Source organism: Sporosarcina sp. NCCP-2222 (assembly GCF_023168145.1).
Taxonomy (GTDB): Bacteria; Bacillota; Bacilli; order Bacillales_A; family Planococcaceae; genus Sporosarcina.
In genome coordinates this window covers 140,128-197,798 of record NZ_BQYK01000006.1, presented here as the reverse complement: position 1 = coordinate 197,798, position 57,671 = coordinate 140,128, and the positions used below count along the sequence as shown (strand labels likewise).

Annotated in this window: 48 protein-coding genes (1 of these 48 running past the window's edge); 41 read left to right on the top strand and 7 right to left on the bottom strand. The window is 45.5% G+C overall.

The window, feature by feature from the left end; genetic code table 11:
• From NCCP2222_RS14295 to NCCP2222_RS14225, 15 genes are all read left to right on the top strand, one after another.
• A protein-coding gene (locus NCCP2222_RS14295; RefSeq protein WP_248513020.1) for a serine hydrolase domain-containing protein crosses the window boundary here: on the top strand, positions 1–86 show its end. It extends 994 nt beyond the left edge of the window; only the last 86 of its 1,080 coding nucleotides appear in the window; its start codon lies beyond the left edge, outside the window; its stop codon occupies positions 84–86.
• Positions 77–781 carry a PIG-L deacetylase family protein gene (locus NCCP2222_RS14290; protein WP_248513019.1) on the top strand — a complete coding sequence of 235 codons (705 nt, stop codon included), beginning with the start codon at positions 77–79 and terminating at the stop codon, positions 779–781. The genes NCCP2222_RS14295 and NCCP2222_RS14290 overlap by 10 nt, the downstream gene beginning before the upstream one ends.
• Before the next feature lie 13 nt (positions 782–794).
• Positions 795–2,360 (top strand): beta-N-acetylhexosaminidase, encoded by a 1,566-nt coding sequence (gene nagZ, locus NCCP2222_RS14285; protein ID WP_248513018.1) that lies wholly within the window; start codon positions 795–797, stop codon positions 2,358–2,360.
• Positions 2,361–2,464: 104 nt separating this feature from the next.
• Positions 2,465–3,616: an anhydro-N-acetylmuramic acid kinase gene (locus NCCP2222_RS14280; RefSeq protein WP_248513017.1), complete on the top strand. Its 1,152-nt coding sequence runs from the start codon at positions 2,465–2,467 to the stop codon at positions 3,614–3,616.
• A 44-nt stretch (positions 3,617–3,660) separates the two neighbouring features.
• Positions 3,661–4,989: an ABC transporter substrate-binding protein gene (locus NCCP2222_RS14275; RefSeq protein ID WP_248513016.1), complete on the top strand. Its 1,329-nt coding sequence runs from the start codon at positions 3,661–3,663 to the stop codon at positions 4,987–4,989.
• A gap of 60 nt (positions 4,990–5,049) precedes the next feature.
• The gene (locus NCCP2222_RS14270) at positions 5,050–5,994 is read left to right on the top strand and encodes a carbohydrate ABC transporter permease (protein WP_248513015.1); all 945 of its coding nucleotides are present in this window, start codon (positions 5,050–5,052) and stop codon (positions 5,992–5,994) included.
• 14 nt (positions 5,995–6,008) lie between these two features.
• Positions 6,009–6,980: a carbohydrate ABC transporter permease gene (locus tag NCCP2222_RS14265; RefSeq protein ID WP_248513014.1), complete on the top strand. Its 972-nt coding sequence runs from the start codon at positions 6,009–6,011 to the stop codon at positions 6,978–6,980.
• On the top strand, positions 6,977–8,137 hold the full coding sequence (locus tag NCCP2222_RS14260; protein ID WP_248513013.1) for an exo-beta-N-acetylmuramidase NamZ family protein: 1,161 nt from the start codon (positions 6,977–6,979) through the stop codon (positions 8,135–8,137). Before NCCP2222_RS14265 ends, NCCP2222_RS14260 begins: the two co-directional genes overlap by 4 nt.
• Before the next feature lie 12 nt (positions 8,138–8,149).
• The gene (murQ, locus tag NCCP2222_RS14255; RefSeq protein ID WP_248513012.1) at positions 8,150–9,067 is read left to right on the top strand and encodes an N-acetylmuramic acid 6-phosphate etherase; all 918 of its coding nucleotides are present in this window, start codon (positions 8,150–8,152) and stop codon (positions 9,065–9,067) included.
• Positions 9,064–10,014: a GNAT family N-acetyltransferase gene (locus NCCP2222_RS14250; RefSeq protein ID WP_248513011.1), complete on the top strand. Its 951-nt coding sequence runs from the start codon at positions 9,064–9,066 to the stop codon at positions 10,012–10,014. Before murQ ends, NCCP2222_RS14250 begins: the two co-directional genes overlap by 4 nt.
• Positions 10,015–10,036: 22 nt before the next feature.
• Positions 10,037–10,912: a MurR/RpiR family transcriptional regulator gene (locus NCCP2222_RS14245; RefSeq protein ID WP_248513010.1), complete on the top strand. Its 876-nt coding sequence runs from the start codon at positions 10,037–10,039 to the stop codon at positions 10,910–10,912.
• A gap of 17 nt (positions 10,913–10,929) precedes the next feature.
• Entirely contained in the window at positions 10,930–12,129 is a 1,200-nt protein-coding gene (gene nagA / locus NCCP2222_RS14240) for an N-acetylglucosamine-6-phosphate deacetylase (RefSeq protein WP_248513009.1), read from the top strand.
• On the top strand, positions 12,089–12,811 hold the full coding sequence (nagB, locus tag NCCP2222_RS14235; RefSeq protein ID WP_248513008.1) for a glucosamine-6-phosphate deaminase: 723 nt from the start codon (positions 12,089–12,091) through the stop codon (positions 12,809–12,811). Before nagA ends, nagB begins: the two co-directional genes overlap by 41 nt.
• Entirely contained in the window at positions 12,812–13,906 is a 1,095-nt protein-coding gene (locus NCCP2222_RS14230; RefSeq protein ID WP_248513007.1) for an ABC transporter ATP-binding protein, read from the top strand. It abuts the gene before it with no gap.
• A gap of 440 nt (positions 13,907–14,346) precedes the next feature.
• Positions 14,347–16,080 (top strand): AAA family ATPase, encoded by a 1,734-nt coding sequence (locus NCCP2222_RS14225; RefSeq protein ID WP_375709191.1) that lies wholly within the window; start codon positions 14,347–14,349, stop codon positions 16,078–16,080.
• A gap of 389 nt (positions 16,081–16,469) precedes the next feature.
• On the opposite strand, the gene NCCP2222_RS14220 is transcribed toward NCCP2222_RS14225, so the two are convergent.
• On the bottom strand, positions 16,470–17,000 hold the full coding sequence (locus NCCP2222_RS14220) for a hypothetical protein (protein WP_248513006.1): 531 nt from the start codon (positions 16,998–17,000) through the stop codon (positions 16,470–16,472).
• A gap of 373 nt (positions 17,001–17,373) precedes the next feature.
• Between NCCP2222_RS14220 and NCCP2222_RS14215 the strand changes: the two genes are divergently transcribed.
• From NCCP2222_RS14215 to NCCP2222_RS14195, 5 genes are all read left to right on the top strand, one after another.
• A complete protein-coding gene (locus NCCP2222_RS14215) occupies positions 17,374–21,906 on the top strand; it encodes an endonuclease (protein ID WP_248513005.1) in 4,533 nt (1,510 codons plus the stop codon).
• A gap of 166 nt (positions 21,907–22,072) precedes the next feature.
• Positions 22,073–22,306, top strand: coding sequence for an excalibur calcium-binding domain-containing protein (locus NCCP2222_RS14210; RefSeq protein ID WP_248513075.1), 234 nt, complete (start codon positions 22,073–22,075; stop codon positions 22,304–22,306).
• 210 nt (positions 22,307–22,516) lie between these two features.
• Positions 22,517–23,335, top strand: a complete 819-nt coding sequence (locus NCCP2222_RS14205) for a hypothetical protein (protein WP_248513004.1) — start codon at positions 22,517–22,519, stop codon at positions 23,333–23,335.
• Between the two features lie 86 nt (positions 23,336–23,421).
• Positions 23,422–24,183, top strand: coding sequence for an RNA polymerase sigma-I factor (sigI, locus tag NCCP2222_RS14200; protein WP_248513003.1), 762 nt, complete (start codon positions 23,422–23,424; stop codon positions 24,181–24,183).
• A complete protein-coding gene (locus tag NCCP2222_RS14195) occupies positions 24,183–25,229 on the top strand; it encodes an anti-sigma factor domain-containing protein (RefSeq protein WP_248513002.1) in 1,047 nt (348 codons plus the stop codon). The genes sigI and NCCP2222_RS14195 overlap by 1 nt, the downstream gene beginning before the upstream one ends.
• 56 nt (positions 25,230–25,285) lie before the next feature.
• Here NCCP2222_RS14195 and NCCP2222_RS14190 read toward each other — a convergent pair whose 3' ends face one another.
• Positions 25,286–25,849, bottom strand: coding sequence for a hypothetical protein (locus NCCP2222_RS14190; RefSeq protein ID WP_248513001.1), 564 nt, complete (start codon positions 25,847–25,849; stop codon positions 25,286–25,288).
• 549 nt (positions 25,850–26,398) lie between these two features.
• Positions 26,399–27,646 carry a CYP152 family fatty-acid peroxygenase CypC gene (cypC, locus tag NCCP2222_RS14185; RefSeq protein WP_248513000.1) on the bottom strand — a complete coding sequence of 416 codons (1,248 nt, stop codon included), beginning with the start codon at positions 27,644–27,646 and terminating at the stop codon, positions 26,399–26,401.
• Positions 27,647–27,780: 134 nt separating this feature from the next.
• On the opposite strand from cypC, the gene NCCP2222_RS14180 reads away from it, so the two are divergent.
• The 3 genes from NCCP2222_RS14180 (at position 27,781) to NCCP2222_RS14170 (ending at position 32,567) form a co-directional block, all read left to right on the top strand.
• On the top strand, positions 27,781–28,923 hold the full coding sequence (locus NCCP2222_RS14180; protein WP_248512999.1) for a M20 family metallopeptidase: 1,143 nt from the start codon (positions 27,781–27,783) through the stop codon (positions 28,921–28,923).
• A gap of 321 nt (positions 28,924–29,244) precedes the next feature.
• Positions 29,245–30,930 carry a methyl-accepting chemotaxis protein gene (locus NCCP2222_RS14175; protein WP_248512998.1) on the top strand — a complete coding sequence of 562 codons (1,686 nt, stop codon included), beginning with the start codon at positions 29,245–29,247 and terminating at the stop codon, positions 30,928–30,930.
• 134 nt (positions 30,931–31,064) lie between these two features.
• A complete protein-coding gene (locus NCCP2222_RS14170; protein WP_248512997.1) occupies positions 31,065–32,567 on the top strand; it encodes a class I adenylate-forming enzyme family protein in 1,503 nt (500 codons plus the stop codon).
• A gap of 38 nt (positions 32,568–32,605) precedes the next feature.
• Here NCCP2222_RS14170 and NCCP2222_RS14165 read toward each other — a convergent pair whose 3' ends face one another.
• The 3 genes from NCCP2222_RS14165 to NCCP2222_RS14155 form a co-directional block, all read right to left on the bottom strand.
• Positions 32,606–34,129, bottom strand: a complete 1,524-nt coding sequence (locus NCCP2222_RS14165; protein WP_375709192.1) for an AbgT family transporter — start codon at positions 34,127–34,129, stop codon at positions 32,606–32,608.
• Between the two features lie 235 nt (positions 34,130–34,364).
• The gene (locus tag NCCP2222_RS14160; protein WP_248512995.1) at positions 34,365–35,375 is read right to left on the bottom strand and encodes a YpdA family putative bacillithiol disulfide reductase; all 1,011 of its coding nucleotides are present in this window, start codon (positions 35,373–35,375) and stop codon (positions 34,365–34,367) included.
• A 260-nt stretch (positions 35,376–35,635) separates the two neighbouring features.
• The gene (locus tag NCCP2222_RS14155; protein WP_248512994.1) at positions 35,636–36,784 is read right to left on the bottom strand and encodes a polysaccharide deacetylase family protein; all 1,149 of its coding nucleotides are present in this window, start codon (positions 36,782–36,784) and stop codon (positions 35,636–35,638) included.
• A gap of 339 nt (positions 36,785–37,123) precedes the next feature.
• Here NCCP2222_RS14155 and NCCP2222_RS14150 point away from each other — a divergent pair, with 339 nt between their 5' ends.
• The 4 genes from NCCP2222_RS14150 to NCCP2222_RS14135 all read left to right on the top strand — a co-directional run bounded on the left by NCCP2222_RS14150 (position 37,124) and on the right by NCCP2222_RS14135 (position 42,105).
• A complete protein-coding gene (locus tag NCCP2222_RS14150; protein WP_248512993.1) occupies positions 37,124–38,110 on the top strand; it encodes a TAXI family TRAP transporter solute-binding subunit in 987 nt (328 codons plus the stop codon).
• Positions 38,097–38,573 (top strand): DUF1850 domain-containing protein, encoded by a 477-nt coding sequence (locus NCCP2222_RS14145; RefSeq protein WP_248512992.1) that lies wholly within the window; start codon positions 38,097–38,099, stop codon positions 38,571–38,573. The genes NCCP2222_RS14150 and NCCP2222_RS14145 overlap by 14 nt, the downstream gene beginning before the upstream one ends.
• Before the next feature lie 25 nt (positions 38,574–38,598).
• Positions 38,599–40,590: a TRAP transporter permease gene (locus NCCP2222_RS14140; protein ID WP_248513074.1), complete on the top strand. Its 1,992-nt coding sequence runs from the start codon at positions 38,599–38,601 to the stop codon at positions 40,588–40,590.
• 81 nt (positions 40,591–40,671) lie between these two features.
• Positions 40,672–42,105, top strand: a complete 1,434-nt coding sequence (locus NCCP2222_RS14135; RefSeq protein ID WP_248512991.1) for a S41 family peptidase — start codon at positions 40,672–40,674, stop codon at positions 42,103–42,105.
• Between the two features lie 25 nt (positions 42,106–42,130).
• On the opposite strand, the gene sda is transcribed toward NCCP2222_RS14135, so the two are convergent.
• The gene (gene sda / locus NCCP2222_RS14130; protein ID WP_248512990.1) at positions 42,131–42,301 is read right to left on the bottom strand and encodes a sporulation histidine kinase inhibitor Sda; all 171 of its coding nucleotides are present in this window, start codon (positions 42,299–42,301) and stop codon (positions 42,131–42,133) included.
• A gap of 359 nt (positions 42,302–42,660) precedes the next feature.
• Here sda and NCCP2222_RS14125 point away from each other — a divergent pair, with 359 nt between their 5' ends.
• The 14 genes from NCCP2222_RS14125 to ilvD all read left to right on the top strand — a co-directional run.
• Positions 42,661–43,782, top strand: coding sequence for a CdaR family transcriptional regulator (locus NCCP2222_RS14125; protein WP_248512989.1), 1,122 nt, complete (start codon positions 42,661–42,663; stop codon positions 43,780–43,782).
• Between the two features lie 828 nt (positions 43,783–44,610).
• Positions 44,611–46,023: an FAD-linked oxidase C-terminal domain-containing protein gene (locus NCCP2222_RS14120; RefSeq protein WP_248512988.1), complete on the top strand. Its 1,413-nt coding sequence runs from the start codon at positions 44,611–44,613 to the stop codon at positions 46,021–46,023.
• Positions 46,016–47,332, top strand: a complete 1,317-nt coding sequence (locus tag NCCP2222_RS14115; protein ID WP_248512987.1) for a (Fe-S)-binding protein — start codon at positions 46,016–46,018, stop codon at positions 47,330–47,332. The genes NCCP2222_RS14120 and NCCP2222_RS14115 overlap by 8 nt, the downstream gene beginning before the upstream one ends.
• 15 nt (positions 47,333–47,347) lie before the next feature.
• Positions 47,348–48,379, top strand: coding sequence for a DctP family TRAP transporter solute-binding subunit (locus NCCP2222_RS14110; protein WP_248512986.1), 1,032 nt, complete (start codon positions 47,348–47,350; stop codon positions 48,377–48,379).
• Positions 48,380–48,396: 17 nt separating this feature from the next.
• Positions 48,397–48,882, top strand: a complete 486-nt coding sequence (locus NCCP2222_RS14105) for a TRAP transporter small permease (protein WP_248512985.1) — start codon at positions 48,397–48,399, stop codon at positions 48,880–48,882.
• Entirely contained in the window at positions 48,879–50,198 is a 1,320-nt protein-coding gene (locus NCCP2222_RS14100; protein ID WP_248512984.1) for a TRAP transporter large permease, read from the top strand. Before NCCP2222_RS14105 ends, NCCP2222_RS14100 begins: the two co-directional genes overlap by 4 nt.
• A gap of 11 nt (positions 50,199–50,209) precedes the next feature.
• Positions 50,210–50,971, top strand: coding sequence for an SDR family NAD(P)-dependent oxidoreductase (locus NCCP2222_RS14095; protein ID WP_248512983.1), 762 nt, complete (start codon positions 50,210–50,212; stop codon positions 50,969–50,971).
• Positions 50,964–51,437: a PCC domain-containing protein gene (locus tag NCCP2222_RS14090; protein WP_238080590.1), complete on the top strand. Its 474-nt coding sequence runs from the start codon at positions 50,964–50,966 to the stop codon at positions 51,435–51,437. The genes NCCP2222_RS14095 and NCCP2222_RS14090 overlap by 8 nt, the downstream gene beginning before the upstream one ends.
• 6 nt (positions 51,438–51,443) lie before the next feature.
• Positions 51,444–52,925, top strand: coding sequence for a class I adenylate-forming enzyme family protein (locus tag NCCP2222_RS14085; RefSeq protein ID WP_248512982.1), 1,482 nt, complete (start codon positions 51,444–51,446; stop codon positions 52,923–52,925).
• Positions 52,922–54,058 (top strand): thiolase C-terminal domain-containing protein, encoded by a 1,137-nt coding sequence (locus tag NCCP2222_RS14080; RefSeq protein ID WP_248512981.1) that lies wholly within the window; start codon positions 52,922–52,924, stop codon positions 54,056–54,058. Before NCCP2222_RS14085 ends, NCCP2222_RS14080 begins: the two co-directional genes overlap by 4 nt.
• A gap of 5 nt (positions 54,059–54,063) precedes the next feature.
• Entirely contained in the window at positions 54,064–54,372 is a 309-nt protein-coding gene (locus NCCP2222_RS14075; protein ID WP_248512980.1) for a Zn-ribbon domain-containing OB-fold protein, read from the top strand.
• A gap of 89 nt (positions 54,373–54,461) precedes the next feature.
• Positions 54,462–55,412, top strand: a complete 951-nt coding sequence (locus tag NCCP2222_RS14070) for a bile acid:sodium symporter family protein (RefSeq protein WP_248512979.1) — start codon at positions 54,462–54,464, stop codon at positions 55,410–55,412.
• Between the two features lie 82 nt (positions 55,413–55,494).
• Positions 55,495–56,025, top strand: a complete 531-nt coding sequence (locus tag NCCP2222_RS14065; RefSeq protein ID WP_248512978.1) for an IseA DL-endopeptidase inhibitor family protein — start codon at positions 55,495–55,497, stop codon at positions 56,023–56,025.
• A 249-nt stretch (positions 56,026–56,274) separates the two neighbouring features.
• A partial coding sequence (gene ilvD / locus NCCP2222_RS14060; protein WP_248512977.1) for a dihydroxy-acid dehydratase occupies positions 56,275–57,671 on the top strand: 1,397 nt, incomplete at its 3' end.

Below are 57,671 nucleotides of genomic sequence, written 5' to 3'. Positions count from 1 at the left end.
ATCCTCATATGATCCGGCTCCGTCCGAGATTACACAATTTGATAGCCGTACAAAAACAAGAGGGGGAGGGGCTTGCATGCGACTGATGATTGTCGGAGCACATTGTGGAGATGGAGAACTGCAGGCAGGAGCGATTGCGCATAAATACGCCAAAGCAGGCTGGCATGTTACGTTTCTGCATTTGACGGCAGGAGAAAAAGGAGCGCCGGCCCAGATGGATGTGAATGTCTACCGTGACCAGAAAATAAGAGAAGCGGAACAGGCGGCTGCCATTTTAGGAGGCAGCAGCATTACCCTTTCCCATCGTGATGCGGAGCTTACCTTCAATGAAGAGATTTGTAAGGAAGTGGCTGCCATCTTTCGGCGCGAGAAGCCTGAATTTGTCATCACTCATTGGGAGAACAGCATGCATCCAGACCATGCGCTTTGCCAGCGGATCGTACAAGATGCGTGGTTGAAAGCTGCTCTTCCCGGGTTTGAGCTGGAGGGACTGCCGCCTCATGGATTAAAGCGTGTGTTTCACAGTGAGAACTGGGAAGACATGGAGGGGTATGAACCGGATATTTACGTAGACGTGAGCGAATCGTTCGAAGCTTATTTAGAAGCGATTTCCTGCTATGATTTCGTGATAAATTCTTCGAGCTTCCGCTACTATGATTACTACAAAGCGCTCGGAACCGTGCGGGGCTGCCTCGCACGGGCGACGTATGCACAGACATTAAAAAATTCAAGAGGGCTTCATGTACGAAAAGAAGGAATGATTCCGGGTTTTCCGGTGTAAGGGGGAAAAATAAATGAGTTTAGAGAAAAAAGTCGGCCGATTGATGATCGCTGGATTCAAAGGGATCACGGTGTCCGAGGAGATTAAAAGCCTGATCCATGACTACCATATAGGCGGTATTATCTTATTCGGTCGAAACATCGGGACGCCAGAAGAGATTGCCCGTTTGACGAGCGGTCTGCAAGCGGAGGCGAAAAAAGCGGGCTATTCGGTACCTTTATTAATTTGCATTGATCAAGAGAATGGCGTCGTGCGGAGATTAGGTGAAGGTACGACCATTATTCCTGGAGCCATGCTACTTGGCGCAACGCAAGATTCCGCGAATGCGAGGAAAGCAGGCGCTTTGACCGGGAAGGAATTGAAAGCGCTCGGCATCAATTGGAACTTGGCGCCTGTTGTGGATGTGAACAATAATCCGAAAAATCCGGTCATCGGCGTACGTTCCTTCGGTGAAAATCCAAATCATGTTGCAGAGATGGCTGAACAGGCGATGGCCGGCATGCAAAGCGCGGGTGTCATGACGACATTGAAGCATTTCCCTGGCCATGGGGATACAAATGTTGATTCCCATCTCGATCTGCCTGTCATTGCTCATGATTTAAAACGGCTGCATGAAGTGGAGCTCGTGCCATTCAAGCGCTGTATTCAAGCAGGTGCCGATGCGGTCATGAGTGCCCATGTTTATTTTCCGGCTTTGGAGTCCGAAGCGAATACGCCGGCCACGTTATCTCGCCCTATTATTACCGGCTTGCTGCGGGAGGAGCTTGGGTTTCAAGGTGTAATCACAACGGATTGCATGGAAATGGATGCAATCGCCAAAGGGATTGGCACCGTGCAGGGCTGTGTCAAAGCCGTTCAGGCAGGCGTCGATTTTGTTATGGTGTCTCATCTGTTCGATTTGCAGAAACAAGCAATCCTTGCAATGAAAGAAGCGGTCCAAAACGGGAAGATTTCTGAACTGCAAATAGATGAATCGGTTGCAAGAATTGAAAAGCTTGTTCGCCGTTATGCCTCATGGGAGGAAGCGGAAAGTCCAGTTGTCCCGGATTTTGTCGGTTCTGAAGCGCATAAGATGGAAATGCGAAAGATTTATGAACGAGGGATTACCGAAGTTGGAAAGCAAGGAAAAGTGGTTCAACCTGGTGATCGGATTCTTCTTGTTTACCCAGCGAACGAATATGCGACGATGGTGGAAGATAAGCGTTACGCAACGGTGACGATGGGGCAAGAAATGCGAAAAGTGCATGAAAACGTAACTGATATGGAACTGAAGCCTGAGCAATTGGAAGGTCAGCTGGAGCAAATCGGACAGATGGCGAAAGACTATGACCATATTGTCGTGCTTACATTGAATGCCATCCAGCATGATACCCAGCAACGGCTTGTAGAGACATTGATCGCTTCAGAAAAACCTGTAGATATTGTCGCCATTCGTTCACCATATGACCTTTCACTCTTCGAAGGGGCAAATCGCATGATCTGCACCTATGAGTTTACAAAAACGGCATTTGAAGTCGTAGCGGCTGGATTAGTAGGCAAGGTGCAATTCAAAGGGAAATTGCCTGTTTCATTATCTTGAAATAAATTTTTAAATTTAGAATTTACTGTTGAAATTTAATTTCACAACAAGTAAAATGGTGGAAAGCGCTTTCATTACTAGATTGGGAGGAGGGCGATGCGATTGTGCGAGTTTGTGGAATGATGTCAGGTACTTCTCTAGATGGTCTTGATTTAGCGATTGTCGATTTCTCGATGCAGCCTGACCGTCTACAGTTCGAAGTGAAAAAGTTCGTGACAGTCCCTTATCCGGAGGAGCTCAGGCAAGAATTGCTCCGGTTGATGGATGCGCAGGCGCCATTGAACCGTGTTTCTGCTATGAACATGTACTTAGGCGATCTGTATGCCAGATTGCTAAAAGAGTCACTCCATGAATCAGATATCCAGTTGGAATCGATTGATTTGATCAGTTCACACGGCCAGACAATTTGGCATGAACCGTTTGTGAAAGGAGATGCGCCTTTTACGCATCCGAATACGATGCAAATCGGTGATATTGCCGTTCTGGCAGAGCGTGCAGGCATTCCTGTCATCGGCGATTTCCGAACCCGGGATATGGCGGCAGGGGGGCAAGGGGCACCGCTCGTTCCTTTCGCGGATCACTACTTATTCCAATCTGATACGGAAGGCCGAGTGCTCGTTAACATCGGGGGTATCGCAAATATTACGGTGCTGCCTCCCGGGGATTCAGGACTGGATGTAATCGCGTATGATACCGGTCCAGGGAATATGATCATCGATTCGTTCGTATCGAAGCATTCTGCTGGTGCCGTGAGCTATGATGCCGACGGCGGATTTGCAGAGAAAGGAACTGTCGATAAAACTTTCCTGCATCAGCTTCTCTCGGAACCTTATTTTTCGGCGCAACCGCCGAAAAGCACGGGCCGGGAATTGTTTGGGGCTGCCTATGCGGAACGCGTATGGACGGAAATGGAGCAACAAGGTATGGCGGATGAGGATAAAATTGCGACAGTTACGATGTTGACTGCCCATACGCTTGCTGACGAAATTACCCGGCATCATGACAAATACCGGTTAAAGACAGTCATCGTCAGTGGGGGAGGGGTGCATAATAAAACATTGCTAACCTTCTTGAAGGATCTTTTGCCGGAAGGACTGGAGGTCATGACCTCTGCCGAAGTTGGAATTGATCCAGACGCGAAGGAAGCATTCGTCTTTGCGCTTCTTGGCTACCTGGGGTTTCAGCGATTGCCAAATTCCTTGCCGTCCGCAACAGGAGCAAAACGGCAGACGGTGATGGGGAAAATCGCTTATTAAGAAAAGGGAAATGTTGTTTTATCAAACATCGGGGGGTTAATTGAATGAAAAAGATGTTAAAGAAGTCTGCACTCGCAGCAGCTTCCTTGGGCCTTGCCGCATCGGTTCTAGCCGGATGCAATGACAAAAAGGAAGCGGGCAACGCGGACGAATTCAAGGGGAAAATCACGATCTGGGATGGACCGAGATGGCCGGATGAAGAGGAAAATAAATTCCACTGGCTTGAAGCGAAGATTAAAGAGTATGAGGAAGCGCATGAGGGTGTGGAAATTGAACTTGTTCAAGTACCATGGGCTGAGATGGGCGATAAGCTCGGCGTGGCAATTGCCGGGAAGGCCTGGCCGGATATCGCGCCAGTCGACATTAGCGGCAGCGCGGTGAGCATTGACCATATCGAGCAAGGCGTCATCGAATCGATGGATAATTACTTAGATAAGAAAGAAAAAGAGGATTTCTACGAAAATGCATTGGATGCCTATACGTATGATGGGAAACTATACGGAATTCCGAATAGTATTACGTTGCACTCGATGCTGTTAAACTTGGATTTGTTTGAGGAAGCAGGCGTGGAACCACCGAAAGACGGCAATTGGACGTATGATGAATTCCTTCAGGCTGCAGAGAAATTAACATTTGACCGGGATGGGGACGGCAAGATGGATGTATACGGTTTCTCGACGTATATCCTGCCTGGCTATTATGAAGCATGGCCGTTCTTCTATAAAAATGGCGGCTCTCCGCTGAACGAAGATATGACTGAGTTTACTTTCGATTCACCGGAAGTCGTGAAGGCCATTCAAGATTTGGCCGATTTGAAATTAAAGCAGAAAGTCGCACCGGAAACACTGGGCGGCAATGATGTCGGTGGTACATTCCAAGCTTGGGCGAACGAAGAGCAGCGGACTGTGGCAATGGAGCCGTGGGCAACATGGGCGATTGGTGCTGCACAAGGCGCGTACCCGACTAACTTCGCAGTAGCTAACTATCCGACAGGCGACTCGAAGGAGCCTGTGACAATTGGCGGCGTAGGCGGCTGGGTTATGATGCATCAGGATGATGCGAATAAACGGGCAGCTGTTGCGGATTTCATGAAATTCATTTCAACTGCGGATGAGCAATATCACATGGCACAGCATTACGGCATCTTCCCGGCTCGGGTGAGTGCTGCGGAAATGGATCCGTTCAAGGATAACCCGCAGATGACAAGAGCAATGGAAATGTCCGATCAAGTCGTTATGCTGCCGCGCCATCCGGAGTGGAGAAAAATAGACGAAGCGATTCAAAATGAATTGCAACTCGTGTTCAATGGTGAAAAAACCGCTGAACAGGCGATGGCTGACGCTAAAAAAGCAGTCGACAAAATTATAAAGTGATCAAGCAAGCAGGCTATGCATCGCGTACGCCTGCTTCATCTTTAAGGAGGCGGAGTCTTCATGACGCAAATGCCGATGGGTGCTGTGCCCAAGAAAAAAGAAGAAAAGATGAAGCTGTTCAGAAAACCGAACAAAAACCTCTTCCGGCAAATGAAGAAAAATTATAGCGCGTACCTTTTCTTATTGCCAAAGCTCATTCTATTTACCCTCTTTGTAGCCATTCCAGTCGTTTGGGCTTTTATTCTATCGTTTCAAAAGTATAAAGTGTTCGGCAGCGAGTTTATCGGACTAAAGAATTACATAGAAGTCTTCCAAAGCGATGCGTTTTGGATCGCACTGAAAAATACACTCCTGTTTACAGTCGTTACCGTGCCATTCGGTGTAATCAGTGCACTCGTACTTTCAACGCTTATCTTTGAGCTGGGCAAACTATCTCAAAGTCTATTCCGATCCGCATTTTATTTGCCGACGGTCACATCCATGGTGATCATCGCGATGGTCTGGAGATGGATGTACAATTACGATTTTGGTTTGTTCAACTATGTACTTGGATGGTTTGGTGTTGGTCCGGTCAACTGGCTGGGCCAATCAAATACTGCACTTTGGGCGCTGATCATCATGCAATGCCTCATCCCGTTCGGGGTCGGCATCATCATGTACTTGGCATCCATGGGGTCCATCTCCCAATCACTCTATGAAGCGGCGAGAATGGATGGAGCAAGCAAGTTCAAACAATGGATCCACATTACGATCCCTTTACTGAAACCAACGACTTTGTATTTAGTGCTTCTCAGCACAATCGGTTCCTTCCAAGTTTTCACCCAAATTATCATGATGACGGGCGGGGGACCAGGCAGTGCGACGGAGACGCTCGTGCATCTTATCTATAAAACAGGATTCCGCGATTTTGATTTTGGATTGGCTGGCGCCCAGTCAGTCGTATTGTTTGTCATCATTCTCATCTTTTCTGTCATCCAGTTCCGGGTGCTTCGTCATGATGAGTGATTGGAGGATGGAAAATGAAGAAAAAACCACTAGATCGTTTAAATAAATTTATCATCTTTGCACTGCTCTCTATATTTGCAGTCGTTTCTCTGCTTCCGCTGTATTGGGTATTCTCCACTTCACTCCAATTGAGCAGCTATCAGTCCATGGATATGGAACGGCCGGTTTCCTATGTGGATTCCAATCCGCCAAAAATGTATCCGATGGGCATCCCACTTTACTTCGAGCATTGGAAAGGCGAGCGGGAAGCGAAAAAAGCTGGAGATGCAGAGCTCGAAGCATACCATCAGGCGCAGATGGACCATATCGTCTCGAACACATTTGGTAGCTTTAAATCGCTTTTCAAAAAACATGATGTTGGGAAATGGTTTTTCAACAGCTTATATATTGCGGTTGTTGTAACCGTCGGCATCCTGCTCATCGACTCCATGGCGGGATATGTGCTGGCGAAAAAGCGGTTTCCCGGCAGGAATCTGATCTTTTGGATTATCATCTCCACGATGATGATTCCAGGGCAAGTAACCCTCGTACCGTTGTTTATCATGGTCGGGAATTTGAACTTGATGGATACGCACTGGGCTCTGATTCTGCCTGATTTGTCTATGGTGTTTGGAGTATTCCTCATGAGACAGTTTATGTATTCCATTCCGGATGAATTGCTCGAAGCTGCGAAAATGGACGGGGCAAGTGAGTGGAGAACGTTTTGGACGGTTGTTCTGCCGCTAGCTAAACCAGGGTTAGCCGCACTCGGCATCTTTACATTTATGAACGTGTGGAACTCTTTCCTCTGGCCGATTATCGTCCTGAACACAGCGGAGTTGTACACATTGCCAGTAGGATTGAAAACGTTGCAAGACGCCAACTTGGCAAGTTTTAAATTGCTAATGAGTGGTGCGGCAGTCGCAGCGATTCCGATGATCATCGTTTTCATCTTGTTCCAGCGCTACTTCGTCCAAGGATTGACTCTTGGCGGGGTCAAGGAATGATGGCCGTTAAACTCGGAATTGACGTCTTTCTTGAAACACAAGTTGATGAAATCCGCAGCAAACGGATCGGCCTCTTGACGAATCAAACCGGCGTGAATGCCTCGCTTGATTCGACAATCCGGCTTTTCCATAATCACACGGACATCCATCTCACTGCGTTATTCGCGCCTGAACATGGGCTGCTGACGAATAAGAAAGAAGGAGAGAAATTCGGAGACAGCCGTCATCCGAGGGCAGGCGTGCCGGTCTTCAGCCTGTATGGTGAAACCAAAAGGCCGACGGATGAGATGATGGAGAAGGTCGATATCGTCATGATGGATATTCAAGATATCGGCGCCCGTTACTATACGTATATATACACCATGGCTTACATGATGGAAGCTTGTGCGCGGAAAGGCAAGCGGATGATCGTGTTGGACCGCCCGAACCCGATTGGCGGCACTAAGGTGGAAGGAAACCTAATTGCGCCCGATTTTACGTCGTTTGTCGGACTGTATCCGATTCCAAACCGGCACGGCATGACGATCGGGGAACTGGCAGCCTATTTTAATGAGGCATTCGCGATCAATTGCCCACTGACTGTTGTGGAAATGCAGGGGTGGAAGCGTGACAATATGCTGCCCGATTTGAATTTGCCATGGGTGCCGCCCTCTCCGAACGTCACATCCCTTGATATGATGCTTCTCTATCCCGGAACTTGTTTGCTGGAAGGGTTGAATATATCGGAAGGACGGGGGACTGCGCAGCCTTTTGAAATGCTGGGAGCTCCATTTATTGACGGAGAACGGCTGCAGGATGCGGTAAACGAACTGGGCCTGCAGCATGTAAAAGCTAGGGCGGCTGTTTTTACGCCAACGTATCAAAAATACGCCGGAGAAGTGTGCCAAGGCATCCAGCTGCATGTGCTGGATAGAAGAAATATCGATCCGGTGAAGACAATGGTGCAAGTTCTTAATGTGTTGTTCAAACTGTACCCAGACGATATTTCGTTTTTAGAATACGGTTCATTAAAACATCCGATGTTTGATTTGCTGGCAGGCAATTCCACGTTGCGAAACGGATTGAGAATTGGTGACCCAGTGGGATATATCGAGGAATGTATGGAAGGAACAAAGCAATTTGTAGCGGACAGAGAACGATACTTACGTTATAGATAGGAAGGCGGAGCGATGGAAAAGATATCGAAACTGATCACTGAAGAGAGTAATCCGAAGACGGTGGACCTGGATGAGATGTCGATTCGGGAAATGATTACAGTCATGAATGAAGAGGATATGACAATTGCTTTGGCTGTTCAGCAAGTGCTGCCTGAGATTGAGAAGGCAATCGTACATGTGGTGGAGGCATTCAAGAATGGCGGCAGGCTCATTTATATTGGGGCTGGAACAAGCGGACGAATCGGTGTCATGGATGCGGTTGAATGCCCGCCGACATTCAGTACGCCGCCAGAGTTGGTGCAAGCTGTACTGGCAGGCGGCCCTGGTGCGATGTACCATGCAGTGGAAGGCGCGGAAGACGATGAGTCGCTCGGCGCGGCTGATTTGAGGGACCTGAATCTTGCAACAAATGACGTCGTGATTGGCATCGCCGCGAGTGGCAGGACGCCTTATGTGAAAGGTGCCCTGGCCTTTGCCCAATCCATTGGGGCATCAACGATCAGTCTGACGGGGAACGCCAATTCTGCAATCAGCGCGCATGCGGATGTGAAAATTGAAGTGATCACTGGTCCTGAAGTTGTTGCTGGCTCAACAAGGCTCCGTGCAGCAACCGCCCATAAAATGGTGTTGAATATGATCTCGACAACCGCGATGATGAAAATCGGCAAAATCTACAAAAACCTAATGGTCGATTTGAACGCGAGCAATTTCAAATTAAAAGAGCGTGCCAAACAAATGGTGTGTACGATTACAGAAGCACCGTATGAGCTTGCGGAAAAAACGCTTGAAACGACTCGTTATAATGTCAAACAGGCGATTGTCATGATTCTTGCGGATGTTTCGGAGTCGGAGGCTCTGGAATTAATTGACCGGTCGGAAGGTTTTGTGAAAAGAGCAGTCGCTCTGGCATCAGCAGGTGAAACCCGATGACAGTCTTTCGCGCTTTTAAGAGCGGTGATGAGAGGGATATCGTCTCTTTATGGAATGAAGTCCTGGCATTCGACCCAATTACGCCGAAGCGTTTTCGAAATCAAGTGTTGCTAGATGCGAATTTTGATCCGGACGGATTGATTATCGCGGAGCAAAATGGAGAGGTGGCAGGAGCGCTTCTTGCTATTCGTCGGAGATTGCCGATGAGCGGAATAGATTTGGAAAAGGGGACCGGCTGGATCACGTTCTTTATGGTAAAACATGATCTGCAAAGGGAAGGTATCGGACACGGAATGATGGACCGGGCGGTTCGATTCCTAAAGAACAAGGGAGTGGATAAAGTCTTTTTCTCTTCCTACGCACCCAATTATTTTCTCCCAGGCATCGATCCGGCCCGTTATTCTACGGGTTATGAGTTTCTGAAGAAAGAAGGATTTCGCCGCCTTTATTCGCCAGTTGCGATGCATCGGAGCTTGGCGGAATACACGTATCCCGAAGAGGTCAAAGGGCTGAAGGAAATTCGCGAGAAGGAAGGCTACACTTTCGAGAAAGTTAGTGACGGGGATTTGTATGATCTGATTCTTTTTGCAAACGAAGCTTTCAATCCGGACTGGGGACGCGCTATTCGGGAAGGGCTTTTGCAAGGGATTGATTCTTCACAAATTATGATTGCTAAAAGGACTGGTAAAATTGTCGGCTTCGCGATGTTTGGCGGATATGAGATGATCCGGGAGCGGTTCGGGCCATTTGGTGTCAGTGAAACAGAACAAGGCAAAGGACTTGGAAAAATCCTATTGCATGAGATATTGTTTTCAATGAAGCAACTGACCATTCAAGGGGCTTGGTTCCTATGGACAAGTGAAACGAGTTCAGCAGGGCACTTATATAGAAAAAATGGATTTACCACATACAGAACCTTTGAAGTGATGATAAAAGAGTTGACTTGATCGTAAAGGCGGGCTGATGGAGATGGCACAAACGAGTGGCGGATTAGTATTGGTGAAAGAGATGAGGGAAACCCTCCCGCCGTCTGAGCAGAAAATAGCGGATTACATTCTGGAAAACCCGCAAGATATCGTGTCCATGACCGTCACAGAGCTGGGAGAAGTATCGCAAACAAGCGGAGCTGCGGTGACAAGGCTATGCAAATCGTTGAGGCTGAAAGGTTTTCAAGACTTAAAGCTAAGGATCAACGGGGATTTGGGGCGGAAACTGGAAATAACAAATCGCGATATCCAGCCGAATGAACCGGTGGAAGCGCTAATGCAGAAAGTGACAGATCATGCGGTGCATACGCTGCTGGAAACTGTGGAGCTGCTCGACAGTGAGCAACTGGAACGGGCGGTTGAAGCGATTGTCCAGGCGAAGAACATTCACTTTTTCGGTGTGGGCGCTTCGGGTATTCCGGCACTAGACGCCCAGCAGAAATTTCTTCGCATCCATAAACCGTCGACAGCGAGCACCGATCTCCATATGGGTGCTACCATCATGGCGAACGTCAGCGAAGAAGATGTGGTGGTCGGCATCTCGTTTTCCGGAGCCACCTTCGAAGTGGAAAAAATCATGGAGCTGGCAAGCCTAAACGGTGCAACCACAATCAGCATAACCAAATATGGACAGACGCCCATCTCGGAAATAAGCGATATACAGTTATACACTTCGCCAACCCGTGAAGCGAATTTCCGAAGCGGTGCAACATCTTCCCGGCTTGCCCAGCTGCACGTCATCGATATGTTATTCATGTCTGTCGCGTCCAGACAATTTGATACGACCATCACTTATTTGGATGCGACCCGTGAGGCGATTGAGGAGATCCAAAGCCAGACATTTCGCCGTAAAAAGTAAGAAAGGGTGAGGGGGCAATGTCTGAAAAACTTATTACGAATGTAATGATGGTGCAGTCGGATGGAGGTATGCTAGAAGGAAACATCCAAGTGGAAGGATATCGAATCGCTCACGTGCAATCCGAACCGGTTGAAGGTTTTTCGGGCACTATTCTTAACGGCCAAGGTTTGTTGGCATTGCCAGGATTCATTGACATCCATATCCACGGGGCGGTCGGTTCAGATTTTATGGACGGAACGAAGCAAGCGTATGCGAATATCGCGAATGCCCTGCCGCGTGAGGGGACGACAGCGTTCCTGGCGACAACGATGACACAATCGCCCGAGGCAATCCGGACGGCAGTTGATTGCGGCAAGCATTTCATGGAAGAGCAACATCCGGAAGGTGCAGAAATGCTCGGCTTTCATCTGGAAGGGCCTTTCATTAATAAGGAACAAGCGGGCGCACAGCCAGCCGGTTACATAAGGCCGCCTTCCATGGAAATGATGGAACAATGGTTTGGCCATGATTTGGGCGGACTGTCGGTTGTTACGCTTGCGCCTGAGCTAGATGAGGATTTTCAAGTGACCAGGCAATTGGCGCTACGAAATGTTCTTGTATCTGCCGGGCATACAAACGCTGATTTCATAACAATCAAAGAAGCGGCTAGCCACGGGCTATCTCATTTGACTCATTTCGGCAATGCGATGAAGGGACTGCATCATCGTGAAATCGGAACAGTCGGTGCGGGCATGCTAATCGATGATATATTCTGCGAATTGATTGCTGACGGCGTCCATCTTTCGGAAGACATGATTCGATTGATGATTAAAACAATCGGTCCTGAACGGATGATACTCATTACTGATTCTATGATGGCAAAGGGAATGAAAGATGGTGTGTATACGCTTGGCGGTCAGGAAGTGACGGTGCAAGGGAGCCGGGCGACACTCAAAGACGGTACATTAGCGGGCAGTGTGCTGAAAATGAACGACGCGTTGAAACGTCTGCATGCTACTGGCACTGTGACTATGGAGGAACTCGTCGCATTATCCTCTGCCAATGCGGCGAAACAGCTTGGAGTCTATGATCGTAAGGGAAGCTTGACGGCGGGGAAGGATGCAGACATCGTATTGCTAGATGAGCAGTTCAATGTTGTGGCCACATTCTGCAGGGGGAGGATGGTGTACATAAACCGTGCGTTGGATCAAAGTGAAAGATTACGAGGAACTGAGTGAAAAGGCAGCGGAGATTCTGATGAATCAGCTGGAGAGCAAGCCGGACAGCGTAATTGGGCTCGCTACAGGGGGAACGCCGATTGGCATGTACGAGCGATTGGTCAGCCACTATCACCGCTGCGACATTTCATTCGCCCGCATTACGGCGTTTAATTTAGATGAATACATTGGGTTGGGCAAAGAGCAGCCGGAGAGTTTTTATTCCTACATGGAACACCATTTCTTTGGCCATGTCGATGTACCGGTTGCCAGCCGGCATATCCCGGATGGCATGGCGGAAAGTTTGGAGGAAGCATGTAAAGCGTACGAGGCGTCCATTGAGGCAAGCGGCGGAATCGATCTCCAAGTCGTCGGCATCGGGCAAAATGGGCATATCGGTTTCAATGAACCCGGGACCTCTTTCCAATCAACGACGCATGTGACGGAATTGTCCGTCTCCACCCGGCGGGCAAATGCCAAGTATTTTGATGGTAAAGAGATGCCGGAACAGGCAATTACGATGGGGCTGCAAACAATTATGAATGCCCGAAGCATTGTCTTGCTGGCGTACGGCCATGAAAAAAGGGAAGCACTGGACCAGTTGCGTACAGGTACGATAACAGAATCATTTCCCGCCAGCTGTCTGCATGAACATCCAAATGTGACAGTGCTATACGGGGAGGAAAGCGAGGGGAAAGGTTGAATGGCTGAAATGAAATTGGTCAACTTGACGAAGGAGTACGAAAAAGGCGTGATCGCCGTCAAAGACTTTAATTTGCATATAGAAGATAAGGAATTTATCGTGTTCGTCGGGCCTTCTGGCTGTGGTAAATCAACAACCTTACGGATGATTGCCGGTTTGGAAGATATATCAGACGGCCATTTTGAAATTGATGGCAAACGGATGAACGATGTGCCGCCGAAAAACCGCGACATCGCGATGGTATTCCAAAATTACGCGTTATATCCGCATATGACGGTCTATGAAAATATGGCGTTCAGCTTAAAACTTCGGAAAGTGTCCAAAAAAGAGATTGAGGAACGTGTGCATGAAGCTGCCAAAATATTAGGGCTGGAAGAGTATTTATCCCGTAAGCCAAAAGCGTTGTCGGGCGGGCAGCGCCAACGGGTAGCATTAGGGCGTGCCATTGTCCGGGATGCCAAAATTTTTCTAATGGACGAACCACTTTCGAATTTGGATGCCAAGCTTCGAGTGCAAATGCGGTCGGAAATTCAGAAGCTGCACAGACGGCTTCAGACGACAACGATTTATGTGACGCATGACCAAACAGAAGCAATGACGATGGCGACACGCCTCGTTGTGATGAAAGATGGCTTTATTCAACAAGTCGGGACGCCAAAAGAAGTATACGACAATCCGGTCAACGTATTTGTCGGCGGCTTCATAGGTTCGCCCGCAATGAACTTTTTCCCGGGCAAGTTAACGGAAACTGGTTTTGTCTTAGGCGAAACAACTGTTACCGTTCCAAGTGTGGAACGTGCCAGGTTAGCAGAGAAAGGGTATGCAGGGAAAGACTTGATACTCGGAGTGCGACCTGAAGATATTTATACAGATCCACAAATGATCGATTCCCATGCCCAATCGAAGTTCGAGGCGACAATCGAAGTGGCTGAATTGATGGGAGCCGAAACGTATTTGTATTCCAATTTGAATGGTGCTGACTTTATTGCGCGCATTGAAGCGGACACAGCCATCAAGCCGCTGGAAACAGTGACGCTTGCATTTGATATGAACAAAGCCCATTTCTTTGATTCGTCGACGGAAGAGAGAATATGAACAAAGGGTTGCCCCGGTAAAACGGGGCAACCCTTTTATATAGTAACTTTTCAAGTTTTCGTTTCAGTAATTCTCATTGAATTCATTTGCCGCGGTCAATGTTCCACTGGGTGTCTTCTAACCTAAGCAACGCAAGCCCTTCCTTCTCATGCGTCCTTGCGACCCTATAGCCGCGCCAGTGTGAATAAGTATCCTCAAAAACAGTACGTAGAATGCCATGTAAACTAAAAAGCCACTACTTGAATAAGAAATTAATGATATCATGTGTAATGGAAAAAGTCAATATTTTAATGGCGAAGACAGGCTTGCTAACATACTATTACTAGAAGGATAGCGACCAAGCGTAATAAATTTGTCAACTATTCTCCAATCATAGAACTGTTAAAATGATTTCTTTTCTTATATAATAAGTCTATCTTTCTAAAGGAGTTGGGGATGGCTTGAAGCCGAATCTAAAATTTGCAACAAAGATTGTCGTCCTGGTCCTCTTCGTCATGGGTGTAGTTGTCAGTGTCGGATGGTATGTCTCTGGTGCAAATAAAGGTGTTCAGGTGTCGTTCTCTGAAATGGAGAAAAAGATCCAAGAACATAGCGGTGAGCCACTCAAGCTCAAAGAAAAATCGGATGGTACGTTGTATTTGGAAAACGGGGACACGGTCTATGTAACGCAAGTCCGACCTGCAAGCCAGCTGGCAGAACAACTCGTTGAGAAATACAATCTTGCCTATAAATATGTGGATAATGGTCAATACGGCGGACTTATAATTGCCGGGATCATCCTCCTTTCTTTCATTACACTGCTCATACTTCACAAAAAAGGGAAAATCGGTGTCGGCCTTTCTTCCATGAAAAATGGAGCTTCGAAAGCGACTCCTCTGCCTAATGTGACATTGAGCGATATTGGGGGTCTTCCGGAAGAAATGAAGGAAGAGATCCACCAAACTTTATCGATAATTAAAGATCCTAAAAAAGCGGCGCAAATCGGTATTAGAGCGCCTAAAGGGGTTCTATTATACGGGCCTCCTGGTACAGGGAAAACGCTTCTTGCCCAAGCAATTGCCCAGGAAATAGGCGCGACATTCTTCTCTTCCAGCGGCTCTGCATTCACAGAACTATATGTCGGTGTCGGGGCTTCACGAGTTCGCACCTTGTTCGAAAATGCCCGCAAGCAGCGTCCCGCAGTCATTTTCATCGATGAGGTTGATGCGCTGGCAGGAAAACGGAAAGAGCACGGCGGGGAAGAATCCGAGAAGACCTTAACGGAATTACTCGTCCAATTAGATGGCGGAAAAGATAATGAAGATATTCTTTTCATTGCCGCTACGAACCGAAAAGATATGCTGGATGATGCATTTCTCCGACCGGGCCGTATCGATTATACGTTCAATGTCCCGCTTCCTGATACAAGCGGCCGCCGGGAAATCATCGATATCCATACAAAAGGGCGTCTGTTGTCTGAAGAAGTGTACGCATCACTCGATGTGTTAGCGGAAAGCACTTCCGGATTTTCCGGTGCAGAATTAAGTTCATTGTTTGAAACCGCCAGCAAGCGCGCAATCCGTGACGGCCGCGACCAAATCGGAAAAGGCGACTTGGATTTCGCAATTGACCGGACGATTTTAGGAAGCACATCCCGTGCATTGAATGACCCTGAAACGAAGCGCCGCGTCGCGATCCATGAATCGGGGCATGCCCTCGTTGCCGCCTTAACAAAACCGGGATCTGTCCGAAAAGCGACAATCATTCCACGAGGCCAGGCACTTGGTTATGTGGCGCCAATTCAAAAGGAACTCCACTTGCAGACAGCGAGCGAGCTAATGGATCAAGTCAGCATGATTTTGGCGGGCGGTGTCGCAGAACGGATCTACCTCGGGGAGCACAGCATCGGCGTCAGCGGTGACGTCCAACAAGCCAAAGACATCATTGAGCGGATGGTTGACACCGGCTTGTTCCAAGACAGCTTCACCCTCACCTTCAACAAAGGGGAAAAAGAAGAGAAGATGCAAAAAATATTCGGGGAAGCCTTACGCAAAACCGAAACACTCATTAAAGAATTTGCCCCTCAATTTGAACACCTGGTCGACGTCCTTTACCATAAAGAAACCCTCGACGGCGCAGAAGTCCAAGAAATCGTCGAAGGTGCCGGCGTCGAGCAAGCGTTGATTGTATATTAATGAAACAGGAAGCCATCCTCCGTTTGGGGGATGGTTTTTTTATGGGGTGATTGCTGGACTGGGCTGAAGTCATTGTCCGCGGAGCGAACTCCAGTCAATGAGGATGAATGCTAGAATCCCGGGCTGAATGCCAGAAAATAGGGTTGAACGCCAATAAATGCTGCCTGCGTGCTAATAAGCTAGGTTCCGCGCCAAATAAAATTGTTACACGCCAAAATCGCCAGCAGCCGCGCCAAATAAAGTCTCTTAACGCCAAATACAATAGCTACCGCGCCAAATAAAGTCTCCTAACGCCAAAACAGATAGCTGATGCGCCAAATAAGTAACCAAGTAATTCCAGAAAACCGGGCTAAACGCCAGAATCGGCGAGCTGAAGCCAGAAACCGTAGTTAAACGCCAGAAACCGGAGTTGAACGCCAGAAACCGGAGTTGAACGCCAGAAACCGGAGTTGAACGCCAGAAACCGGAGTTGAACGCCAGAAACCGGAGTTAAACGCCAGAAACCGTAGTTGAACGCCAGAAACCGGAGTTGAACGCCAGAAACCGTAGTTGAACGCCAGAAACCGTAGTTGAACGCCAGAAACCGTAGTTGAACACCAGAAACCGGAGTTGAACGCCAGAAGCGGCGAGCTGAAGCCAGAAACCGGAGTTGAACGCCAGAAACCGAAGTTGAACGCCAGAAACCGGAGTTGAACGCCAGAAACCAGAGTTGAACGCCAGAAACCGAAGTTGAACGCCAGAAACCGAAGTTGAACGCCAGAAACCGAAGTTGAACGCCAGAAACCGTAGTTGAACGCCAAAAACTCGAGTTGAACGCCAATAACTGGAGTTGAACGCCAAAATCCAGAGCTGAACGCCAATAAAAATCGATTCCAAGCGTCAAAACGGCCAGCATTACGCGTCAAAAACACTCCGAACATGCTAAATACACCAGTTCTAGCGCCACTTGCAGCTCAACAGTTTAATAAGGTCATACTTCTCCTGCAGTTCCTCAGCCCAGGAATGCTATCCGTCTTCAAGCAATCTTTAATGCCCCAAAACTCCAGCCTGAATACCGCTTCTATAACTTTCCTCACATTGCCAAATCAGACGAAACTCACTAAGATTCCAATGGAATATATGTCAAACGATATAGAGAAAACCTTTGAAATCTTACAAAAAGTCGCATGGAAACGCTCTCAAGGCAATGGTACGATGAGTATGAAGTCTTGCAGAATATGAATCTTGCAAGGGAAAGGGAGCGGTTTTTCCAATTGTACCGTGGAATACTAACTTTGAGAGGAGAACGGTTACATGAGAAGTAAGAAATGGAAAAAAGGGTTGAATGGCTTGCTGTCGGTTGGGTTGATTGCAAGTTTGATCGTTCCAACTTTTCCGGCTGTTGTGCGATCGGCTACGACAGCGGAAGATTTGATTATTTCGGAGTATGTAGAAGGAAGTAGTTTTAATAAAGCGATTGAGCTATATAATGGGACAGGCGCTCCGGTCAATCTAGGCGAGTACACGCTGGAGCTGTATGCGAATGGGGCAACGGCGCCTTCTGCTTCGCTCACATTATCCGGCACTTTAGCCGAAGAGGACACGTTTGTCCTGACGCATCGGGATGCGGTAGCGGAGTTAAAAGCAAAAGGGGATTTTGAAAATACGAGCGTTATTAATTTTAATGGGGATGACGCGCTTGTTTTGAAGCATGAAGGAGCTGTCATCGATTCATTTGGACAAGTTGGGGCACGCAGCAACTGGGGAACTGACGTGACGCTTGTGCGGAAATCTTCCGTGACAGAAGGAGACCGTGTTATTAATGATTCATTCAATCGTGATGATGAGTGGGTTGTTTATCCGAAAGATACATTTGACTATCTTGGCCAGCATCAAATGGATGGAGGCGGTGCTCCTGTAGAACCGGGTGATCCAGAAGATCCTGCTGGAACTGTCACGATTGCTGAAGCACGCAGTATGGCTGTTGGGGAGACTGTGACGATTAAAGGAGTCGTAGCGGCTACCCTTAAAAACACGATTTCCGTCCAAGATGAAACAGGTGGGATCGCAGTTAGACCGACCTCACTTGCAGCAACTGTGGGAGATGAAGTCGTCTTAACTGGTACACTCGCAGATTATCGCGGATTGCTCCAATTGGACAAGGCGACCCTTGTCGAGAAAAAGGAACAAGTCGGTGCTCCTGCCCCTAAAGTCATTACGGGTGCGGATGTGAACGAAGCCAATGAATCCCAGCTTGTTACGGTGCATAACGTCATTCTTTCTGACGTGCAGGCAGGCAGCGGATGGGCGAATTACTTGGCAACAGATGGATCGGAATTCATTGTCCGTGATGAAACAGCTGCACTCGGACTTGCGGTTGGAACGACGTATGATTCCATTACAGGTATCATTCAGCAGTTTGACAACGACTATCAACTGATTCCGCGTTCCGCGCAAGACATTGTAGTCGACAGCTCCATTATCCAGCCGGTTGTCGCAACGCCTGGAAGCGGAACGTATGTCGGAGGCACAAAAGTCTCGCTGTCGACACAGACAGCTGATGCGGACATCCTATTCACATTGGATGGAACGGATCCAATTGAAAATGGCGCCACTTATGCGGAGCCAATTGACATTCAAGAATCAACAACTATCCAGGCGGTCGTCCGGACAAATGATGGTCGCTATAGCGATGTTAAAACTTTCACTTATACGATTACGGAAAGCTTGAAGATCCATGACATTCAAGGGGATGGCCATGTATCGCCATTCAATAATCAAGTGGTCGAAGGCGTAGAAGGGATTGTGACATATAAGTACGAGCTGAATGGTTCGACGTATTACCACATTCAAACACCTGATGATCAACGTGATGGTGATTTGAATACTTCGGAAGCGATTGTACTTTATAGCGGAAAAGACACGTGGAAACTAGCTATCGGTGATTTGGTGTCTGTATCAGGTCAAGTAAGCGAATACGCGATTGATGGATACGCGGATAGACAAGAAACTGATTTGAAGACGACACAAATCAATGTGCGGGATGACCGTGGCGGCAAGGTGACGATCCTTAAACGCAATGTTCCACTTCCTACCCCGTTTGTCATTGATGAAAACAATTTGCCGGCATCGCATATCGCAAGCCCGAACTTTGCGGAATTCGATCCGACTAAATATGCAGCGGATTTCTGGGAAAGCCGTGAAGCAATGCTTGTGGAAGTGGGCACTGTGAAGGCAGTCGGGCCACAGCAGCATGGCGATCTTGTAACAGTATTTGAAAATGTTCCGACTGAAACGATCATGGGCGGAATTCTTCTGAAGGAAAACGATGAAAACGCGGATCGTGTCCAATTCCGACTAGAGCCGAACGGACCGGCACGCGAGTTTGAAGTAGCGACAGGCGATCAATTTGAAGGTCCTATCACAGGAGTCGTGGGCTATTCATTCCAAAACTATAAGATCTACACGTCATTAGATAAGATGAGAGCGGCCCATCGTAAAGGGGAAGCTACACCTGAAAAAACGACGATTGTAAAAGCGGATGACAAGCTGACGATCGCTTCGTATAATCTGGAGAACTTCTCGAACAACCGGAAAACAACAACCGACGACAAAGCGAGGAAACTGGCGAGAGCAATCGCATCTGATATGCAAAGCCCGGATATCGTTGGTGTAACAGAGGTGCAGGACAATAATGGACCAGATGCAGGCGATTCTCGTGCAAATCAAAGCTATGAGCGCCTAATCCAAGCAATTGTCGAAGCGGGCGGAGTGCAATACGAATATGTCAATATCGATCCAGTCAATAATGAAGACGGCGGGCAGCCAAATGCCAACATCCGTGTTGGATTCTTGTACAATCCGGCGCGTGTCTCCTTGACGGAAGGCAGCCCAGCAGGTGATGCAACTACTGCAGTCGGCTATGAAAACGGAAAATTAACGTTGAACCCTGGACGTATTGACCCGAACAATGAAGCGTTTGCGAGCAGCCGCAAGCCGCTTGCGGCACAATTCGATTTCCAAGGGGAATCTATTGTCGTTATTGCGAACCACTGGAATTCAAAAAATGGAGACACACCGGCATTTGGTGCAATCCAGCCACCGGTTCTTGGCAGTGAAGTACAGCGAAAGAAAATCGCGAAAATCGTCTATGATTTCATCGGAGAAATCAAAACAGAAAATCCGGATGCTAATGTCGTATCCCTCGGTGATTTTAACGATTTCCAATTCTCTCAAGCGATCAAAATCCATGAAGGCGAGTTAATGACGGATATGATCAACCGCGTGGAAGAATCCGATCGTTACTCTTATGTCTACCAAGGAAATTCACAAGTGCTCGACCATATTCTAGTTTCAAACAACCTGGCAGATCAGACGGAAATTGATATGCTGCACATCAATGCGGATTTCACGGATATGGCAGGTCGTGCGAGCGATCATGATCCGGTCATGGTGCAAATCGAGTTTAAAGCTCCAGTTATTTGGGAGCCGGTTCCGATTAAGAAAGTATATACGTTAGTAAATGAGCATAAAAAGCAAATAGTTGTAGCCGAGCCAAGTGTCTCCGTTTCAATGGATGCTGCTTCTTCACTAAAGGAAGGCCTTTATTTAAAAGGGGATTATATAGAGTTGACGGGAGAAGGCTTCAAGACGAACCGTGTCATTCTACAGCCGAAGAAAAAAGGCTTGATCGTAGATATGAAAGGCACCGAGATGGGGCATATCATTGTAGAAGGATCGAATCCTCTTGAAGTCAGAGGAGCGGAGAATATCCGAAAAATCGACTTTGTAAAAGGTGCAGATCCATCAAAAGTTGTTTTCTACAATTCAAAAGGCAAGCGAATTCAGGTGCCGGCTGTCAATCAAGCACCTGTTGTGACAAAGCCGATTGCTAATCAAAATGTGAAAGTCGGAGAGACGATTACCATCAATCTCTCCGAGCATTTCTCCGACCCGGATGGCGACAAATTAAGTTATTCAGCGACAAAGGGAACAGTCGATATCGCGAAAGGAACTTTGACGCTTTCTCTTGAAAAAGGGGATCATATCGTCGGTGTCACAGCGACGGATGGAGAAAAGACAGTCACTGCAAGCTTTACAGTAGTCGTAACAGAAGAAGAAGAAGCAACTCCTGAAAATGACTATTATAAAAATGCTGTTGGAAAAGAAGGGCAGGCATTGAAGACGGCCCTTCATGATATCATCGCGGATCATCGGAAACTGACATATACCCAAGTGTGGGATGCATTGAAACAGACAGATGAAGATCCCGCGAATCCAAACAATGTCATCTTGATCTATTCCGGCGAATCACGTTCGAAAGATCGGAATGGAGGCAATGTCGGTGACTGGAACCGCGAGCATGTCTGGGCTAAGTCACACGGCAACTTTGGCACAACAGTTGGTCCAGGAACAGATATTCATCACTTGCGCCCGACAGATGTCCAAGTGAATAGCTCGCGTGGAAATCTAGACTTTGACAATGGAGGAAGCCCAGTGAGTGGGTGTAACGGCTGTTACAAGACAGCGAACTCCTTTGAGCCACCCGATCGGGTGAAGGGCGACGTAGCGAGAATGCTGTTTTACATGGCGACACGCTATGAAGCGGGCGACCGAGTTGATCTAGAGCTGAATGAACGTCTAGGAAACGGAACAGCGCCGTACCACGGCAAACTGTCCGTCCTTCTTGAATGGCATAAGCAGGATCCGGTCGATGCCTTCGAACGCAATCGGAATGAAGTCATCTTTTCCATTCAAGGCAACCGAAATCCTTTTATTGACCATCCAGAATGGGTGGAGTCCATTTGGGGACAAACAAGCACAGAAGACTTGCGGAAAGCTTCATAAAACGAGAAAACCAGAGATGCTCATTCTCTGGTTTTTTCATGGAATCAATAAAAGAAAACTAGACAAAATAGTGAATTGGGGGTATCCTGTTAACAGTATATGGAATTTAGTTGAAGGGAAGACGAATATATTGAAGAAATGCATCACCGCACTATTTGCAGTTCTTATCGCACTCACATTTTCAGTCAGCTCTGCACCAGCCCTTGCAAAAGGCGAGAAAGTGATCGCCTATAAAAACTGTACCGAGCTGAACAAAGTATACAAAGGCGGCGTTGCCCAATCCGCGAACGTGAAAAATAAAGGCGGGAAGACGAAGTATACCCCTTTTGTATCGAAAGAACTTTACAATAAAAATACCAAGCTGGATCGTGATAAAGATTTTATTGCTTGTGAGAAATAAGTACAATGGATAGTAATATAAACCGGCTGTGAAAGAGGGTATCTCCTTTATTCGCAGCCGGTTTTCCTTTTTAACCCCATTTTATAGTGCAAATTTACCTTTTACATAGCAAAGTTTAATTCATATCTGAATGACCCCCAGAAAATCAAAACATAGTTCGAACAACTAGTTGTCAGCATAGACAAAAACGTAAAAAAGGATGATGAGAATATGAAAAAGAAATGGAAAAAATCCGGAGTGGCACTTTTAATTGCAGGTTTGACAGTATCAGGGACGGGCTATGTATGGGCGAACGCTGAGGAAGTAATCGATCTTAGCAATCTGAATAAAAAAGCAGATGAAGCAGCTGCTACTACAGCAGAAGAGACAGAGGCGAAAGTCGAAACATCAGAAAGCACGGAGGTGCCAGCAGTTTCGAATGAGGCAAAAGATGAGAATGAAGAAAAAGCAGAGGAGCAGGTAAAGGAAGATCAGGCTGAAGAAAAATTACCAGCAATTCCGGAAGGTTATACTGCAGACAATCTGGCAGCACTCGCAAAAGCGTATGACAAAGTCGAAAATCCAAACGCCAAAGCATCTATTAAACGTAATTACGAACGCGCTTTAGAAAAGTGGGAAGCGAAACAATCAAAAGAATCGACTGTAGAGGCAGATAATAAAGCCGAGCAAACGACAGAAAACAAAGCTGCCGAGCCTTCAATTGAGGAAAAAAATGAAAGCGTATCAGCAGAGCCAGTAAAACAAGAAGTAAAAACAAAAGCACAAACAAACGTGGAACTAAAGACAGAGCGGAAAGCTTTACAAGTAAAGCAAAAAGAAGAACTTCGTGTGCAAAAACAAAAGCAAAAAGAGAAATTCCATGCTCTTAAAGCGGCTCAGAAAGAAGTCCGGAACGAATTGAAATCGAAGGAGAAAGCAGCACGTGTCGAGTTGAAAACTACTGAAAAAGAACTGCGTGCCGAAGTGAAGGTTGAGCGGAAAGCAGAGAAAGCCAAAAAGCAAGTTGAGAAAAAAGAGAATAACAAGTAAAAATTAACAGGCAAAACATCTTTTCAATACCCGGTGCACCCATTACAATCATAAGCAATCGGGTTTAGTGGGAACGGAGGGTATGTATGTTCTTGTCATTAATTCAAGGAATGTTTCATAGCAGAAAAACAGACCATACATTACACGAACAAGTATGGAAGGCGAAAAGAGGGGATGAGGAGGTCATGAACGACCTCCTCTCCACATATACACCATTCATGAAAAAAACGGCTTCCTTCATTTGTAACCGCCGCATAGATGAACATGATGATGAATTTAGCATAGCAATGAATGCATTTCATGAAGCTATTTTAACGTTTGAAACAACACGTTATGCTTCTCTAACAACATTTGCGTATTTGGTCATTAAGAGAAGACTCATTGATTTTATTCGAAAAGAAACGGCATATAGTACTCCCGTCCTTCTTGTGGATGCAAACAAGGAGGCGGATGCAAGTGTTGATGAACTACATCCTGTTTTCACTCAGGTTTCCATACAGCAACATACAGAAGAGCATCGAGCCAGGGAAAGAAAAGACGAGATACGACGATTTAATGTTTTACTTACCACATACGGATTATCATTCGGTGAATTAAGCCGAACCTCACCAAAGCATGCTGATACTAGAAGAACCGCCATCCAGATTGCTCAAATTATAGCTGAAACGCCCACTCTTTTTGATTTTATGGACAGCAAGAAGCAGTTGCCGATAAAAGAGCTGGAACGTCTAGTCGATGTATCCAGAAAAACAATTGAGCGGCATAGGAAATATATTATGGCGATCGTCCTGCTATTGAAAGGCGATTTTATATACATACAGGATTACGTTAAAGGGGACATCATATGATGCGTACTAATAGAGGCATAGTTTGTGAGACGAAAACTGCATATACCGTGTTTTTGACGAGCGAAGGGGAATTTGTGCGCGGATGTCCTATTGGCGATAAACCTGAAATTGGGCAAGAGGTGGAATTTCATCCACTTACAGTCCCCGGCCGTAAGAAGCCTTTACTATACGGCCCTGTTATTGCTGTTGCGATGCTGTTGGTAGTTCTCTTTGCATCTATTTATCCGGATAATGAAAAGGCACTTGCCTATGTACAAATGGAGTCGAAAGCTGCCTTGGAATTCGGTGTTGATCAACGTGGCATGGTAGTTGGCTATCATCAATTTGGCGAGACACAGAAGTTGGTATCTGAAGCGTTGCTTTCTGAATGGGTTGGATTGCCAATCCAAGATGTTCTCGGGAAGGCGGCGATTGAGATAGCTGATGAAAGTGGTACAGAGGAGATGGTAGTAACGCTTGTCTTCAAAGATAATGAGAAAAGCGCCAAGATGAAAGATATTATAAATAACGCAATCAAAGCAGCCAGCGACAGTCAGCAAGAAGTGAAGCTTCAGGTAGTTGAAAGCTCCGTACAAGAACGAAATCGAGCAAAGAAAAAAGATACCTCCATTCAGCAATATAAAAAGAAACAAAACAATCAGCCGAAGTCCCATAGTTCCGATACAGATATGAAAAAAGAAGTAGAAAGCGAAAAGAGTGCAGGAGAGCACAACAGCGGACAAATAAAGATAGAAAAAGCCATTCGTCCGAATTCCGCACTCGAAATACGACAAAATGGACAAAAGAAAACAAATAAAGCCATCATAGAGAAAGAGCCATTTGAAAATATTCCAACCAGAGAAGTTGCTGAAAAACGACAGAACACAACAAGAAAGACGGAGCGGCTTGATATACGAAAAGAAATCAAAAGCCATGCACAAAAGAAGCCTGCTGGCAATGGACAAAAACCAAAGAAGCCGGGATCTCAGAATCATCACGGCATAGGGAATCAAAAAGGTGAAAAAATGCATCAGGAAAATAAGAAAGCGGATCAGGCGTCCCAGTGAAGTGAACCCCAAAAGTTAGAGGAGACATCTAACCTTTGGGGTGTTTTAATGTGAAGTTAGCGAATTAAAATTTTTATATCCTTCTCATTTCCCTTTACTAATTCATCAAGATGTTCACTTACTTCCTTATTATACGCTGCTAGTTCCTCATCGTTAGATGCTTCTAGTTGCCGAACTGCTTTTTGTGTATATTCCATTATATATAAACTTCTTACACTTGTAATTTCTATCCACTCCTTAAAATATTCCTCAGGTTCCATGCCCAACTTGCGAGCTTGTGATTTAATAAACGATCGCTGAGAATTTTCCATTTCAATGTCATCTAAAGACATCGTTTCCCAGGTTTTCCTCATCGAATCAATTTTATCAGGTACGTCTGTATTCATTTTTTTAGCTTCTTGTATCATTAATTCCATTCGTACGGCATCATCAATACTACTCAATACTTCTTCATCAGCATACAAGAAACGCATTTCTCCTATTGTAATCTCTTTGTCTCTCACAATTGCAGCAACGTCGCTGTCATCATAATCTTTTAAACTCCGATGTTCGTTACTATCACAGCCTATAAGCGAAATCAATACAGACATAGCAATTATAAAAAGAGAAATTCTCTTCAAGAAACACTCCTCCTAACAATACTTACTCTCCTATATACGCAATAAGAGTAAGAAAGTTCCGTTAAATTCAAAGGGAGTGACATTAATTACAGAAGACCAAAACAAACAACCGAGCGGAAGGATCGATGACAAACAAATTTTAATAAGAAAGGAAGTACAGAACGAATAATAGGCTCTTTTGGGAAATAGTAAATATGCAAAAGAATGGACGTTCAAATGCTTGAACGTCCATTCAGCCTGTTGACAAACGCTTTCATACGTTGTTGCTCGGCTCGCTCGTCCTCTCATGAACTTTAGTTCTATTCGAGTCTTCGCTCGCCTTCGCGCCTAGTCTGGCAAGCGTTTTCAAGCCAGGCTGAGGTGTGTGCTAATTAGTCGAAAAAGCAATTACAAAAGTATAGGCAAAGTTAAAATCGACTTTGTTTACACTCTGAATGGACGTTCAAATGCTTGAACGTCCATTAGAAAAGAGAATAGTAGTCAGTAATCAAAAGGTTTGTGTAGCAATTTGTGTCTGTTAAAGAAGCTAGCGGCAGACAGGAGGACACCCTAGAAATTTTTTTGTTTTTGTATAACCATCCTGCTATTCGGCAGTGTCGGTAGTCGTGCCATGTTAATGGAGAGATCCTGCCCTTGCAGGACTTCATAATCTAATTCATTTACAAAGTAGAAAATACTCGCTTTCATGATCGTTACGGTCACATCTTCTCCCGGGCAGCGGTGGCCGGTTGTCACATGACCCCCGCCTTGTGGCACAAAGTTATACAAATCCACTTGCTCTTCATCAAACCGATCAGGCTTGAATTGGTCAGGGTTTCTCCAACATTCGGGGTCATGATTCGTGCCGTAGAGATCAATGAGAACGGTGTCTCCTTTTTTGAAATGGACCCCTTTCCATTCAAATTCCGTTTTCGCCATCGCACCGAGAAATGGAGCAAATGGATAGTAGCGGCGGACTTCCTGAACAAAATTTTCCAAGTAGTGGTCGCCATGCTGACGTATTTTATTTTTCTCCTCTGGGAACTGGTACAAGGCGAGCATGCCAAAAATAATAAAGCGAGCCACTGCCACAATTGGGCGTATGATATTTATCAACTCAACTGCAGCCATATGAGTATCGAGCAGGTTCCCGTTTTCGTCCCGGTGTTTCGCAATGGCTTCTAATGCACTTCCATTGTGTGGAATTTCTCCTCGGCGATACTCCTCAATTAACGACTCTATCCATTTTTCTGTCCTGATGCGTGCATCCCTTCCTTCGCGATACCGTGGACCGACTCCGCCGAGAGCATCAATCAATGCACCCAAATCATATGCACGTGTTGAGACTTCTGACTCCTTTAATGGCACGCCGGCCCACAGACAAGCCACTTCGCATAGCACTTCCTCTGCTTCATCAAACAATACAACCGATTTGTCAGTAGTCCACTTCTTCGTTCGAGCACGCCATTGCTCCAGGGTCAACTCTTGCAAATAGGAAAGTCGCTCTTTTGTCATTAATGATAGAAATAATGCCTTTCGAACATGGTGGGCAGAGCCGTCCATCGTTTGAATGCCCTTCTCTCCGAAAAGTGTCTTCTGCACACGTTTTGGTATAGCTCCAGATCGTTGAAAACGAGAAGCATCATAAAATAATTCCACAGCCTCCCGTCCTACCATGCAAATCATTTTCTTTCCCATCAAGCGGGTTTCAAACACCTTGGTTTGGAAGGAATCAAACCGCTTCTGCATGAAGCGATAGCCTTCCGTTAACAAATCAAATGTATGGTCCAATCCATTTTCTTTTGGTAAGTTCACCATTCTTCACTCCTCATCATTCTTGTTACATAGAACATTCCCTGCTTTGAAGCGAAGTAATCTGTTAGGATAATTGTGACGGAATTACGGTTTCTATATAATGAATTTATAGAAAAGTGGGAAAGGAGACGGTTATCATGAAAAACTATCTGCAATCGAAAGAGTCTGAGATGCTGGCGCTGTTGGAACGGCTTGTTTCCATCGATTCCGGTTCGGCCTATAAGGAAGGTGTTGATAAAGTAGGAGAGGTGTTGCGGGAACAGTATACGCAGGTTGGCTTCTGTCCAAAGATTTACGAGCAATCGAAAACTGGGGACAACATCGTTTTGACTTTGCAAGATAGCGTGACTAAACCGATCATCCTGTTGATCGCCCATATGGATACGGTCTTTAAAACAGGTACAGCGAAGCAGCGGCCATTCACGGTCAAGGGGGAACGGGCTTATGGGCCAGGGGTCATCGATATGAAAGCGAGCCAAGTTGCTCTGCTATATACAATGAAAGCACTCAAAGAGCATCATCCTGACGTACTTGGGCATGTCCAGATTGTCTTGAATGGAGATGAAGAGATCGGGTCGCCGACATCTCGATCGCTGATTGAAGAATACGCGGCAGGCAAACAATATGCCCTTGTCATGGAGCCGGCGCGGAAAGATGGTTCTCTCGTTACGGCTCGTCGAGGCGGGGGACGGTATACGATGTATATTAAAGGCAAGGGGGCTCATTCGGGCATCGAACCGCAGAATGGCATTAGTGCAATTGAGGAACTAGCGCACAAAATCATTAAGTTGCATGCTCTGACAGACCATGAAGCGGGCGTCAGTGTCAGTGTCGGCATCGTTGAAGGCGGGGAGTCAGTCAATACGATTGCCCCTTCGGCAGTAGGCCATGTAGATGTTCGGATTACATTCGCGGATCAAGCGGAGTGGCTGGATCGGAGGATACGAGAGATTTGTGAGGTGCCGGATGTAGCGGGAACGAGCATTGTATTGGAAGGTGGCCTCAACCGTCCTCCAATGGAGAAGAATGAGCAAACGGTGGAGTTGCTTAACATTATTCAAAAGGTTGGCAAGGAGCTGGGGATTACCATTACGGATGTTGCAACAGGCGGGGGGTCGGATGCTTCGTTTACATCTAGCTTAGGTATCCCTACGATTGATGGACTTGGACCAATTGGAGGAAATGCACATAGCGATGAAGAATATTTGGAAATTGCATCTTTAGTTGAACGGACTGAATTGCTTGCGAATGTTTTAGTAAATCTGGTTGAAAAACAGTAGAATTGTGAGACGCCTTGGAGAATTATTTCCATGGCGTTTTATTATGGAAAAATAAATATCTATTTTATTTACATGAATTCACTATAGTCTGCTATTTATTTTTATATAGTATTAAAAATATAATTCTCCATTTCAAGATATTTTTTATAGAGGCTATTAAAACTAGAACTTTCGTACCGATAATTTAAGTATAATAACAGAGAATGGTATTTTATAGGATGATTTTTTCCGGAAATGGTGTTTCCCTTGCACTAGGGGTTCAATTTTCACAAGGGAAAGTTATTGTAATGAAACTACTAAATCATGGTGAGGAGTCTAGGTATGACAATTGGAAAAAAGATTTATGGTGGTTTCGGCATTGTGCTATTAATAATGGTTACATTTTCTATTTACAGTATTTATCAACTGAAGAGTGTGAAGAGCGACTATGAGGAAATGATAGATAACAGAGTGAAACAATCTGAACTAGCGAATGATATCCAGAGACAAATGGCGTTGCAAGGTCTGTATATCCGGGCATACATACTACAACAGGATGAACACTCCTTAAACAGTCTGAGTGAAAACCAACAAATATTGAAAGACCGTGTAAACGATCTGGATGGCTATGTCCATTCAGATGAAATGAAAGGATATCTTAAGGATGTTAAAGAAAAAATTACACTATTCGACCAGGGAGCAGCAGGGATAGTTGAACAAGTTCAAAAAGGTAATCTCGACGAAGCAGCCACAGCGATGAACGGAAAAGTTCGTGAGGCGAACATGGGTATTCAGGCAGCTGCTCAAAACATGATCAACTACCAAGCTAAGCATGTATCGCTTGATCGGGCGGCAACTGACAAGAAGGCATCCCAGGCAATGATGGGATTAATTCTTACTTCAATAGTTGACGTTATACTTGGTTTACTAATAGCCACCTTGATTAACAGGAATATTTCTAGGCCTGTTAAACGATTGGCGGAAGCTTCAAGCATTATTGCAAATGGGGATCTTACGAAAGAGGATATTATTGTTAAATCAAAAGATGAGTTGAATGAGTTAGCAACTGCCTTTAATACAATGAAGCACAACTTGCGCACTGTACTCGGTCATGTAAGTGAAAATGTGTTGCATGTGACAGCTTCGGCAGAGGAGCTATCTGCAAGTACGGAAGAAGTAACCCGCTCTTCTCGTGGGATAAATAAAAACATGGAAGCAATGTTGGGCGGCTCTCAAATCGCAGCGACTTCCGCAAAAGAAAGTTCATATGCTATGGAAGAAACAGCATCAGGTGTACAGCGAATAGCGGAATCAGCCCAAGGACTACTGCAAAATGCTTCAAACACTGAAAAACTGGCAGGTGACAGTGAGAAATCCGTTAAGACTGCGAAAGACCAGATGAATCTCATTTATGATTCTTCTTATCAAACAAATGAGCTAATAAAGAGACTTAGTGAACAGACGGCTGAAATCGAACATATAACGAAAGTCATTACGGATATTACGGAGCAGACGAATCTACTTGCATTAAATGCTGCAATCGAAGCGGCACGTGCAGGGGAGCACGGGAAAGGCTTTGCGGTCGTGGCGGATGAAGTTCGCAAACTGGCAGAGCAATCAAAACAATCGGCTACTCAAATTGTGGATGTGACAGCTGAGATTCAGAAAAACACCAAAAATGTGGAACAAGCTGTTTCAAAAAGTTTAGCGAATGTTGAGGCGGGCGTGAAAGTGATCGACGAAGCAGGTGACGCATTTTCCATCATTGTTAATGCAGTCCAAATGATGAATGGACAAATAGAGGAGGTTTCGGCTGCGACGGAAGAAATATCGGCGAGTGCTGAGCAGGTTTCAGCATCTGTACAAGAAATAGCGATACAGGCTGATGTTTCGACTAGCCAGAATGAGGAGAATACAGCTGCCATTCAAGAGCAATTAGCGACGATTGAAGAGATCAATGCAGTCGCAAATGATCTGAGTAAACGGGCAATGGATCTTCAGGAGATGATTCAACAGTTTTCAATATAACTAGTAGCTGGGACAGCATTTAATTGCTGTCCTTTTTTAAATGACAATATATCTGAATAGTATTAAAATAACTTGTAATCCGAAGATTCCGTTGATAGTATAAAAGAAATATGATGGATAATAGGGGGACAAACATGTTGATGATCGACGTTCTTAAGGAGCATGCAACAAATCAGCCAAACAAGGTGTATACTTCGTTCGACGGCCGGGAGTGGACGTATGGCGAATTCTATGAAAAAGCGAAACGGATAGCAGCTTATTTTCAATCGAAAGAATATGAAAAAAACGATATTATTGCCCTCTATTCGTTAAACTCCGATCTCTTTCTCGTCTGTTATTTCGGCATCCAGCTTGGCGGCTATACGGTCATGCCGATCAATACGAAACTGGCCTCCCCAGAAGTAGAATATATCTTTCAGCATTCAGAAGCAAAAGCGCTTATTTACGATGAAAGGCTAGAAGAGGTAATTCAACAATCAACGCATGATTTTCGTGAGAAATTGTCCCTCGGTCCTTCTGGAGACATCATTCGAATCATCGAACAGGAGAATTCCGACGTTGCATCAGTTTTATTCCACCCGGATGACACAGCCGTCGTTATGTACACATCCGGTACGACTGGCAAACCGAAAGGAGTCATGCTGACACACCAAAATATTGTTTCAACTGCAGAAATCTGGTCCGAATCGATGGAGATAACGAATGAAGATCGCATGCTCATTTCAACACCCCTGTTCCATTGTGCTGCCAGTCACGTGTTTGCGATTCCAGTCACGTTCAAGGGGGGAACCGTCATTGTGGAAGAGGCTTTTTCGCCAACCGGAACAGTGGAGCTGATGAAAAAGACGCAGCCGACCATCTTTTTTGGCGTCCCTGCCATGTATACGATACTTCTGAATCTGCCGAACCGGAAAGAAATCGACATCCCTTCCTTGCGGCTGTTCTGTTATGGGGCCGCGCCCATGCCGTATGAAATGGTGAAAAAGCTGAAGGAAACCTTCCCGAACGTGAAAGTGCAAAATCTCTATGGGCAGACAGAGAATACACCAGCCGCCTCCACATTGAAGGATCATTTGGCACTTGAGAAGATCGGCTCAGTGGGGCAGGCCTTGCCGCAAACGGAACTGCGGGTAGTCGATGAATTTGGAGAATCGTTGCCAGTCGGCCAAGTGGGTGAAATTGTCATGAAAGGCCCGCAAGTGATGAAAGGGTATTTGAAGAATGAAGAGGAGACGAGGCGGGCAATACGTAATGGTTGGCTCTATACGGGGGATCTCGGGAAAATGGATGACGACGGTCTTTTATATATAGTGGACCGTAAAAAGGATATGATTATCCGCGGAGGAGAAAACGTGTATCCTGTCGAAGTGGAAGAAGTTCTGTATCAAATTCCTGAGCTGCTCGAAGCGGCAGTCGTCGGCGTTCCGGATGAAGTTCTCGGTGAAGTGCCGAAAGCCTATGCCGTTATAAAGGATGGAGAATCGATTACAGAGGAAGAAATCCTCTCTTATTGCCGTTCACAGCTTGCGAAATATAAGCTGCCGGTGGAAGTGGAGTTTTTACCTGAACTGCCGCGCAACGCTTCCGGTAAAGTGTTGAAGCACACGCTTCGGTCAACTGAACACTCTGTAAGATAATAACAAGGGCGTTCCTAATGAGGAACGCCCTTTTTGCTTTATTTTGATAAGAAAATCTCACCTTCAGGACCGAGCGGAATACCAAGCAGGTACCAAACCGCAAAGAGAAGGATCCACATAATGGCGAATGCAATGGAATAGGGCAATAAAGACGTCATGAACGTTCCGATTCCCATTTTCGGGTTGTACTTCTTAGCAAAAGTTAATGCGATGGCAAAATAGGCAAGCATCGGTGTAATCGGGTTGGTAATCGAATCTCCAATCCGGTATGCAGCCTGAGTTAGTGCAGGACTGTAGCCCATAATCATGAACATCGGCACGAAAACCGGCGCCAAAATGGCCCATTTTGCAGATGAACTGGCGATTAGGAAGTTGATCAATGCCGCCACGATAATGAAACCTATGAATAGCGGGACACCTTTCAAGCCAAGTGCTTCAAGTGTTTCAGCACCTTTAATCGCAACAATCGGACCTAGATTGCTCCAATTGAAATATGCAATCATTTGAGCAGCGACAAATGCGATGACGATATACATGCCCATCCCGGACATCGCCTTTGCCAAATGGTCTGCGAAGTCTTTTGAGTTTGTAATCGACTTAACGATTTTTCCATAAATAATAGAAGGAACAAGAAACAGAATCATCATTAACGGAACAAGGCTATCCATTAACGGGGATACAGTCAGTCCACCCGTTTCAGGGTGACGGAAGATACCGTTTTCCGGAATGGAAAGAGCCAGAACGGTGCCAAGGATGACCGCGACGGAAAGGGCAGCCCAAAGCAATCCTTTTTTCTCCGCCGGTGTCACTTCCTCTAATTCTTCCGTAATCCCTTCATATTTGCCGAGACGAGGTTCTACGATTTTAGTTGTCACAAACACAGCAACTGGTACAAGAACTAATGTAGAAAAAGCTAAAAAGTAATAGTTCATAGCAGGGTTCGCCTTGTAAGACGGGTCATAAATTTGCGCGCCGATCTCCGTAAAGCCGGCAACGAGAGGATCAAGAACGCTTAAGATCAAGTTTGCGGAAAATCCTCCGGCAACGGAGGCATAGGCAGCTGCCAGCCCTGCAATCGGGTGTCTGCCTAAAGCGATGAAAATCATGGCCACGATTGGTGGCAAAACGACCATTGCCGCATCCGCAGCCGCATTGCCTAAAATGGCAACGAGCACGATAGTCGGCAGGATAATTTTTTTAGGTGCGTTAAGAATCGTAGTTTTCATCACAGTTGAGATTAAGCCTGTCGATTCTGCTAATCCCACGCCGAGCATGACAACAAGCACAAGCCCGAGTGGCGGAAAACTTGTAAAATTCTTTACAAGATTCGTCAAGATCATGATGAGCCCATCGCCGTTCAACAAGTTGACCACCTTAATCTCTTCGCCTGTTCCCGGATTGATCGCCGTCGTGCCGAGTGCTCCAAAAATTGCGGAGCAGATTAAAATGATGACGGCAATATAAACAAATAACATAACCGGGTCAGGTAACCGGTTCCCGTATTTCTCAATAAAATCGAGAAATCGGTTAAATAACCCCCTCTTTTCACTCTTGATCTCCATTTCCTTCATTCTCCCATTTCCCCCTTTAATACTTTTATGTAGTAATGTATTAGTTAATTAACGTTCATTATGTCATATAATTATATAAATTCAATACTTTCTTTTTGATTAGAGAGTGAAAGAGGTTCGAGAGTACTCCTAACAAGTAATCTTGGCTTATCTCTTATGCCGGCGAATAGCACAAAACATAAAAGCCTGATTTCGATTCATACGAAATCAGGCTGGAAGGATGCAGTTACGCTTCACGTACATTCGGATATCGGACAATGGAAGAAGAGGCTATTCGCTTTTCAATTTCCGAAGCAATCGTCTCACCGTGAAATCGACCACCTTCAATATAGACGGTATTCGTAATGCCGCCTGTGACTACACCCGCAAGAAAGGCGTTCTTAACATTGGTTTCATACGTATATGGATCAAAGGAAGGTACGAGCGTATCAGAATTTATTGTGATGCCGATTTGCTGCAGCAACTGGGTATCAGGCTGGTACCCGATCAGTGAAAACACATAATCATTGGAAATGGTGACCGGTCCAGCAGGAGTATGTAGAGAAACTTGGGAATCCCCAATCACTCCAACACTGGAATTTGGATAAAACTTTATCTTTTCTTTTTCAATGAAATTCCGGATATCCAGCAGCAGAGAAGGTTTTATTCCTTTGTACACGGAATCCCCGCGATGGACTAAGGTCACTTGAGCGCCATTCCGATGAAGATCGATTGCCGCCTCCACTGCAGAGTTTTTTCCTCCGACGACCAGCACTTCTTGGCCGTAAAACGAATGGCCTTCCTTATAATAGTGCTTTACTTTCTGTAAATCTTCACCGGGAACGCCAATTCTTCTCGGATGGTCAAAAATGCCTGTGGCCATAACGAGCATACGGGATTGGTATGTGATGTCTGCGCCTTTCTGATCAACAGTACGAACCGTAAACAAGTCCTTTTTCTTTGCAATATGTACCACCTTTTGATGGCATGCAATCTTTAGATCGTTCCGGTCTGTAACAAGGCGATAGTATTTTAATAACTCTGTACGGGTCGGCCGCACTTCCTGAGAAATGAATGGGATATCCCCGATTTCCAGGCGGTCGGATGTGCTATAAAAACGCATGTCGAGTGGGCAATCGGCAATCGAATTTACAATGGCGCCTTTTTCGATTATGAGATAAGAAATTTTTCTTTTTTGAAGGGCGAGACCAGTCGCTAAGCCGCAAGGTCCTCCGCCGATCACAATGACATCATACATGTAAGAATTCCTCCACTCTCAAATGTTTAATTCCGCAAAGGGCAGTTGGAAGTGCTAAATCCATTTTCATGCTTTTACGGTTCTTGTCTAAAATTACCGCCGACACACATCGGCACATAAGCTAGCATGGACGAGTCTGCCTAGCGCTAAACAATGGATTGTTCGCACGGTTTGTGGGTTTCTTTTGACTGAAATTTAATAAAGCCTGCTATGGAAATAAAAAAGACCGGAAGGCACATGGCATTCCGGGCAGATGGTAATTATTTACCTATTAACTTATTCGCAAATTCCTGGATGGACATGGCGGAATGAACCCGCTGGCGATTTAATGCGTAAATCGGATCTCCTTGATAGACATTTCCTTCATTAATAGTGAAGGCGATGGAAATATGTGCGTCCGTCAAGGCTTGAACTGCTTCCGTGCTATATTTGCCGTATGGATACGCATGGGCATAAACGGAGCTGCCATTTGTGAGCAACGGTTCTATTACTTCATTCGCTTCCTGTATATCAGCAGCAATGGCCAAACGGGACTCCGATTGCATAATGCTTAGATTGGTCATGGTATTAAACATATGGAAGCTATGAGTATGGTTTTGGTAGGAATAAACGTCTTGTGTATTCATAATATCCTCTTCCGTTACCATACCGGCTCTGCCAATGCGGCTCGTAATAAGGAATGAAGTGGCTTGGAAGCCGTATTCCTTGAGGATTGGATACGCCAAGTCAACTGTGGACACATAGCCATCATCAAACGTAATGAGAACCGATTTCGCTGGCAAGGTTCCTTTCTTCTGCACCCAGTTCTCCAATTGGGCTGGAGAAATGGTTGTCCAACCGTTTTTCTTTAAATAGGCCATCTGTTCTTTAAACTTCTTCAATTCCAGTTCAGACGCATTATTGCCGACTTTGCGTTCCACGATATCATGGTACATTAACACGGGGATGCCCGTTTGGATTTTTATTTGGTCCTTTCGGATATATCCCGTTTTCCCTCCTACATTGATCGGATAGTAATTTCCTTTCATGCGCTGCAGGTGAACTGTCTCGTTCTTTTGAATCGTACCGACTGTTTTGGCCTGCACTGATGGTTTCTCTAAAATCGTGGCCACACCAATTGTTTTGGCTCGGACTGGATGCACAGCTTTCCAATTGCCCGGGGACTCTTGTGAGAGCGTTGCACGTTGCTTAGAGAATTTGACTTCTTCCCCACCGATTGCCGTGTAGTAATACTTGTCCGATTCCTTAATGACCGCGTGGGAAGTCCCTTTTAAGAAAACAGCTACTTTGCTTGTCTCTTTAAACACCGGCGTTGTTTCTGTGATATGAACCGCCTTCGGACTGCTAGCATCCGCTAAGGCAGGATAGGCTAAGATGAACAGCATCATGATGAACACTAATCGTTTCAATTTCTTTCATTTACCCCTTCTGTCCGCAAAAGAGGACCTCCTGGAAGTAGACATCACTTCCAAGATGGTCCCTTGCAGTATTTATTTTCCTTTTATTATAACATGTTTTGGCTCGCTGATTTATTGATTATTTCACTACATCGAACTATACGCAAAACAAGAAAATGGAATCTACATAGTATATCGGTAAAAAGCAGGAGGATGTTAGATGAAAATAACTAATAGAATGGTAACTTGGATAAGAATTAATATTATTTTCTAAAATAACTAACTTGCTTTTAAAGATAGATTACTATATTATTGTTGAAGTTATTAGAATATTTTTGGGGGTTGGTTTAATTGAAGAAAAGAAAGTATAGCTTGCTTTTTGTAAGCGCTTTATTAAGTGCGTCTCTTCTTTCGGCGTGTGGAGATGGGGGAAAACAGGAAGGGCAGAAAACGTCAAATTCGGACGGACTTGAAGCCAAAATAGTCACAATAGCAACAGGCGGTTCCTCAGGTCCTTATAATATTATTGGGACGACTCTAGCAAATGAATATTCCAATGAATTCGGCGTCAATTCAAAACCTCAATCTACTGGCGCTTCTGTTGAAAACCTCAATCTAATCAAGGAAGGAAAAGTGGAGATGGCGTTTGTTATGAGTGATGTGTTAACTGAAGCTGTCGAAGGAACTGGTAATTTTCCTGAGAAAGTAGAACAGGTTCAGCAGATTGCTGCTCTATATCCAAACTATGTGCAAATCGTAACGACCGCCAATTCCGGAATCAAATCAATAGAAGATTTAAAAGGGAAACGTGTAGCAGTAGGAGATCAAAATTCAGGCGTTGAAGTGAACGCAAGAAATCTTCTTGCGGGCTTTGGGATTACATATGATGACTTGAAGGTGGATTACCTTGGGTACGCAGAAGCAGCTGATGGACTGAAATCAGGAAGTATAGACGCTGCGTTTTTAACAAGTGGTTTACCGAACTCGTCAGTTATGGAGCTTGCGGCAAGTATTGATTTAACTCTAGTTGCTGTAGATAGTGCAAAAGTGGAGGAAATCTCTAAAGATCAACCATATTTTGTAGCAATGGATATACCTGCTGATACGTATGGCAATGCAGAAGCTGTACCAACTGCCGCTATTATGAATGCTTTAGTGGTGAGCAGTGAAATGAGTGAAGATGATGTATACAAACTAACAAAAAAATTCTTTGATAGTCTTGAGACATTAGGCAATTCTCATCAGGCCGCCAATGACATCTCACTAGAAAATGCACAACAAGGAATGGTGGCTCCTGTCCACCCTGGCGCGAAAAAGTACTACGATGAACAAAAGTAAAATGTATGTCGGTGGGGGCATGATACTATTCGTGCTCCTATTTTGTCTTTTCGGGCTGAAAATCCCTACAATTGAGGTTTGTTATGGAAATCAAAGTTTTTTCTTAACGAGCAATGATTTTCAACTTGGTTGGATCCACTCGGTAGAGAAAGAACCATGGTTTGAAACATACGAGAGAAAAGGAGGCGAGTTGTACCTAACATCAACAAAGTTCAAAACGTTTGGTGCAGGGGTTCCCACGGAGAACAGAATAATAAAGTCTAATGATGGTTTTATCCACATGTCTGTAAATAGAAAGATGAGTGAAGTTACTGTAACTGTATCTGAAAATGTTAAAACTACTTTATACACACATGAGAATATTATTCCTCTATATCAATTGATGGATGATTATGAAACGATAACCGTACGTATCGTCAAAATTTCTTTATGGGGGCGGATCAGGGGTGAGTCAATTGATTAAACAAGTTAATCAAAGTCAGGCAGATATACATGCTGAATCATTAACAGAAGAACAGCAATCCGAATTACTCGAAAAGTTTGATGCCGAATCAAAAGTAAGGAAGCCACGGAACAAGAAAATTGTTCTATTTGTATCAGTGGTCGCTATTTTTTATTCCCTATTCCATTTATATATCACATTTTATCCAATGCCAGCCTTGCAACAGCGTGCAGTTCATGTTGCCATTGGGATAGCCCTCATCTTTTTAATCTATCCTACACACGGAAAACAAGATAGAAGTAAGATTGCTATCTACGATTGGCTGCTATTCGTTTTGGCACTTTGGACAGCGGGTTATTTGATCTGGGAGTATTCTGCAATAGTTACTTCCCGGGGCGGAATTCCGAATACTGCTGATATTGTAATGGCTATACTGGCAGTTGTCCTAATATTAGAAGCAGCAAGAAGGGTTACTGGCTGGATATTGCCTCTCTTGGCTTTGCTATTTCTTTCTTATCCATTTTTCAGTCACATGGATTGGCTTCCTGTGAAGATGATGACAAGGCAATATGATTTTGGAGACATATTTGGACAGATGTACTTGAAGACGGAAGGATTATATTCGACCGCAATCGGAGCTTCCGTATCATTTATATTTCTGTTTATCTTGTTTGGAGCTTTTTTGGCCAAGTCAGGGATGGGGCAGTTTTTCAACGACTTAGCACTTGCCTTAGCCGGACATAAGCAAGGGGGGCCTGCTAAAGTAGCAGTCATTTCAAGTGGTTTCATGGGAAGCATCAATGGAGCTGCAGTGGCAAACGTAGTAGGAACCGGTGCTTTTACGATTCCGATGATGAAACGTGTAGGGTACTCTAAAAATTTCGCGGGAGCTGTAGAAGCAAGTGCATCCGTTGGGGGGCAAATATTACCGCCAATTATGGGGGCAAGCGCTTTTATCATGGCTGAAACGACAGGCGTAAAATACGGAACTATTGCATTGGCTGCATTGATACCGGCAGTATTATATTTTTTAGCAGTGATCATGCAGGTTCACTTTAGAGCAGGAAAAGAAAATTTAAAAGGCATTCCAAAGCCGGATCTACCGCGGGTAAAAGAAGTTATGAAGGAACGTGGGCATTTATTGCTGCCGATTTTATTTCTTGTCTACTTACTCTATAGAAATGTGCCAATTGGACATGCTGCCTTCTATACAATTATTGCAACTGTGATTGTGGCGGCATTCCGAAAAACGACGAGAATGTCATTTAAAGATATTTTGGGAGCGCTCGATAGTGGGGCTCGTCAGTCGTTATCCGTCATGGTTGCCTGTGCTGTAGTCGGTATTATCATTGGAGTTGTCAGTTTAACTAGTTTCGGTAACGTAATGACAACATCAATAGCTAGCTTAGGTGCGGGTTCATTATTTTTAACTCTATTCTTTACAATGCTTGCATCCATGATTCTGGGAATGGGACTTCCATCCATACCGGCATATATTATTACCGCTACCATGGCTGCCCCGGCATTAGCCGCTTTTGATATTCCCATTCTTGTTGCCCATATGTTTGTCTTTTATTTCGGGATCTTTGCTAATATTACTCCGCCTGTTGCATTGGCCGCTTTTGCCGGGGCAGGCATTTCTGGGGGAGATCCAATGAAAACAGGTTTTACGGCGTTAAAACTTTCTGCTGCCGGGTTTTTAATTCCTTATATGTTCGTCTATAATCCAGCAATGTTAATGCTTGATACGACAAATGTAGCTATGAATGCAAGAGAGTTTCCGGTTGCTGCTACATTAGATATTGCCTTGATAACTATTACTGCGGTGGTGGGGATTATTGGATTAAGTGCTGCTATCGAAGGATACTTTAAAACGAATTTGAACCTAGTGGGACGAATTGTTTTAGCTGCAGGCGCGCTACTGTTAATCATACCTGAAACGATTACCGACGTAATAGGAATCATCACAGTTGGTATTATGTTCTTCCTTAACTCTATAAAAAGCAAACGAGCCGATTTAATAGAAGCAAATAGATAAGAATCAAGTAAAGTGAAGGGATTCCTTCACTTTTTTGCTTATCCTTCATTACGAAATAAGTATCGATAAAGTTAGAAAAAAATGTATACTGAAACTATAAGTAGAAAAGGGGCGATTGATCTGTTAAAAAGACCGAGTGTACGTTTTATTCTTTTGTTTATCACATCCATCCTGTTTTATTTGCCATTCGCCTCTTTGGCTTTAGCCGAACCGATTGAGGATATACGGCAGCTGATTCGGGATGAATATGTGGATTCTGTTCCTGAATCCGTGTTATCGAAGAAGGCGGGAAAGGAGATAACAGATGCACTGGATCCGCATTCTGTCTACCTGTCGAAAAAGGAATTTGAAGGATTTATCAACGCGATTGACCAGCGAATTTTTGGGATTGGTATTGTGCTTGAAGAGCATGCAAAAGGTGTAAAAGTTATTTCGGTTATTCCGAAAAGTCCTGCGGAGCAAGCGGGAATACTGCAGGGCGACATCATTACAAATGTTAATGGAACGTCCATTGCTGGTAAGACAGTGCAGTCTGCTGTTACTTTAATCGGAGGGGAAGAGGGGACAGTCGTTACGCTTTCTATTGAGCGACCTGAAGTTTCAAAAGCGATTACCATGAAAGTGAAACGACAAGAAATTCATTTGCCTGTCGTGGAGTCGGCCATGCTGGGTGGGCATGTCGGCTATATCCGCTTAAATAGCTTTTCCAATGAAGCTGCGGGTGAGATGAATGAGGCTATTCGTTCTTTGAAAGGGGCTAAAGGCTGGATCGTCGACTTGCGAGATAATGGAGGCGGCTATATTACAGCAGCCCAAGACGTAGCAGGATTCTTTCCTGAAGTCCGTTATGCTTTTCAGTTGAGGGAGAAAAATAAACAACCGATACTTTACGAAGCGCATCGGCAGAAAAATCTGCTGGAAGGACCGGCCGCTTTATTAATTAATGAATTTAGCGCAAGTGCTTCCGAAATGGTTTCTGCGACGGTGAAGGAAAAAAGTGCAGCGACCTTATATGGACAACGGTCTTATGGTAAAGGAACGATGCAATCGATGTATCCATTTACTGATGGCAGCGTTTTAAAGCTGACGACTGCGCGGTTTTACTCTCCAGGAGGGCAAGCTGTCGATCAAGTGGGAGTGTTACCTGATCAAGAAACAGAGATTGGAGAAGAAGTCATTCAAGCTCATCGTGATCTGCTAATTTCTGGTGTGCAAGGATACTCGCGCATGCGTCCCCTGCTCAATGTGCCGAAGACAAAGACCTTTACGATAGAAATGAATACAAAAATGAATTGGAGGACTCTATCCTCCAACACGGTGCAATTGATTGAATTAGGCGGTGAAGAAGTGCCTGTCGCAATCCAAGGAAAGAACAGCACGACTGTAATCATATCACCGAAAAAACCATTGTTGGCAGGGGGCAAGTATATGTTGATTGTCCATCCGAATGTAACCAGTCAAGCTGGCAAACCGATGAAAAAAGGAATTTATGTTGAAGTTCAAGTGAAACAATAAAAAGAAAGAGCTATCCCATTGTCTATTAAATGGTGAAGCTCTTTTTTGATTTATTTTCTCGGGGTGATTGGGTAACAGGATGTAGGTGACGACGCTGAATTTCTCGTTCCAGTAAAAGGATAAAATCCCGGCATAGCTGTAGGTCTTTAGCTTTTGAATAGCTTTCCAGGAGAAGATCATCAGGCATTTCACTCATTTCAATTCACCTCCAAAATAGTTCTAAATAGTATTTGATTATCATATAGTAGTAGGTGCTGCATTGGAGTTATCCTTACTTTAGCAGAAATTAAAAAAAGGAACAACCGTTCTATTTATCCACATAAGCAAGTGGATAAGTTGTGGTTAAGTTGTTTATAAAGGGGTAAAGCCAGTGTTTGTCGTGGGGATATTGTGAATAATGTTATCCACAGTTGTGGAGTGTAGGGGATCATGTCGAAACTTTATTCTGATTAATTAAATTGTCAGTATAATTTAGCGGTATTTGTCGAATTACGTATTGTTATTTTTGCTCTCTTCAGATAATGTGTTTGTATAGTGAAGTTTGGGGGGATCAAATTGTTTCAATTTGATACATTGGGCCAGGAAATTGTGGAGGAGTTGTCCTGCTTAATTCAAGAACAAGTAATTTTGACGGATCGGCGCGGTTTCATCCAAGCCAGTACCGATCCAAAACGAATCAATCAATTTCATGAGGGAGCTTTGCTGAGTCTGCGCCAAAAACAGATTCTCTATATGACTGACAAAGAGCTGGAAAGGCTGAGGGGTGTAAGAAAAGGAATTGTTTTGCCGCTTATCATTTCTGGCGAGCCGATTGCAGTTCTTGGGATAACAGGCGACCCGGAAAAAATTCAACCACAGGCGCAGTTGATTTTGCGGGTGGTCGAGTTATTCATTCAAGATAGTTTGAAAAGGAAAGAGAAGGAAGAAAAAGTGAGGGAACGGGAGTTTTTCGTTTTTGAATGGCTCACTTCGTCCAAAAAAGATGAACGTTTTCTGGAACGGGGTACCTTGCTTGGGATAGATGTTGAAAAATACAAACAAGTCATCGTCATCGAAGCAGTGAATGACGATGACCAGTTTACTGTGGAAGAGTTGGACAGCTTTATTGCAATACAAAACATCCATCCGGAGATGAAAATGACCCGGTGGGGACAAAACAAACTCCTTCTCTTATTGCCTGATATTCCCGAAGACAAATTAATGAACGAGCTCGAATATTTCCTGCTGCATCTCAAGAGGAGAAAAAAAATTGCGGTGGCTGCCGGTATTGGAGGCAGTGCACACCCTCTCGAGTTAGGAAAATCTTTTAACGAGGCCGAACGGGCAGTAGCCGTCTCCAAAAGAGTAGGGCGGGTCGTTTTGGAACGCGAGCTTCGTTTTGAATTAATTATCCAAAGCCTGCCTGAAACGACATGCGACGAATTCATTCGCCGGACGGTCGAACCGCTCGGGGGAGATGTGGAACTGCTCCATAATTTACGGATCTGGTTCAGTGAAAATCAATCCATGCAAAATACAGCACAGAAGCTTCACATCCATAAAAACACGTTAAGCTATCGACTTCAAAAAGTAGAACAGCTGACCGGACTGTCTGTATCTGATATCCATGACGTATTCCTTCTCTACCTAGGCATCCGATTATGGGATGAAAGGGAAAGCCGCCTTGTTACGATGTAGCAAGGTTTTTTTGTTTGAAAAGGACATTTTGATGCTCAGAAAAGTCACTCGGAATATGTCTGTATGCTCTTTAATGTGCGAAGCGCTCGTATCTTTGCCTGAACCACTCGTATAACCTATCAACCACTCGTATATCTCCAATACCGCTCGATTCTCCTGACGAACCTCTCGTATAAGTTGGCAACAGCTCGTATATTTCATGGACCGCTCGAATAAGCAGGCTAACCGCTCGTATCATTTCCTTGTTGTAATTACTAATGTAATTAGATTGAACTACATTTTTGAATGCCTGATTATCTCGTCAGACTGTTCATAACTTCTTGTAGTGTACTCGAAGAATCGAAATGACTACTTTACCTAAATTAATAAGTTATCCGTATACGAAACGGTCGTCGCTTCCCGCGGTGTCCTTAAATATCTAGAAGAAGTGCTCGTTTCTTCTCTCGAGTGGTCATTAGTATGCTCGTTAACTCATGAAAACTGCTCATAACCTCTCTTTCACTTAAACTTAATCAATCGCAAGACTGGCTCAAGCCTAAAGCCTAAAGCCTAAAGCCTGTGGCACCCCCCCACCATTATCAATTCAGCTATCTCGTAACCAATCAACTTCTTCAATAAACCTTTCCATATGCGCTTCATTGGACTAAAGTATTATCCTCGTCCGACTCTTTATATGAGTTTATTACTAAAAATTCCATAAGACTTTTGTACAAAGAACCAAAAAATGTGTCTAATTTTTGTCCAAAGGTTGTGTGTGTGACTATATCATATAAATGTTCAGACTATTAGAATGAAAACAAGAATCAGAAAGTTAGAGGGGGCGGGTGAATGGATGAAGTGGTGTTGGAACGGCTGATTGCGATCACTGGCCGTTCTTATGCGAAGACGACGACCGCTCAGAAGTTGGCTTATTCCTATGATGCGACGGCGAATTTTCAGGCATTGCCTGATTTGGTGTTGTCGCCATCTTCAATAGAGGAAGTGCAGGAAATTGTGAAAGTGTGTGCCGCTAACGGGGTGCCGATCGTATCTCGTGGATCGGGCACGAATTTGGCAGCAGGCACGGCGCCGACGTCAGGTGGCGTTGTTCTTCTGTTTAATCGAATGAATCAAATTCTGGAGCTGGATGAAGAGAATTTGACGATTTCGGTTCAGCCGGGCGTCATTACTCGGGAGATCAATGAAGTGGTGGAGTCAAAAGGCTTCCTGTATCCGCCTGATCCCAGTTCGATGAAAATTTCGACGATTGGCGGAAATGTCGCGGAGAATTCCGGCGGATTGCGTGGATTGAAATACGGCGTGACCCGGGATTATGTAAAAGGGCTGAAGGTGGTTCTGCCATCCGGAGAACTGCTGACGACCGGTGGAAAGTTGACTAAAGATGTGGCGGGCTATGATTTGACGAGTTTGTATGTCGGTTCGGAAGGGACACTCGGGGTCATTGTCGAGATTACACTTGGATTGATTCCGGCGCCTAAGACGAAACAGACGCTGCTCGTTTTCTATGACAAATTGGAAAAGGCGGCGGAAACGGTATCGGCGATTATCGCAGCGAAGATTGTGCCGGCTACGCTCGAGTTTATGGATAAAGGGACGATCGAGACCGTTGAAGATTATATGAAAATCGGTCTTCCGACAGACTGTGAGGCAATGCTGCTCATAGAGCAGGATGGCGAACCTGCTGTCGTTACGGAAGATATGAAACTCATTCATCAGATCTGTCAGGAGAAAGGTGCTACTTCGACGCAAATGGCACAATCGGCCGAAGAAGCGGAGCAGCTGAGCACCGCCAGGCGGGTTGCATTGTCGGCACTTGCGAGAAAACGTCCGACGACCATTTTAGAGGATGCGACAGTACCCCGTTCGGAAATTGCTAATATGGTGAGGGCTATCCAGGAAATCGCTAAAAAATATGACCTGCTCATTTGTACATTCGGCCATGCGGGTGATGGCAACTTACATCCGACCATCTTAACCGATGTGCGGGATGAGGACGAAATGACTCGTGTTGAAATGGCGTTTGCCGAGATTTTTAATCATGCGATTCAACTCGGTGGAACGATTACCGGAGAACATGGTGTCGGGGAAATGAAGGCTCCTTACTTAGAATGGAAAATCGGTACGACAGGCATCGAATTAATGAAAGCGCTTAAATTAGCGGTTGATCCTTTGAACATCATGAATCCAGGCAAGATTTTCGCCAAAGATTCGAAGAAGAGAGTTGTGGTGCACAATGGGTAGCCTTCAGGCTGAAAAAATCAGGCAATCCTTCGTCACTCATGTGGATGAAGACCGGCTGATGGATTGTATGCGGTGCGGTTTCTGTCTTCCCGCTTGTCCGACATATATCCACTCCGGGCATGACGAGACTCAATCACCGCGCGGCCGGATTGCCTTGATGAAAGCGGTGCGGGATGGAGTAGTTGAGTGGGATGGTTCCATAGAGGAAGCATTTGACCTTTGCCTCGGCTGCCGGGCTTGTGAGCCGGCATGTCCGGCTGGCGTGCAATATGGCACGCTAATTGAGGAGACGCGGGACGCGATAGTTTCTGCGAAAGATCAATCGCTCAAGGAAAAGCTCATACGCAAAGGGGCATTTGACCATCTGTTTGCGGATCAGCGAAAAATGCAGGCCGCAGTGAAACTGGTGACATTTTATCAAAAGACGGGCCTTCAAAAAGTGGTGCGGAAGATCGGTTTCCTGGAATTGTTCCCTTCCTTTATGAAGGATATGGAGCGGGCTTTGCCAGAACCGCCTAAACGAAAAAAAGAGCCGGGGTTACAAAGTCCGGTACAAACGAAAGTCGCCTTTTTTACAGGGTGTCTTATGGACACGATGTTCAAGGAAACGAATCGGAATACGATCGAGCTTCTAGAACGGTTAGGATGCGAGGTTGTCTTGCCAAAAGGCCAGCAGTGCTGCGGCGCGTTGCAAGGCCATAGCGGGGAAATGGATCGGGCGAAACGGAATGCTTTAGCGAACATCCAAGCATTTGATGACGTGGATTTTGATTTTATTGTAAATAATGCCGGAGGCTGTGGCGCATTTCTTTCGGAGTATGACCGTTTGTTCGAAGGGGAGTCCCCTGAAGTGCATGCAAAAGCACAGCGGTTTGTGGACAAGCAGATTGACATTTCTTCGTTGCTTGTGAAGCTCGGCATCGTGGCTGAGCTTGAGAAATTGCCTTCCACAGAGGCAGTGGAAATCGTCACCTATCAGGATTCCTGTCATTTGCGGAATGTGAATGGGGTCACGGACGAACCACGTACGATCTTGAAAGCGGTACAAAGCAGTGTGTTTACGGAAATGCCTGGCGCGAATCTCTGTTGCGGTTCCGCTGGTATCTATAATTTGCTTCAACCCGAAATGGCGTCAAAAATTTTGGAATCGAAAATGAAAGAGGTGAAAATGATTCAGGCATCGACCATTATTACGACGAATCCAGGGTGCTTGCTTCAAATGAAGGTAGGGGTGGAGCGTGAAGGTCTTTCTTCGACCGCACGAGCCATGCATTTGGTGGATTTTATTCACGAAAAGATAATCCAATAATCGGAGGGAAATGGAATGAGAAAAAGAAAGAGCACAATTTTGGGGACAATCGGTTTATCCGCAATGTTATTGCTAGGGGCTTGTTCATCAGCGAAAGGCGATACGGAATCAGGTGCAGGGTCAGAGGACAAGTCATACAACTTGAAGATGTCTGTAACAGTTAATGATTCTTCGACTTGGTACAAAGCAGCAGAGAAGCTTGCGAGCGACATGAAGGAAGAAACCGATGGGCGCATCAATATCGAAATCTATCCGAATGAACAGCTGTCCGGCGGAGATTCCGGTAAAGGCGTTGAATTATTGGCAAAAGGGCAAACCGATTTGAGTTTCCACTCGACAATTATCTATTCCATCTTGGATCCTCGTTTCGGAGTAGCCAGCGCGCCATTCCTTTTCAAGGACACGGATGGTGTTGACAAAGTGTTTGGCGGAGAAGGTGGAGACGCGGTCGCTGACATCCTTCGCGAAAAAGGGGTCGAGACATTAGGTTTCGGAGAAAACGGTTTCCGTCAAATCACAAACAGCAAACATGAAATCAAATCGCCTGAAGACTTGAAAGGAATGAAAATCCGTATTCCTGGAATCACGATGTATACAGACCTGTACAGAGAACTAGGCGCGGATCCGACGACAATGACATTCTCTGAAGTATTCACGTCCTTGCAGCAAGGCACAATTCATGGTCAGGAAAACCCGATCGACGTCATTCACTCATCTAAGTTGAACGAAGTACAAGATTACATTACAACATGGAACTACTCTTATGATCCACTAGTGCTTGGAATTAACAAGAAGTTATTTGACTCTATGAGCAAAGAAGATCAGGAGCTTTTCAAGAAACTAGGCAAAGAAGCAGCAGAGTACCAAGTGAAAATCGCACGTGAAAAAGAAGCGAATCAAATCGATGCACTGAAATCATCCGGCATGCAGTTCTATGAGCCGACAGAAGCAGAATTGGCATCGTTTAAAGAAGCAGTTCAGCCAGTCTATGATAAGTACAAGGATATTTGGGGCGAAGACTTGCTAAAAGCGTTCCAAGACCAATAATACTGGGGGTTACATGAATGGAAAGAGTAATCAGCAAGTTGGAAGAATGGATTGTCGCTATTGTATTGTCCATCATGTCAACCATCGCATTCGTCAATATCCTCTCGAGGGGATTTGCAAGTTATTCCTTCTCATTTACGGAGGAAGTGACCGTCAATCTATTCGTTATGCTGACGTTTGTCGGAACAGCCATTGGTGTGCGTGAACACGCACACCTTGGCTTTACTCTTCTTTATGATATGGCGAATGCTGCGTTCAAGCGGGTCATTTCCGTACTTGTCGGTCTGATGATGCTCCTGCTGTTCGGCGTTCTTCTTTATTTCGGTATACAAATGGTGCAATTCCAAATGGACATGGGCCAAAAAACACCATCACTCGGCTGGCCGCAATGGTGGTTCTCTCTCGCGATGCCGCTTGGTGCGCTACTATGCATCTATCGGACCGTCCAAGTGACGATAAAAGAATTGCGGGGACAAGATGAGAAAGGGGAGCAGCTCTCATGATGGCGTTTATTTTATTCGGTTTGTTTTTCCTGTTAGTCATGTTGCGTATGCCAATTGCGATTGCGCTTGCTGTGTCCTCCATTGCCGTCTTGTTCACAGGCAGCGGGGTATTCGGTTTGGAACTGGTTGCCGACATTATGTATACAAGTGTAGCGAAATTCACGTTGCTGGCGATTCCGTTTTTTATTTTAGCCGGTGTCATCATGGAGCAGGCGGGCATTTCCAAGCGTTTGATTGATTTCGCCCAATCGTTGGTAGGCCATCGTAAGAGCGGTATTGTGTTTGTAACCGTATTAACGGCAATCTTCTTTGCGGCCATTTCAGGCTCAGGCCCGGCAACAGTTGCGGCTATCGGAGGCATCCTTGTGCCGGCGATGGTGAAAAGCGGTTACAAGAAGGAGACAGCGGGCGGCCTCGTTGCAAGTTCTGGAGCGATCGGCATTATCATCCCGCCAAGTATTGCGTTCATCGTCTTTGCTGTCGTGGCAGGCGATCAAATTCCTGTGTCCATCGGCCGTTTATTCATGGCGGGCGTAGTGCCAGGGTTGCTATTAGGGTTAGGTTTCATACTGGCAGCGATGTATGTCAGATGGAAACAAGAGAAGACAGAAGGACCAATCGAGGTTGTCATGACGAAAAAGGCGACTGGCGAGGAAAGACTGAAAGCGTTTACAGGCGCCATTTGGGGGCTTCTCATCCCAGTTATCATTCTCGGCGGGATTTACGGCGGTTTCTTCACACCGACTGAAGCGGCGGTTGTCGCTGTATTTTATGGGCTGTTCGTCGGTTTCTTTATCTACCGCGAATTAACACTGAAAAAACTGTACGACATTTTGATCGCTTCTTCGATTCAAACAGCGGTTGTTATGTTTATCGTCAGTGCGGCTTCTGTGTATGCCTATATCATTACGACAGAACAAATTGCACGACAAATTTCAGACGCGATGCTGAGCATCTCGGATAACCCAATCATCATCCTATTGCTTGTAAATGTTTTATTGCTTATTGCAGGTATGTTCATTGATGCCATCTCTGCTTATTACATATTCATTCCGATTTTATTGCCGATCATGCTTGCTTTCAATGTGGACCCGACTGTGTTTGGCGTTTTCATGACGGTTAACTTGGCAATTGGTTTGTTTACTCCTCCCGTCGGACTCAATTTGTTCGTCGCGGCAGGCATATCGAAAACGTCGATCGGCCAAATATCGAAAGGTGTGCTGCCTTTCGTCGTATCATCCATCATTATTCTGTTATTAATCACATATATCCCGCAGATTTCAACATTCCTGCCGGATCTATTGAACATTAAATAGGGGGCGACATCGTGAGATTAAAGGGACAAACAGCAATCATTACAGGTGCGGCCAGCGGTATTGGCGCAGAATCGGCGATTATCCTGTCTAGGGAAGGTGCCAATATTGTTCTCGTTGATTTGAATTCATGCGAGAAAACAATCGAATCGATCCAAAGCCAATCGACCGATGCGAGCGTCATGGAATGCCTCGGGGATATCCGCGATCCTGAATTTGTGAAAGCGACGGTCGCCCGGGCTTCCGATACGTACGGAGAACTTCATATTCTAGTGAACAATGCGGGAACATGCGGCAGACTCGGTATTGATACGATGACGCTTGATGTGTGGGACCGTGATATGGATACAAATGTGAAAGCTGCATTTCTGTTTATCCAGGCGATTGTTTATCCGCATATGGTCGAGCAGAAATACGGGCGGATTATCAATATCAGTTCGATTTCCGGCATGAATGGCGGCGTCATTTCAGGCCAGGAGGATAATAACGGGCGTTCCGGCCCAGCCTATTCCGCTTCCAAAGGGGCAGTCATTGCCCTGACCAAGTGGGTGGCAAAGGAGCTTGGCGTTCACGGGATTACATGCAACTCGGTAGCGCCTGGCGCAACATTGACTGGCATTACGACAGGCGTTGCTTACGATGTAAGCCAGCAAGCTATTAAACGGATGGGGACTCCGCAAGATATTGCCGAGGCCGTTCTTTATTTCGCTTCACCGGAGTCAAGCTATACAACAGGGCAAGTAATCAAAGTTGATGGAGGCTACAGCTTTGGATAATCGGGTTCAAGCAGTATTAGATCAAAAAACGAATCGGATTGCCGGAAGGTTCATGAAAGGGATCGACCTTTTTGAAGGGTTTAAGGAAGTTTGCCGTGCCTATCAAGTGACGGCCGCTCAATTCCAATGCATCGGGTCACTTGATTACGCGACGTATGTCCAACTGGATCAAACGGCGGAGGGCGGCTTGAAATATTCCAAGAAGCTTAAGACGGACACGCCAATCGAATTGTTGTCGGGTACAGGGTTTATCGGTCTGGATTTGCAAGGCGAATTGGAAGTTCATTTTCATGGAATGTTTATTGACTGTGATAAAAAAATTGATGGCGGCCATTTTATCGACGGAGAAAATCCGGTAGCTGTCACGATTGAATATATGCTGTTTCCGTTGCATGAAGTCGCGTTACAGCGCGGAAACGACGAATTTTGGAATATGCCTGTATTCCAATTCGCGGAGAAGGAGTGATTCATTGTGGAAACGTTAGGTAAACTTGCGGTGAAATCAGCGTTGGCTAATCCAGATAAGCTCGCTGTGAAAGACAAAGACCGTTCGTTCACATATAAAGAGTTGTTGGAAAGAGCCCATGCGCTAGCCGCATATTTCCATCATAAAGGATTAAAGAAAGGCGACCGGATCGGCATTTTGATGCCAAACTGCCTGGAACATATTGAGTTGGATGTCGCGGTGGCGCTTGGCGGGTTCATTAAAGTGCCGCTCAATTACCGTCTCCATCCGAAAGAGCATCAGTATATGCTGACTGATGCTGATGTTGGCTTGTTAATAGGTGATCAGGAGCTTATTGACGCAATTGGAACCGAAGTGGAGACGCTGTGGGTCGGGGCGGATTATGAAAAAGTCATCCAATCCTATGTCGGTGCAGGGTTTGCGGAACATGTGGAAGAAGACGAACTATTCGCCATCATGTACACCTCTGGCACGACAGGCAATCCAAAAGGGGTTATGCTCTCCCATCGAAATATGATTGCAGGGGCAGTCTCTTTGGCAGTTGTTTGCGAAACGGATTATGACGATATTATCGGCCACGTGGCGCCGCTGACGCACGGAAGTAATTTTCTATCCCATGTAGCTTGGCTGTATGGATTGACGCAAGTGGTTTTCGATAAATTCGAACCGGAAGAATTCGTTAATGATCTGGCAAGAGAAAAAGTATCTATCATTTTCCTCGTGCCGACGATGGTTAACTTGATGATTCAGCATCCGAATTTTGATCCTTCCAAACTCTCGACATTAAAGAGCATAAACATGGCAGGATCCCCAATTGCGGCAAGCAAGCTAGAGCAGGCTCTCCAGCTGACAGGGCCAATTTTTGCTGAGACGTACGGACAAGTTGAGGCGCCGATGTGCATCACAATGATGCCAAAAAGGGAACTAGGCACCCGTCTTGAATCATGCGGACGAACTGGCCTGTTTGTCGACGTGAAGATCGTGGATGACGAAGGGAAAGAGCTTCCTGACGGTGAAGTCGGGGAAATCATTTGTAAAGGATCCCTCGTCATGAAGGGGTACTGGAACAATGAAAAAGCGACAGCGGAAACTTTACAAGATGGTTGGCTCCATACTGGTGATTTAGGCTGGAAGAATCCAGAAGGGTATGTCCATATCGTTGACCGGAAGAAAGATGTGATTATTTCTGGTGGCGTGAACATTTACCCGCGTGAAGTGGAAGAAGTCTTGAACATGCATCCAGGCGTTAAGGAGACATGTGTCATCGGCGTGCCGGATGAGAAATGGGGAGAGAACGTCATTGCTTATGTCGTGCCAAATGGTACGCAGCAGGTGACGGATGAACAGCTGCTCGCACTCTGCATTGAAAATATGGCCAGCTTTAAAAAGCCGAAGGAGATTCATATTGTCGAGGAATTGCCGAAAAGTTCCTACGGAAAAATCCTAAAGCGCGAGCTGCGCAACCAGCATGAAGAGGTGAAAGCATGACGAATGTATATGTACACGGCGTCGGCATGACACAATTTGGGACCTTCGTAGATCGGACGATGAAGGACTTGTTGCTCGATGCTTGTATTCAAGCGTTGAATGAAGCAGGCAATCCGAAAGTGGACGCGGTCTATGTCGGAAATTTCATGGGCGGTTCCATTTATAATCAAGAAATCCTTGGCGCCATTGTGGCGAATGAATTAGGCCTTGGATTCATTCCGACAGCTAAAGTCGAAGGAGCATGCGCTTCCGGCGGCATCGCGGTTCGACAAGGAGTGCTCGGTATTCAGAGCGGTGAATATGAGACCGTTTTGGTAGCTGGTGTTGAAAAGATGAAACATGCATCCACTGCCGATGTCACACAGGCGATCAATGCAGCGATGGACAATGATTCAAATGAAAAGCGTGCGGGGCTCACATTCCCTGGTTTCTTTGGAGTGCTAGCCAACCGGTACTTTTATGAAACCGGTGCTTCCAAAAAGCATCTGGCAATGGTGGCACTGAAAAATCGGGAAAACGCGATGCAAAACCCGCTGGCTCAGTTCCGCAAACCAGCCACTTTAGAAGAAATCATGGAAGCTAGAATGATTACGAACCCGCTCGGTTTGTTCGATTGTTCGCCGATGACGGATGGTGCTGCGGCAATCGTTTTGTCGAGCAAAAAGTCACCGGTTCACGTCCGTTCGTCCGCCCAAAGTTCCGGACCAACGCAAATGCAGGACGCCGATGATTTATTATCCATTCCTGCCATCAAGGAATCAGGCCGGCTCGCATACGAAAAAGCAGGTGTTGGACCGGAAGATATTGATGTCGTGGAAATCCATGACTGTTTCTCCATGACGGAAATGCTTGCGATCGAAGAGCTCGGCTTTTTTGCAAAGCGTGAAGGCTGGAAAGCAATTGAGGAAGGCCGCACTAAAGTGATAGGTGACAAGCCGGTCAACACGAGCGGCGGACTGTTATCTCGTGGCCATCCAATCGGTGCAACTGGAATTTCTCAGCTCTATCAGCTCGTACATCAGTTGAGAGGGACTGCGCCAAATCAAGTGGAAGGCAATCCGCGTCTCGCTTTGGCACAAAATTTAGGTGGAACGGGATCCTATTCCGTTGTGCATATTTTGGAGAGGGTGTGAGGGTCATGAAGATTTTTGCTTGCATGAATTGTGATTATCATAGTGTGACATCCAAGTACACTTGTCCGAAGTGTCAGCAGGGAAAGCTGCAGGAGACTGAAGTTTCTCCAAAAGGAACGGTTTATAGTTTTACGGATATTCATGTCGCACCGGCAGAATTCGCACATATCGCTCCCTATACAGTTGCTTTGATCCAGCTTGATGAAGCACCTGTCAAAGTGACGGCACGGATGGATAGCGAAGTCACGATTGGAGATGCAGTTGAGTTAAAAGGACTTGAAGAGGGAGCATTCATTTACACGAAGGCTAATTAGTTCTTCGAATAAAATCATGGCAACAGAAGGCTTGTGCATCGGATCGAAGCGATCTGCTGTACAGGTCTTCTTGTCTAGGAGGCGAAGGAATGAAGGTCATCCCTCTTATCACTGGTGTCATCTCGAAATACTTGCCGATTTGGATTGTAGCCTTGTCCCTAGTGGCGTATGCGTTTCCAGAGGCATTCACTGCCATACGAGGCCTGACTGGGGTCGGGCTGGGTACCATTTTCTTACTAATGGGTTTATCGCTGTCAACCGATAAACTGCTTCAAGTCATTAAACATCCGAAATACGCATGCCTTGGCGTGCTTTTCAAATGGACAATCATGGTAGCCGTATCCATCACAATTGCCTATCTTTTTTTCCGAAATGAAGCGGAAATTGCAACCGGCATTATTTTGGCAGGAACCGTTCCAAGTGGCACATCCGCGAATATTTATACGTTCATTGCCGGCGGTGAAGTGGCAGTCAGCATTACAATGGCGACAATGGATACATTCATTTCACCGCTGCTGACCCCGGCACTCGTCCAGTTTTTCGCAGGGAAATTAATTCCGATCGCTTTCTGGCCGCTGTTTCTCAATATCATTTATATTGTCTTCCTTCCGCTTTTGGCAGGTTTATTTATTCAAAGGAAATGGCCGAAGCCGGTCGGGAAAGTCAGGCCGTATACAGCCGTCTTATCCCAATTGTCCTTATTCATCGTCATCCTGTCCGTTATTTCGAATGCACAGAAATCGTTGCAGGAGAATTTAACGATCTTGCCTTTGATTTTCATCGCAGTCACTCTGCAAGTCGCCATTCCGATGGCCGCAGGTTATTTCGTTGCACGGCTCTGCAAAGCACCAGAGGAGACGGCGCGTGCAATTTTATTCCACACGGGTATATGCAACACCGCTCTTGCAGCAACGCTTGCCATGGAACATGTCAGTTCGCTAGCGGCCGTTCCCGCAGTTGCCAATATGGTTGTCAATTTGACGATCGGAGCAACAGTCGCAAGTCTATTTGAAAATAAATTCAAGATTCCTAGTCGCTGAAGCGAAATGTTTTGCAGAGTCCAACATTTTATTGGCTCCTGATGACATATCTTTTACTACTAGCACATCGGGAGGAAAGCGGTTGAGACAAAAATGGTGGACGTTATTGTTTGTAATATGCATTTCGTTGCTGCTAACTGCCTGTCAAGGAAATCGTGCGGCCACGCCGTTATCTCCTGTAGAAGCAGCCAATCTGGCTGCAGAATGGGCAACGACGGAATTGGCCGTAGTGAACGGGGGCTTCTATGAAGAAGGGGAATACGAAACATTTCTTTACAAAGGCATGAACTATCGTTATTTGGCCAGCCATATTGATTCAAAGAAAAAACTGACGGCTGAACTTCGGAAGACGATGACGAAAAAAGGAGCCAAGCGTTTTATGAAAGATAATGGGATTCTTTCCTATAAGAAGAGGATGGCGCAGCCAGAAGCAGAATTTGTGAGTGAGCTCATGTGGAATGTCGCTACGGTAAAGGAATTGAAGGCGAAAAAAACCAAAATGGTTATGGAATTGACGGTACCGATCGGGGAAACTAGAACGGCGGAAAAAATGAAATTCACGTATGTCTATAAAAAAAGGCATGGATGGCGAATAGACAAAGTGGAAAAATAAGTATGGCCCCATGGTTATGCACAAAAAAATTTACAAAATGTCATATGTAATGTAGTATGCAATATATCGCCAATGTAAGCGATTACAATAAATATCACTATTCCTAATTGAAAAATAATTATAAAAAGAGTGTTGACTCTACCGATTATCCGATATATGATAGCAACAATCTATTACGAGTTGTGATTCAATTCACAATCTACTATCAGCTTGATGCTGGTATCGGTCGATTTGTTAGGAGAGAATGCAATGAGAAGTGACATGATAAAAAAAGGCATCGATCGAGCACCTCATCGCAGCTTGCTATATGCGACAGGTGTGAAGACGAAAGATCTGGAAAAACCTTTTATTGGCGTATGCAATTCATATATTGATATTATTCCGGGCCACAAGCATTTGAACCATTTCGCGGAAATCGTTAAAGAGGCGATTCGGGAAGCGGGTGGCATTCCGTTCGAATTCAACACGATCGGAGTCGATGACGGAATCGCGATGGGACATATCGGAATGCGTTATTCGCTTCCTTCCCGTGAACTGATTGCAGATTCTGCGGAGACCGTCATTAACGCCCATTGGTTTGACGGAGTCTTTTACATTCCAAACTGCGACAAAATTACGCCGGGCATGCTAATGGCGGCAGTTCGAACGAACGTCCCTTCCGTTTTCGTATCAGGGGGCCCAATGGAAGCTGGCGTCTCAGCAACAGGTGCACCACTTTCTCTCACATCGGTGTTTGAAGGCGTCGGAGCCTACAAATCAGGAAAAATGTCTGCTGAAGAATTGCTCGACATTGAAACGAATGCCTGTCCGACATGTGGATCTTGTTCCGGAATGTTCACAGCGAACTCAATGAACTGCCTGATGGAAATGCTCGGATTGGCATTGCCGGGGAACGGAACGATCGTCGCAACTTCGGATGAGCGTCATAAGCTCATTAAAGAGGCGGCAAAACATCTTATCCGGATGGTGAAAGAGGATATTAAACCTCGAGATATCGTTACTAAAGAAGCAATCGATGATGCATTCGCATTGGACATGGCGATGGGCGGATCGACAAACACCGTCTTACATACACTGGCCATTGCACATGAAGCAGAAATCGAATATAGCGTGCAGGACATTAACACAGTAGCAGAACGAGTTCCGTACTTAGCTAAGATCATGCCGGCTTCAGACGTTTCGATGGATGATATTTTTAAAGCAGGCGGAGTCAGTGCAATCATTAACGAGCTGACGAAAATACCAGGAGCCATCCACCCAGATCGGATTACCGTGACAGGAAAGACAATCGGAGAAGACGTGAAGGATTACCACATTACAAATGAACAGGTCATACGGACGAAAGACAATCCGTACAGCCCGGTCGGAGGCCTCTCCGTACTATTTGGAAATATCGCACCGGATGGCGGGGTCATCAAGGTCGGAGCAGTTGATCCATCTATCAAGGAGTTTGTCGGAGAAGCGATTGTATTTGATTCTCAAGAGGCAGCGCAGGAAAACATCGATAATGGCACTGTGCGAGAAGGGCATGTTGTCGTAATCCGGTATGAGGGACCAAAAGGCGGTCCGGGAATGCCGGAGATGCTTGCACCGACTTCCGCGATCCAAGGACGCGGACTCGGAACAAAAGTTGCACTTATCACAGA

What these genes read in the sequence shown, in the direction of transcription:
- NCCP2222_RS14290 (WP_248513019.1), top strand. Translation starts at nt 77, where the DNA reads ATGCGACTGATGATTGTCGGAGCACATTGTGGAGATGGAGAACTGCAG.
- nagZ (WP_248513018.1), top strand. Translation starts at nt 795, where the DNA reads ATGAGTTTAGAGAAAAAAGTCGGCCGATTGATGATCGCTGGATTCAAA.
- NCCP2222_RS14275 (WP_248513016.1), top strand. Translation starts at nt 3,661, where the DNA reads ATGAAAAAGATGTTAAAGAAGTCTGCACTCGCAGCAGCTTCCTTGGGC.
- NCCP2222_RS14270 (WP_248513015.1), top strand. Translation starts at nt 5,050, where the DNA reads ATGACGCAAATGCCGATGGGTGCTGTGCCCAAGAAAAAAGAAGAAAAG.
- NCCP2222_RS14265 (WP_248513014.1), top strand. Translation starts at nt 6,009, where the DNA reads ATGAAGAAAAAACCACTAGATCGTTTAAATAAATTTATCATCTTTGCA.
- NCCP2222_RS14260 (WP_248513013.1), top strand. Translation starts at nt 6,977, where the DNA reads ATGATGGCCGTTAAACTCGGAATTGACGTCTTTCTTGAAACACAAGTT.
- murQ (WP_248513012.1), top strand. Translation starts at nt 8,150, where the DNA reads ATGGAAAAGATATCGAAACTGATCACTGAAGAGAGTAATCCGAAGACG.
- NCCP2222_RS14250 (WP_248513011.1), top strand. Translation starts at nt 9,064, where the DNA reads ATGACAGTCTTTCGCGCTTTTAAGAGCGGTGATGAGAGGGATATCGTC.
- NCCP2222_RS14245 (WP_248513010.1), top strand. Translation starts at nt 10,037, where the DNA reads ATGGCACAAACGAGTGGCGGATTAGTATTGGTGAAAGAGATGAGGGAA.
- nagA (WP_248513009.1), top strand. Translation starts at nt 10,930, where the DNA reads ATGTCTGAAAAACTTATTACGAATGTAATGATGGTGCAGTCGGATGGA.
- NCCP2222_RS14230 (WP_248513007.1), top strand. Translation starts at nt 12,812, where the DNA reads ATGGCTGAAATGAAATTGGTCAACTTGACGAAGGAGTACGAAAAAGGC.
- NCCP2222_RS14220 (WP_248513006.1), bottom strand. Translation starts at nt 17,000, where the DNA reads ATGTTCGGAGTGTTTTTGACGCGTAATGCTGGCCGTTTTGACGCTTGG.
- NCCP2222_RS14215 (WP_248513005.1), top strand. Translation starts at nt 17,374, where the DNA reads ATGAGAAGTAAGAAATGGAAAAAAGGGTTGAATGGCTTGCTGTCGGTT.
- NCCP2222_RS14205 (WP_248513004.1), top strand. Translation starts at nt 22,517, where the DNA reads ATGAAAAAGAAATGGAAAAAATCCGGAGTGGCACTTTTAATTGCAGGT.
- sigI (WP_248513003.1), top strand. Translation starts at nt 23,422, where the DNA reads ATGTTCTTGTCATTAATTCAAGGAATGTTTCATAGCAGAAAAACAGAC.
- NCCP2222_RS14195 (WP_248513002.1), top strand. Translation starts at nt 24,183, where the DNA reads ATGCGTACTAATAGAGGCATAGTTTGTGAGACGAAAACTGCATATACC.
- cypC (WP_248513000.1), bottom strand. Translation starts at nt 27,646, where the DNA reads ATGGTGAACTTACCAAAAGAAAATGGATTGGACCATACATTTGATTTG.
- NCCP2222_RS14180 (WP_248512999.1), top strand. Translation starts at nt 27,781, where the DNA reads ATGAAAAACTATCTGCAATCGAAAGAGTCTGAGATGCTGGCGCTGTTG.
- NCCP2222_RS14175 (WP_248512998.1), top strand. Translation starts at nt 29,245, where the DNA reads ATGACAATTGGAAAAAAGATTTATGGTGGTTTCGGCATTGTGCTATTA.
- NCCP2222_RS14170 (WP_248512997.1), top strand. Translation starts at nt 31,065, where the DNA reads ATGTTGATGATCGACGTTCTTAAGGAGCATGCAACAAATCAGCCAAAC.
- NCCP2222_RS14165 (WP_375709192.1), bottom strand. Translation starts at nt 34,129, where the DNA reads ATGGAGATCAAGAGTGAAAAGAGGGGGTTATTTAACCGATTTCTCGAT.
- NCCP2222_RS14160 (WP_248512995.1), bottom strand. Translation starts at nt 35,375, where the DNA reads ATGTATGATGTCATTGTGATCGGCGGAGGACCTTGCGGCTTAGCGACT.
- NCCP2222_RS14145 (WP_248512992.1), top strand. Translation starts at nt 38,097, where the DNA reads ATGAACAAAAGTAAAATGTATGTCGGTGGGGGCATGATACTATTCGTG.
- NCCP2222_RS14135 (WP_248512991.1), top strand. Translation starts at nt 40,672, where the DNA reads ATGTATACTGAAACTATAAGTAGAAAAGGGGCGATTGATCTGTTAAAA.
- sda (WP_248512990.1), bottom strand. Translation starts at nt 42,301, where the DNA reads ATGAGTGAAATGCCTGATGATCTTCTCCTGGAAAGCTATTCAAAAGCT.
- NCCP2222_RS14120 (WP_248512988.1), top strand. Translation starts at nt 44,611, where the DNA reads ATGGATGAAGTGGTGTTGGAACGGCTGATTGCGATCACTGGCCGTTCT.
- NCCP2222_RS14115 (WP_248512987.1), top strand. Translation starts at nt 46,016, where the DNA reads ATGGGTAGCCTTCAGGCTGAAAAAATCAGGCAATCCTTCGTCACTCAT.
- NCCP2222_RS14110 (WP_248512986.1), top strand. Translation starts at nt 47,348, where the DNA reads ATGAGAAAAAGAAAGAGCACAATTTTGGGGACAATCGGTTTATCCGCA.
- NCCP2222_RS14105 (WP_248512985.1), top strand. Translation starts at nt 48,397, where the DNA reads ATGGAAAGAGTAATCAGCAAGTTGGAAGAATGGATTGTCGCTATTGTA.
- NCCP2222_RS14100 (WP_248512984.1), top strand. Translation starts at nt 48,879, where the DNA reads ATGATGGCGTTTATTTTATTCGGTTTGTTTTTCCTGTTAGTCATGTTG.
- NCCP2222_RS14080 (WP_248512981.1), top strand. Translation starts at nt 52,922, where the DNA reads ATGACGAATGTATATGTACACGGCGTCGGCATGACACAATTTGGGACC.
- NCCP2222_RS14075 (WP_248512980.1), top strand. Translation starts at nt 54,064, where the DNA reads ATGAAGATTTTTGCTTGCATGAATTGTGATTATCATAGTGTGACATCC.
- NCCP2222_RS14070 (WP_248512979.1), top strand. Translation starts at nt 54,462, where the DNA reads ATGAAGGTCATCCCTCTTATCACTGGTGTCATCTCGAAATACTTGCCG.